The organism is Streptomyces palmae (assembly GCF_004684805.1).
Taxonomy (GTDB): Bacteria; Actinomycetota; Actinomycetes; order Streptomycetales; family Streptomycetaceae; genus Streptomyces; species Streptomyces palmae.
Genome location: NZ_SRID01000008.1, coordinates 1 through 49,131 on the forward strand (window position 1 = coordinate 1; position 49,131 = coordinate 49,131).

The following is a 49,131-nucleotide window of genomic DNA, read 5'->3' on the forward strand; positions in this document are numbered from 1 at the left end:
CCTTCCATCCTTGCCCTCCCCGCCGCACCCCGGCGGGTGCGGCGGGGAGGGCAAGGATGGAAGGTCGGCAGGAGATGGCACGGCGAGAGGGCGAGGCAGAGCATGGCTGAGGCACCGGGCACGGCGTCCGGACGCGAGGCGCAACTGGCACGCACCGGGCTGCGGCCCGGCTGGACCACCGGGGCCTGTGCGACGGCCGCCACCACGGCCGCGTACACCGCCCTGCTGGGTGCGGAGTTCCCCGACCCGGTGACCATCACGCTGCCCAAGGGCCAGCGGCCCGCCTTCGCGCTCGCCGAGGAGCGCCTGGTCGCCGGCCGTGAGGCCATGGCCGCGGTGGTCAAGGACGCGGGTGACGACCCGGATGTGACGCACGGCGCGCTGGTCCGCTCCACCGTGCGACCGCTGCCGCCGGGCAGCGGTGTGGTCTTCCGGGCCGGGCCGGGGGTCGGCACGGTCACCCGGCCCGGGCTCCCGCTGCCGGTCGGTGAACCGGCCATCAACCCGGTGCCGCGGCAGCTGATGCGCGCACATGTCGCGGAGGTCGCCGCCCGGTTCGGGGGCAGTGGCGATGTGGAGGTCGAGATCTCCGTGGACCACGGCGCGGAACTCGCCCGCAGCACCTGGAACCCGCGGCTCGGCATCCTCGGCGGGCTGTCCATCCTGGGCACCACGGGCATCGTGGTGCCCTACTCCTGCTCCGCGTGGATCGAGTCCATCCGCAGCGGGGTGGACGTGGCCCGGGCGGCCGGGCGCACCCATGTGGCCGGCTGCACCGGGTCCACCTCGGAGAAGGTGGCCGTCGCCGTGTACGGCCTGCCGGAGGACGCGCTGCTGGACATGGGCGACTTCGCGGGCGCGGTGCTGAAGTACCTGCGCCGGCATCCGGTGGACCGGCTCACCATCGCGGGTGGCTTCGCCAAGCTGTCCAAGCTGGCGGCCGGCCACCTGGACCTGCACTCGGCCCGTTCCCAGGTGGACAAGGGCCATCTGGCCGAGCTGGCCCGGCAGGGCGGCGCCGACGAGGCGCTGGCCACCGCCGTGGCGCAGGCCAACACCGGCCTGGAGACCGTGCAGCTGTGCGCGGCGCGCGGGGTGCCGCTGGGCGACCTGGTCGCGGCCGCGGCACGCGATGAGGCCCTGGCCGTGCTGCGCGGGGCACCGGTGGCGGTCGACGTGATCTGCATCGACCGGGCGGGCACCATCGTGGGCCGGGCCGAGCCGCGCGGCCCGCGGCGCGGCTGACGCCCGCCCGCCGGCCGTCGGGCCGGAGAGCGGGCGTGCCGGTCAGCCGCCGGTGCCCGTTCCGTGGACGGCGGCGTCGCGGATGACGGCGTCGCCGGGGCCGGTGTCGCACGGGGCGTGCGAGCGGTCCCGGTCGGCCGAGTACAGATGGCTGTCGCGGAACTGCTCGGCGCCCAGCGTGCGGCCGACCAGGATGACCGCGGTACGCACCACGCCCGCCGCCTTCACCTGTTCGGCGATGTCCGCCAGAGTGCCGCGCAGGACGAGTTCGTCCGGCCGGCTGGCCATGGCCACCACCGCCGCCGGGCAGTCGGCGCCGTAGTGCGGCAGGAGTTCGGCCACCACCCGGTCCGCGTAACGGGCCGCCAGGTGCAGCACCAGCAGCGCCCCGCTGCGCCCCAGAGTGGCCAGGTCCTCCCCCTTCGGCATGGGGGTGGCCTGCTGGGCGACGCGGGTCAGGATGACGGTCTGGCCGACGGTGGGCACGGTGAGCTCGCGCCGCAGGGCGGCGGCCGCCGCGGCGAAGGCGGGCACCCCGGGCACCACCTCGTAGGGCACCCCGGCCGCGTCCAGCCGCCGCATCTGCTCGGCCACCGCGCTGAACACCGAGGGGTCGCCGGAGTGCAGCCGGGCCACGTCCTGCCCGGCCTCATGGGCACGGACCAGCTCGGCGGTGATCTCGTCCAGGTTCAGCCGGGCGGTGTCGACCAGCCGGGCCTGGGGCGGGCATTCGGCCAGCAGTTCGCGCGGCACCAGGCTGCCCGCGTACAGGCACACCGGGCAGCGGGCGAGAATCCGCGCACCGCGCAGGGTGATCAGGTCGGCGGCGCCGGGGCCCGCGCCGATGAAGTACACCGTCATCCATCTCTCCTTCGGATCGGCCGGGCCGGCCGCGGGGGCGCGACCGGCGGGGTCAACCTGCGCCTCACCCGGCGGCCTCGGGCTTGACCACGCTCCACTGGGTGACCGGCATGGCCTGCCGCCAGCCGGTGAAGCCGCCGACCGGGACGGCCTGCGCCACCGCCAGGCGCACCAGCTCGCCGCCGTGCCGCCGGTACCAGTCGGCCAGCAGCGCCTCGGATTCCAGGGTGACGGTGTTGGCGACCAGCCGTCCGCCCGCGGGCAGTGCGGTCCAGCACGCCTCGAGCAGCCCGGGAGCGGTGAGTCCGCCGCCGATGAACACCGCGTCGGGAGCGGGCAGGCCGGCCAGCGCCGCCGGGGCGCGGCCGGTGACCACCTCCAGCCTGGGCACGCCGAGGGCGGCGGCGTTCTTGCCGATGCGCTCGGCGCGTACCGGGTCCCGCTCCACGCTGACGGCACGACAGGTGCGGTGGGCGCGCAGCCACTCCACGGCGATGGAGCCGGAGCCGCCGCCCACGTCCCACAGCAGCTCCCCCGGGGCGGGGCCGAGCGCGGCCAGGGTCGCCGCCCGGACATGCCGCTTGGTCAGCTGGCCGTCGTGCTCGTACACCTGGTCCGGCAGCCCCGGCACGGTGGACAGCCGCGGGGAGCCCGGTGCGGCGGCGCACTCCACGGCGATCACGTTGAGCGGATCGCCGGGCGGGTGCGGCCAGTCCTCGGCGGTGCCGTGCACCCGGCGCTCCCGCTCGCCGCCCAGCTGCTCCAGGACCGTCATCCGGCTCGGGCCGAAGCCTCGTTCGCGCAGCAGCCCCGCGACCTCGGCCGGGGTGGCCGGGCCCGCGCTCAGCACCAGCAGCCGGCGTCCGGCGTACAGCGCCCCGGCCAGCGAGGCCAGCGGCCGGCCGACCAGGCTGACCACCTCGGTCTCCTCGAGCGGCCAGCCCAGCCGGGCGCAGGCGTAGGAGGCCGAGGAGGGGTGCGGCAGCACCTCCAGCGCCTCGGCGCCCAGTATCTCGGCCAGGGTGCGGCCGATCCCGAAGAACATCGGGTCGCCGCTGGCCAGTACGGCGATCCGGCGTCCGGCGTGTGCGGCCAGCAGTCCGGGTACGGCCGGGCGCAGCGGCGAGGGCCAGGGCACCCGCTCGGCGGCGCAGTCGGCGGGCAGCAGCGCGAGTTGGCGCGGGCCGCCGATGACCACCTCGGCGGCGGCCAGCGCCGCGCGGCCGGCCGGGCCGAGGCCCTGCCGGCCGTCGGCCCCGATGCCCACAACGGTGACGGCGGGTCGTGCGCGGCTCACGGTGCACCTCTCGACGGCGATGGCGCCGCGCTGGCGCGGCGGTCGGCGGGGAACGGGTTCGGCGGAAGGGCGCGGTTGCGGCGGGGTTCCGGCCGGCGGCCTGGGCCGCGGTCGAACTCTACTGTGACCAGCGACGACGCGTCAGAGCCGGGTCCGGGTGGGCGATCGGCGCGGTCAGCCGGGGCGGCGGCGCAGGGCGCAGTCCCCGCACAGTCCGCCGCCCGGCACCCGGTAGTACAGGCAGCAGCTGAGCCGCCGGAAGTCCCGTTCGGGGCCGAGCCGCCAGCCGCCGGACCGGTGCAGGGGCGGGCGGGCCAGCAGGGCGCGGGTCAGGTCCTTGGCCCGCTCCGCCGCCGCCTGGCGGCCGGTGTCCCGGCACCACTGGACCAGTACCCGGGCCGTTCCGGCGAGGGCGGAGGCCGCGTTGCCCCACAGCAGCGCTTCGGACATCCGACCGACCGCGCGGGTGGCGTGCAGCAGCGGCACCAGATGGGCCGTCAGCACGGCGTCGTACAGCCGGCCGACGAGCGCGTCCGGCGTGCCGCCGGTCAGCGGGTTCGGGGCGCCGCCGGGCAGCACACGCGGTTCACCGCCAGGCAGAGAGCCCGGCGCACCGCCACACAGCGCACCCGGACCACCGCCCAGTAGCGGATCCGGACCGGCGCCGGACGACACATCCCGCACACCGTCAGACGGCACACCCGGCACACTGCCGGACACCGCGTTCGGTGTCGGCAGCCAGAGGTCCTCGGGGGCGAGGCGGTCCGGGTTCCACCACAGGCCGTCCGGGCGCAGATCGGGAACCTGGCCGCGCAGCGCCGCCGGGCCGAGCCCGAGGGACCACAGCCGGGCGGCCAGCCCCTGGAAGGCGAGGGAGGCGGCGACCCTGGGCTCACCGGTGCCCAGTCCGGCCGCGACCGCCTCGATCCGGGCCCGCAGGGCGGGGGTGGCGGCGTCGGACGGCAACCGCCCCGCCCGGTCCGCGGGGCCGCTGGCCGCGATCGGGCCGTAGACCTCCAGCAGCGGGCGGTACCCCTCGGTGCGCGGGCCGCCGGAGGGAGCCGGTCCCAGCCGCAGGGCGAAGAACGGCCCGGCTCCGGCGGCCTCGCGCAGTGCCCCGGTCAGGGGCGGGTCGGTGCTCAGGAGGCCTCGCCCGCCGAGGCGAAGGCCGCCAGCAGCCGGTCGGCGGCCAGCGTCGCGGTCAGGGTGCCCTCGCGGACCTGCCGCTCCAGATCGGGTTGGACGCGCCGTACCTCGGGGTGCTCGCGCAGCCGGGACAGGAGCTGGTCCCGCACCATCGACCAGGTCCACTCCACCTGCTGGTCACGCCGCTTGGCCTGGAGCGCGCCGGTGGCGTCCAGCACCCTTCGGTGCTGCTCCAGGCGCTCCCACAGCGCCTCCAGGCCGGTGCCCTCGCGGGCGCTGCAGGTCAGCACCGGCGGGTTCCACGCGGCGTCGGCGGGCTGCAGCAGCCGCAGCGCGCCGGCCAGTTCGCGGGCCGCGGCCTTGGCGTCCCGCTCGTGCGGCCCGTCGGCCTTGTTGATGGCCACCACGTCGGCCAGCTCCAGCACGCCCTTCTTGATGCCCTGCAACTGGTCGCCGGTGCGCGCCAGGGAGAGCAGCAGGAAGGAGTCGACCATGCCGGCCACGGCGGTCTCGGACTGGCCCACCCCGACCGTCTCGACCAGGATCACGTCGAACCCGGCCGCCTCCATCACCACCATGGACTCGCGGGTGGCCCGGGCCACCCCGCCGAGCGTGCCGGCGCTCGGCGAGGGCCGCACGAACGCGGCGGGGTCCACCGCCAGACGCTCCATCCGGGTCTTGTCGCCCAGGATGGAGCCGCCGGTGCGGGTGGAGGACGGGTCGACGGCGAGCACCGCGACCCGGTGGCCGAGGCCGGTGAGCAGGGTGCCCAGCGCGTCGATGAAGGTCGACTTGCCCACGCCCGGCACCCCGCTGACGCCCACCCGGCGGGCCCGCCCGGTGTGCGGCAGCAGCTCGACCAGCAGTTGCTGGGCGAGTTCGCGGTGGTCGGGCCGGGTGGACTCGACGAGCGTGATCGCGCGCGCGATGTACGCGCGCGACCCCTCGAGCACCCCCTTGGCGTAGGTGCCGACGTCGATGCGCTGCCGCCGCACCGGAGGTGGAGCGCTCACAGCTCGTGGCCGAGGTCCGCGGCGAGGGACCGGACCAGGTCGTGGGCGGCGTCCGGTACCACGGTGCCGGGCAGGAACACCGCGGCGGCGCCCGCCTGGTGCAGCGGCTCCACGTCCTGCGGCGGGATGACACCGCCCACCACCACGGTGATGTCCTCGCGGCCCGCCTCGGCCAGCTGCTCGCGCAGCGCGGGCACCAGCGTCAGGTGCCCGGCCGCCAGGGTGGACACCCCGACGATGTGCACATCGGCCTCCACCGCCTGCCGGGCGACCTCCTCCGGCGTCTGGAACAGCGGGCCGACGTCCACGTCGAAGCCCAGGTCGGCGAAGGCCGTGGCGATCACCTTCTGGCCGCGGTCGTGGCCGTCCTGGCCCATCTTGGCCACCAGGATGCGCGGGCGGCGGCCCTCTGCCCGCTCGAACGCGTCCACCAGCTTCCGGGTCCGCTCCACGGAGGTGGAGTCGCCGGCTTCTTCTCGATACACACCGGAGATCGTACGGACCTGGCCCGCGTGCCGTCCGTACACCTTCTCCAGGGCGTCGGAGATCTCACCGACGGTGGCCTTGGCGCGGGCCGCGTTCACCGCCAGGGCGAGCAGGTTGCCCTCCAGACCGGCGCCGGGGCCGGACTCGGCCGCGGCGGTCAGCGCGCGCAGCGCGTCCTGGCAGGCGGCCTCGTCGCGCTCGGCGCGCAGCCGGCGCAGCTTGTCGATCTGCTGGGCGCGCACCGCGGAGTTGTCGACCTTGAGCACCTCGATGGCCTCGTCGCTGTCGACCCGGTACTTGTTGACGCCGATCACCGGCTGCCGTCCGGAGTCGATACGGGCCTGGGTGCGGGCCGCGGCCTCCTCCACGCGCAGCTTGGGGATGCCGGCGTCGATGGCCTTGGCCATGCCGCCGGCCGCCTCGACCTCCTCGATGTGCTGCCAGGCGCGGCGGGCCAGGTCGTGGGTGAGCTTCTCCACGTAGGCGCTGCCGCCCCAGGGGTCGATCACCCGGCAGGTGCCCGACTCCTGCTGGAGCAGGATCTGGGTGTTGCGGGCGATCCGGGCGGAGAAGTCGGTGGGCAGTGCCAGGGCCTCGTCGAGCGCGTTGGTGTGCAGCGACTGGGTGTGGCCCTGGGTGGCGGCCATCGCCTCCACGCAGGTGCGGGTGACGTTGTTGAAGACGTCCTGGGCGGTGAGCGACCAGCCGGAGGTCTGCGAATGGGTGCGCAGCGAGAGCGACTTGGGGTTCTTGGGGTCGAACTGCTTGACCAGCTTGGCCCACAGCAGCCGGGCCGCGCGCAGCTTGGCGATCTCCATGAAGAAGTTCATGCCGATCGCCCAGAAGAACGACAGCCGGGGCGCGAAGGCGTCCACGTCCATGCCGGCGGCCAGGCCGGCGCGCAGGTACTCCATGCCGTCGGCCAGGGTGTAGGCCAGCTCCAGGTCGGCGGTGGCCCCGGCCTCCTGGATGTGGTAGCCCGAGATGGAGATGGAGTTGTACCGCGGCATCTTCTGCGAGGTGTACGTGAAGATGTCGGAGATGATCCGCATCGAGGGCTGCGGCGGATAGATGTAGGTGTTGCGGACCATGAACTCCTTGAGGATGTCGTTCTGGATGGTCCCGGCCAGCTTCTCGGGCGGTACGCCCTGCTCCTCGGCGGCGACGATGTACAGCGCCAGGACCGGCAGCACGGCCCCGTTCATCGTCATCGACACGCTCATCCGGTCCAGCGGGATGCCGTCGAAGAGCTGCCGCATGTCGTAGATGGAGTCGATGGCCACGCCGGCCATGCCGACGTCGCCGGTCACCCGGGGGTGGTCGCTGTCGTAGCCGCGGTGGGTGGGCAGGTCGAAGGCGACCGACAGGCCCTTCTGGCCCGCGGCCAGGTTGCGGCGGTAGAAGGCGTTGGACTCCTCGGCGGTGGAGAAGCCCGCGTACTGCCGGATGGTCCAGGGCTGGTTGACGTACATCGTCGGGTACGGGCCGCGCAGATAGGGCGCGATGCCCGGGTAGGTGCCCAGGAAGTCCAGCCCGGCCAGGTCCTCCGCGGTGTAGAGCGGCTTGACGCCGATCCCCTCCGGGGTGTCCCACACCAGCTCGTCGACGTCCTTGCCGATGCTCTTGCGGACCGCGGCGTGCCATTCCTCGGCGCCGGGCGCGGGCTCGGGCCCGCCCAGGCCGATGGATGTGAAGTCCGGGATCATCACGCCACCCCCAGGGTGTCCAGGGCCGAGGTGAGGACGGCGACCGCGTCGCAGCCCGCGAAGACGAAGGCGTCCACCCCGGCTCGTTCGTACTCTTCCTGCCGGTCGCCCGGCCGGCCCGCCAGATAGACGCGCCGTGCGCCGGCCGCCTTGAGCCGCTCGGCGACCCGCGCCGCCTGCTCGGCGTAGACGGCGTCGCTGGAGCACAGGCAGGCCACCTCGGCGCCGCTGGCGGCGAAGGCCTCGGCCACCGACTCGGCATCGGCGGACGCGGGCTGGATCGCCTCGATGCCGCCGGACCGGAAGAGGTTGGCGGCGAAGGAGGCGCGGGCCGTGTGCGCGGCGGCGGGGCCCAGCGCGGCGAGGAAGATACGCGGCCGGTTGCCGTGCGCGGCCAGCGCCGCGTCGCTGCGGGCGCGCAGCGCCTCGAACGCCTCGTCCCGGCGCACCCGGGGCAGTCCCCCTGCGGGCGGGGCGGGCGCGGGTTCGCGCTCGACCGGCTGCTCGGCCAGGTGGGGGAACTCGCTGACCCCGGTGATGGGTTCCTTGCGGCGGGCCAGGTCGCGGGAGCGGCGCTGCCAGGTGGCGGCCAACCGGTCGGCCACGAAGCCGGAGGCGAGTGCCTGCGCCATGCCGCCGGCGCCCTCGATCTCCTGGAACCAGGCCCAGGCGGCGTGCGCCAGCTCGTCGGTGAGCCGCTCCACGTACCAGGAGCCGCCGGCCGGGTCGATGACCCGGGCCAGGTGCGACTCCTCCAGCAGGATGGTGGAGGTGTTGCGGGCGATGCGGCGGGCGAAGTCGTCGGGCAGGCCCAGGGCGCTGTCGAAGGGCAGCACGGTGACCGCGTCGGCGCCGCCCACTCCGGCGCCCAGCGCGGCGACCGTGGTGCGCAGCATGTTCACCCACGGGTCGCGGCGGGTCATCATCACCGGGGAGGTCACCGCGTGCTGGCGCTGGGCTCCGGCGGTGGCTCCGGACACCTCGGCGACCCGGGCCCACAGCCGGCGGGCGGCGCGCAGCTTGGCGATGGTCAGGAACTGGTCGGCGGTGGCCGCGTAGCGGAACTCCAGCTGGTCGCAGGCCGCGTCCACTGTCAGGCCGGCACCGGTCAGCGCGCGGAGGTAGGCGACCGCGGTGGCGAGCGAGCAGCCGAGCTCCTCGGCGGTGGAACCGCCGGCCTCGTGGTACGGCAGGGCGTCCACGGTCAGGGCGCGTACGCCGGGGTGGTCGGGGCCGGTCAGCCGGGCCAGCTCGGTGGCGGCGGCGAGGTGCCGGGCGAGGTCGGCGTGGCGGCCGGTGCGGGCGGTCAGGCCCAGCGGGTCGGCGCCGAGGTTGCCGAGTGCGGCCTGCGAGGGCACCTGGCGGTCGGCGTACAGCCGCAGCAGGGCGCGCGCGGCGGGCTCGAAGTCCTCGCCGGCGTCCAGGACGACGGGGGCCAGGTCGAGGTAGACGCCGTCCAGGGCCTGGGGGAGCGCGTCGACGGGGATGCCGGAGGCACCGACCGTCAGCCATACCGAGGTGGCGCCGTTCTCCAGGTCGGCGAGTACCGCCTCCCGGGTGCGCGCCGGATCCGGATGCGTGTGGCGCGGGCGTACGTCCCAGCCGGAGAGGGCGGCACCGTGTGGCTGCGCGCCGCGGACGTACGGGGCGAACCCCGGGTATCCGGCGTCGGCGGGGGCGTCCTCCGCGGTGTACAGGGGGCGTATCGACACGCCGTCCGGTAGCGCGGTGGCCAGCGCTTCTTCGGCGCCGGCACCGCCGGCATCCGTGGTGCCTGACTTGCGCAGTACGCCTTCGACAAGGTGTTGCCACTGCTCCCGGGTCGCATCCGGGAACTCGGCGGCCAGGGGAAGCCCCTCGGGTAGGACCGTCATGAGGGGAAGGCTAGTGGTCTCCACTAAAGCCGCAGCAGAGCCTGCACCTGTGACCTTTGACTCTTTGCGCAGGTGAGCAGCGTCACGGGGCCCTCTCAGAGAGGAGTCCCGCCCGGTGCGACGGGGGATGCACACCGGGCGGGCACGGCAACCTTTTTACCGCATCACGGCCCGACTACGCAGCAAAAAAGCGTTCGCTTCTGCATTCACCGGGAAATCGGCAGCGAGATCAAGCCATGCACATGGAGGGTGGGACGCCGACGCGGTTCCTCGCGCGGCGGGGCCGGCGGGGCCCGGGAAATCCGCTCCAGCTGCGTGACACGGGAGATTTCGACCGCCGTCCGGGCCGGCGGCGCGCCAGGCGGTAGTGGATGCCGCGGCCGAGCGCAAGGTGCCCGCGATGGCCATGTTGCGGATCGAAGTGATCCGCTTCTGCGAACTGCCGTGGATCGCGGTCGGCGGAGGCGATCCGGCAATCGGCCGCGGGGGCGGCGCCGGGTCTCCCCGGCGCCGCCCCGAGCCACAGGCGGCCCCGACCCCCGTCCGGGGCCACCTCGTTCCGCGGACCGTCCTGGTCACCGCGCGCGTGCGGTCGCCGCCCCGCGGCCCGCCGAGCACCCGGTCGACGAGCGGCAGGTGGCGTCGGCGACCGGGGCCAGGTGCTCGTGCTCCTCTGCCGGTCCGCCGCCGGTGGCCACCACCACGCTGTCGGAGCCGGGTACCAGTAGCTGACCACGCGCCCGGTGGTCCAAACCCCGGCGCGACGCCACTACTTCCCTCCTGGCAGCAAGTTGCCAATCGCCGAGCGGCGTCTCCTGGACCTTGACTCGGGCGAGCCCGGACATCGGGGCCGGCGGCGCGGGTGAGGGAACATCGGCGGCCCAAGGGCGCCCACTCGACCCGCCGTCATGTGCGGGGACCTACTCGCCGCTTCTCCCGCGGCACCCGGATACGGCACCGGTGGCGGCCGAAGCCGTATCCCGGCATCGCGGCGGGGGCGCGCGCCTCAGTCGACTCCGGGGAGGATGTGTGGCTCCGCGAGGTCCTCTTCGTACCCGGCGAGTCGGATGGGGGCCGAGCGGGCCCATACCTCGAGATTGCCCAGTTCGCCTTCGCGGGCGGGACGCTCGTCCCGTTCGGCGGGGGGCTCGTTGCGCTTGCTCTTCTCGGCTGTCACCGCACACTCCGTTCGTGTGGGACCGGGATGCCTACGCGTTCTCCACCTGGCGCGGCACGCCCGGTGGGGCTGTTGGTCGAAGCACTTCGGACGCTGTGGCGATCCGCTCCGCTCAGCCTAACGGGCTCCCCCGGTCGGCGCGCGCCGGTTTCGGTCACAGTGGTGGGCCGGCGCACATCCGGGTATCCCTTCGAACGGCGGCTCACCGAGTACACCGGGGTGGTGGGCATGGCCATCCGAAACCGGAAGGGATGACGGCCATGCGGGTCACACGGGGTACCGCCGGCGGAACCAAGGGACTCACCCTGCTGGCGGCCACGCTGCTGGTGGCACTGCTGCCCGGCTGCGGCAGCGGCGGCGACAGCCGCGGCGGCGGGAGGACCGAGAAGAGCCACTCGACCTTCACCGGCGCCCCGGCCGAGCCGCGCCCGGTCCTCGCGGTGAAGATCGACAATGTGGCCGCCGCCCGCCCGCAGACCGGGGTGGACAGCGCCGACATCGTCTATGTGGAGCAGGTGGAGGGCGGGCTGAGCCGCATGCTGGGCATCTTCTCCACCCATGTGCCCGACACCGTCGGCCCGGTGCGCAGCGCCCGGGAGACGGATCTGGACCTGCTGCGGCAGTTCGACCGGCCGGCCCTCGCCTACTCCGGGGCGCAGTCCAAGCTCCAGCCCTCGATCGCCCAGGCGCCGTTGTATCCGCTGCCGCCCGAGCGTGCCCCCCAGGCGTACCGGCGCAGCCGGGATCGGGCGGCGCCGCACAACCTCTACGTCCGCCCGGCCACCGCACTGCGTGCCGCACCGGACGCGGGCGACGCCAAGGACATCGGCTTCCGCTTCGGCGCCGCTCCGGCCGAGGGCGGTCGCCCGACCTCCCGGCAGACCGTCCACTATCCGGCCGCGGACTTCGCGTTCACCTGGTCGGGCGAGCGCGAGCGCTGGCTGGTCTCCATGGACGGCACGCCGGCGACCACCACCGACGGCAAGCGGCTGGCCGCCGGCACCGTGGTGGTGCAGTACGTGAACGTCAGCCCGTCGCGCTTCCACGACCGGTTCGGCAGTGTGTCCCCCTTCACCGAGACCACCGGCTCGGGTGCCGCGCTGGTACTGCGCGACGGAAAGGCGTACCAGGCCCACTGGGAGCGCCCGACCGCCTCGGACGGCACGGAGTTCCGCACGCCCGGCGGTCAGCGGGTGGCCTTCGCCACCGGGCAGGTGTGGGTGGTGTACGCACCGCGGTGAGGACGCCGGGCGCGATGGCGTCCGGTCGCCTCAGGCCGCCGCGGCGGCCAGGATCACCTCGGCCACCGCCCCCGGCCGGGAGACCATCACCGCGTGGTCCGCGCCGTCCAGGACGGTGGTGACGGCCCCCATCCGGTCGGCCAGCAGGCGCTGCAGATCGGGGTGGACGATCTGGTCGGCGCCGGCCACCACGTAGTAGGTGGGGTGCTCCCGCCAGCCGGGCGGCCCCACGGCGAAGGTGAACCGCTCGGTGTCACTGGGCCCCTGGACCGCGGCCATCACCCGGCCCCGCACCGGGTCGGCGTCCGGGCAGAAGTAGCGGGCGTACAGGTCCTGCGGCAGTGTGAACCGGCCCTGCCGGTCCACCTCGAACCGTTCGGCCGAGGGCAGGCGCGGCGCCCGCGCGGTGAGCGCTCCCGCGGTCTCCCCCTCGTCGGGCGCGTAGGCGGCGATGTACACCAGCGCGCTGATGCCGGGCATATGGTGCGCCGCTTGGGTGATGACCACACCGCCGAAGGAGTGACCCACCAGGACGACCGACTCTCCGTCGAGCTCGTCCAGGCAGGCGCGGACCCGTGCCAGGTCCTCGTCGATGGAGGACAGCGGCAGTTGGGCGGCGATGACGGTGTGTCCGGCGTCCTGCAGGGGCGGGATCACCTCGCTCCATGACGAGCCGTCGGCGATGGCCCCGTGCACCAGCAGGATGGTTGCCACGCTGCACGCTCCCGTTCTTCCCGGAGGACGGCCCCGAGGCGCGTATGGGGCGACCATAGAGGGCGCGCCGCACGGCAGCATGTCGATCAAGAGCCGGCCGACGGTACGGGGCTCCCCGCCCGGCCACCCCGCGCAGGATTTCCGCACACGTGATCGCACGATATCGGAGAGACGGCCGCAAACCCGCGGAAAAGAGTCCGCCAGGAAAGACGACAACCGAATAGAGTCGCGATTACCGACGCATTACCGAGAAGTATCCCCAGCACCCACAGGACACAACCGACACACCATTGCGGTCGGCACCGCGCCCGGTTCCGCACGGCCGACCACCGATCTTCCCCGCGAAATGAGAGCCTTGCCGTACCCCACCAGCGTCGGTATATCATGCTGACAGCCGACCACATTAGATCTTCACCGATGTGCGGCCGCGTCGCGATCGAGCGCGAAAACACTGCGCCGAAAAACCGGGGAAAGCACCGCAGAGCGACGGCGCGCACCACACGTGTTTCATTTGAGGCGACATCGACCTGGCCTCGAGTGCGGCAGAAGGAAAACAATGGGGGATGCCGGTGAGGTACGAAATCCTGGGCCCGCTCCGCGTGGTGGACGGCGCCGAAATCTCATCGATCAGGGCACACAAAATACGGCTGCTACTCGCCACCTTACTGATGCGTGTGGACCGCGAGGTGTCCGTCAACCAGCTCATCACCGAGATATGGGGAGGGAATCCGCCACGGCGGGTGATATCCAGCCTCCATGTCTACGTGTCGCAGTTGCGGAAGTTCCTGAACCGTTCCGGCGTGGCCGAGAGCCCGATCGTCACCCAACCACCCGGCTATTCGCTGCGGCTCGGTGACGACGAGTTCGATCTCCACGAGTTCGAGGGCCTGTCCCGCAGCGGCCGTGCTCTCGCGCAGGACGGACGGCACACCGAGGCCGCCACGGCCCTGGAATCCGCGCTGCGCCTGTGGCGCGGCCCCGCGCTGAGCGGTATGCGCGACGGGCCGATCGCCGGCGGATTCGTGGTCTGGCTGGAGGAATCCCGGCTGGAGTCCACCGAGATCCTCGTCGCCTCCCGGCTCGCCCTGGGACAGCACCGCCGGCTGGTGCCGTACCTCTACGCACTGGTCGCGGAACATCCGCTGCGCGAGGCGTTCTACCGCCAGCTGATGGTGGCGCTCTACCGCTCCGAGTGCCAGGCGGAGGCCCTGAAGGTCTTCCAGTCCGCACGCCGGGCGATCAAGGAGCAGTTGGGGCTGGAGCCGTGCCGGGCTCTCCAGCACACCCACCTCGCGGTGCTCGCCGCGGACGACGAACAGCTGGACCGGGCAGCGGCGCCGACGAGCCGAGACCGGTCGGCGAACGCGGTGGCCGCCGGCCGCCCGAGCCCCTGCTGACGGGAACGCACCCGCGCCACCCCTAAGGGACGGTCCATCGCCCCCTCAAAGGATCAGGGTCCACCCCAGGGTGGATTCCAGGGGCCGAACCGGGGGGCGTACTCCCTCAGGAGTACATGGAAGTCGGTGCTTTGGGACGATGACGCCGCGTAGTTGACCCGGCAAGGTGATGGTCATGGACGATGATCTATCAGCACAGCGGGCACCGCGGTGACCGCTCTCGGGCTGTCCGTGCTCCTGCAGCTGATATCCGCGGTCTGCTACGCGGGCGGGGCGATACTTCAGGAGCGCGTGGCGGCCACCGCGGAGGACGCACCCTACGCACCACTGCGCCGCGGCAGTTGGTGGGCGGCCATCTCGCTCAACGGTGCCGGCGCGGCGCTGCATGTCCTGGCGTTGGCCTATGGACCGCTCAGTGTGGTCCAGCCGCTGGGCGCCCTGACGATCGTCTTCGCGCTGCCGATGGCCGCGCTGTTCGTGGGACGACGGGTGGGTGCGGCCGGCTGGCGGGGCGCGACGCTGGCCACCGTGGGCCTGGCCGGGCTGCTGTCCATGACCGGACCTGCCCCGGCCGAGGCGCTCGCCAGGGCGGAGCGGGTGGGACTGACCCTGGTCACCGCCGGCCTGCTCGGGGTGCTGGTGCTGGCCGCGCGCTGGGGGCGCCGCGCCACGCTGCGCAGTGTGCTGCTGGCCGTGGCGGCGGGCACCGCCTTCGGGGTGTCCTCGGTGTTCACCAAGAACGTCACCGTGGCCTGGACCTGGGACTCCTGGGCGGACGGCGTGCCGAGCCTGGTCATGATCGTGCTGCTCGCCGCCGGCGGGGTGTTCCTCTCCCAGGCCTCCTACCGGGGCGCGGGGCTCGCCGCCCCGCTGGCCACCGCCACGGTGGTCAATCCGGTGGTCGCCTCGGCGGTGGGCATGGTCACCCTCGGCGAGCACTTCCGGCATGGTCTGCCAGGCGGCCTGCTGGCGCTGCTCGCGGGAGCGGTGGCTGCCTCCGGTCTGGCGCTGCTGGCCTCGCACAGCGCGGGTGAGAAGGCCGCCGGCGGGGATGCGGATTCCTCGGAGGACCTCGGCGCGCCTCGGTCCGATGCCGGGCACTCCGGCCTGAACCCCGCGTCCGAGGCGGCCCCGGCGGTACCGCCGAGCCGTCACCCGGACACCGAGGGCCGACCGCCCGGCGATTCCCCCGGCACGCCGCCGCTGTGGCAGATCCGCCAGATCGAGCGGACCACCGCGGGCCCCGCCGACACCGCGATCACCATCGTCGCCTTCGGCGCCGGCCCCACGGGGCGCCGCCCCGCCGGACCTCTCCTGGGGGAGCTGCCCTCCGCGGTACCGCGCACCGCGTTCGGACTCGTCGGCCGCCCGCGCGGTGGACGCCGTGCCGGCGATGGCGCCGGGCCGTCCGGCCGCGGCGCCACGGGCCGCGCGGGCGACCTCCTTCAGCCCCACGGCTGATCCGGAGCGCACCGGCTGCACGGCCCCGCGCCGCGTGGATCCGCCCGCGGGCCCGCGCCCCGCGGCCTTCGGTGGCGGCGGCGCCTCAGCCGCTCAGATGGGTGTGCAGGTGGGTGACCTCCTCGATGTCCCCGCCGGCCTTCTCCAGCAGTTGCTGGGACAGGTCGTTCAGCGCCCGGGCCGCGGCGATCTCCTCGCCGACACGCTGCTGGGCGGGGTCGTCGGGGTGGCGGTTGGCGGCGCCGTGGGCCTTGACCTGGGTGCCGTCATGGAGCCGCAGCCGCACATCCGCCTCGGTCTTCGCGTTGACCTCGTGGAACTCCATCTCGATGTCGCATCCGACGATCTGCTCCATCGGGACCACCTCCTGTCTTCCTCCTGGCTCAAGAATGCGCGCGGAACCACTCCAGCGCGAGGTCGGCCACCGCGCGCAGCCCGCCCGGCTCCTCGAAGAGATGCCCGGCACCCGGCACCACCTCCAGGCGGGTCTCGCACCGCAGCCGCTCCCGCGCCTGTCGGTTGAGGTCGAGAACGGTCTCGTCGCGCCCGCCGACGATCAGCAGGGTCGGAGCGGTGACCAGCGGAAGCCGGTCCCCGGCCAGGTCGGGCCGACCGCCCCGGGAGACCACGGCCGCGATCCGCGCGTCCGGCTCGGCGGCGGCGCTCAGAGCCGCCGCCGCTCCGGTGCTCGCCCCGAAGTAGCAGACCGGCACGCCCACTCGGCGTGCCCAGCGGGTGACCTCCGAGAGCCGGCGGGCCAACGTGTCGATGTCGAAGACATTGGCCCGGTCGATCTCCTCCTCGACGGTGAGCAGGTCGAAGAGCAGGGTGCCCAGTCCGGCCCGGTTGAGCGCCTCGGCCACGGAGCGGTTGCGAGGGCTGTGCCGGCTGCTGCCGCTGCCGTGCGCGAAGACCACGATCGCGGGAGCGTTCTCAGGGACCAGGAGATCGCCACTCAGCCGGATGGTGCCGCCCTCCACCGGGATCTCCACCGGGCCGTCGGGAGGCCGGGAGCCGGCGGCCGCGGGGTTCCCGGCGTGCCCGGGGTCCTGCCCCGTGCCGCCTTCCTGGGGAACGCACCCACCGCCGGGGCAGTCCCCCGCACTCGGGTCCGTACCCGCCTCGGTTCGGTCGGCGGCCTGGGCCAGCAGGTCGATCACCTGCTCGTCCGGGGTCTGGGAGAAGTCCCGGTACCACTCGCCGACGGCGAAGAAGTCGCTGGGCGTGGTCAGGCATACCACCTCGTCCGCCTCGGCCCGCAGGATGCCCACCGCACTGGGGGGCGACACCGGTACCGCCATCACCACCCGGCCGGCCCCCTGGGCGCGGGCGACCCGGCAGGCCGCCTGCGCGGTGGCACCGGTGGCGATGCCGTCGTCGACCACGATCACCGTCCGGTCGCGCAGGGCGATACGGGGCCGACCGCCCCGGAACCGCTCTGCCTGGCGGGCGAGTTCGTCCTCCTCGGCCCGCTCCACCTCGGCCAGGTCGGCCTCGTTCACCCGGCTCATCCGGATGATGTCGTCGTGGATGACCCGTGCTCCGCCCTCGCCGATGGCACCGAAGCCCACCTCCCGGTGGAAGGGGATGCCGAGTTTGCGGACCAGGATGACGTCGAGGGGCGCCCCGAGGGCGCGGGCCACTTCGTAGGCCACCGGTACCCCGCCGCGGGGTAGTCCGACGACGACCGGGTCCTCGCTGCGCAGATGATCCAGCTGTGCGGCCAGACGCTGTCCGGCCTCCGCGCGATCGGTGAACCACATGGTGCGCCCCCTGCTCGGGGAGAGAAACGGGCTCTGCCGCCTACCACTTTCGAATCAAACCGAAATGCCACGTTTTGGCAAATGGGCAGGTCGGCCGCCGCACCGCTCGGCGGGCGCGCTCCACCCACCGGACGCGATCGCGGACCTGGGGCCGGTCAGCGAGGGGCAAGGCGCCGGAGCGCGGCCACGTTCGGTGACCGGGCGACTCCAGGTCGGGCTCTGGACGGGGTGGACGTCGCTCTTCGCCCCCGGGGCTGCCCGGTCGGTGTCCGGCGCCGGAGCACGCGTGATGGCGGCGGGGCCTTCGCCCCGCCGCCCTTCCCTGCCAACCGACTCACCGTGCGCCGCCCCTCAGCGGACCGGCGTGTCCGCAGGAGTCGGCGGCCCCTCCGAGCCGGGTGCTCCCGAGCATTGCGCCCGCCAGGCCCCGCGCCGGGCACGGACCGCGGTCCGCCGCGATGGACGGCCGTCCCTGAGCACGGCGCCCCTCGGGCAGCTCGGCGAACCCGGGCCCTGACCGCGATCGGCGAGTGCGGCGCGGCCCCGAGCACGGGTGGGCCCTCGGGCGGCTCGGTGAACCGCCAGGGACCTGGTGGTACCGCCGGCGGGCCCGGCCCGGGTGGCGAATTCCTCGCCGCCCCCGCCCGGGCCGGGCCCGCGGGCGCCCCCTTCCCCGCGGTGGTGGTATGTGTGGCGGCTGTGGCCCGTGGTCGACCACGATCTCGAGGATCCAGCCACGGCCGCCCGCGGCGGACCGGTCCCCCCACGCGATGACGGGTTTGCGGACGACCCTCAGCCCTCGTCCGTCCTCCCGTCCGCACCGGCCCCGCGCGCCGAGGCCTCCGACCGGTCCCCCGCCCTGGTCGGCGACTTCGACGTCCATGTGGCGTTCATCAGCCCTGCGGCACGTATGACGCCCAGGTCAGTTCAGTGCGAATGCGCGAGCGCGTCGGCTCACGGCTTCGCTATGTCGGGGTCGATCGAGTCGCACTCCGCCCCGTCGAAACCCCGAGCCGGCGGCCGGGCGCACGTCCGGCAGTGGACCTGCGCCATGGCGGCGCCCCGGGCGGGCAGTTGAAACCGCCCGAGGTGGAGACCACCGTGAGCGCCGCCGAACGGCAGGCGCCGGACCCTTGTCATGCGATGGGGCAGTGCCACGTCGATGCGCCTTCCCTCTACCTGTGCAGGGATCGAGGCAGTGCAAGTCCTCGGCCACGCGGTCCGGTTGGTCCGCGTCGCCCTGTCACTATCGTCCCTGCACACCGCATTTGGCAAGAGGCGAAATGCAAAATGCAGATTGAGCGGCGCACTCTGTCCCGCTCAAGCCAGGGCATGGCACACTGATCCCCGTCATCAGGCATACCGGGAGGAACAACGTGGCTGAAGCGCGGTCTGCCCCTACCGTCGGGCAGATGGTCCTGGGCATGCGGCTGCGCGCGCTCCGCGAGGCGGCCGGGGTCTCCTTCGACCAGGCCGCCAGGGCGCTGCACGTCAACCAGACGACGGTCCGCCGCATGGAGAAGGCCGAAGTCGGGCTGAAGCTCCCGTATGTCGAGAAGCTGCTGCAGACCTACGGCACCCCGCCCGAGGAGATCGAGGCCTTCCTCGCCCTGGCCGAGGAGGCCAACAAGCCGGGCTGGTGGCACCGGTTCCGCGATGTGCTGCCGGACTGGTTCAGCCTCTATGTGAGCCTGGAGGAGTCCGCCTCCCGCATCCGCGGGTACGAGCCGCAGTGCGTACCCGGGCTGCTGCAGACCCCGGAGTATGCCCGCGCCCTGTTCAAGGTGGGTTTCCCCAGCGGTTCCGAGGAAGAGCTGGACCGCCGGGTGGAGCTGCGGATGGCACGGCAGAACCTGCTCTCCCGCCCCGACGCCCCCCACCTGTGGGTGGTGTGCGACGAGACGGTGCTCCGCAGACCGGTCGGCGGCCGTGCGGTGATGCGGGCTCAGATCGACCGGCTCATCGAGTCGCTGGCGATGCCCAACGTCACGCTCCAGGTGGTGCCCTTCGCCGCCGGCCCCCACCCGTGCATGTTCGGCCCGTTCCAACTGTTCCGCTTCTCGATACCGGAACTGCCGGACATCGTCTACGGAGAGAGCCTGACCAGCGCGGGCTACCTCGATCAGCGCGCTGATGTGGCCGCCTACCTGGAGGCCCTCGACCGGATGTGCGCTCAAGCCACTCCGGTGCACCAGACCGAGGCGTTCCTCGGTGCGATTCGCAAGGAGCTCTGACGTGGATCCCATATACAACGGCATGCCTGCCAAGGATCTCGGCACGGAGGGCTGGCAGAAGCCCTGGAGCGGCCCCAACGGGGGCAGCTGCGTCGAGGCGATGAAGCTCAGCGACGGCCGGGTGGCGTTGCGGCAGTCCACTGATCCGGACGGACCGGCCCTCATCTACGCGTACCACGAGATCGAAACGTTCATCCAAGGCGCGAAGGCCGGGGCAGCGGACTTCCTGCTGACCTGAGGCGCCGTCCGCGGTCCCCGGTGGATCGTGGATCGATGGACGGCGTCAGGCTCCCGCATCGCACGAGAGAGCGTCATCCTCACTCGGACGTGTGCAGATGATGCGACAAGGTGCAGGTATGCCTCGTCGGGCGTCCCAAGCCCGGCGGGGCGCGCGGGTGATCCCCTAGGCTGCCCCAGCAGCACCCCTCGGTCGGCGCCGACCACGGCGGCCGACCGACCAGCGGCGACAAGACCCGAACGGAGGGCCGTATGACCGACAGCAGTCATACATTCGGCCATATCGACAACAGCCGACCGCATCCCGCCCGCATGTACGACTACTACCTCGGGGGCAAGGACCACTACGAGGTCGACCAGGCCGCGGCAGCCGATGTGCTGGCCATCTACCCGAGCGCCAAGACCGGCGCCGCGGCCAACCGGTCGTTCATGCGCCGCGCGACCCGTTGGCTGGCCACCGAGGCCGGTGTGCGGCAGTTTCTGGACATCGGCACGGGGATACCGACCGAGCCCAACCTCCACCAGGTCGCGCAGCGGATCGCGCCCGAGGCCCGGATCGTCTACACCGACTACGACCCCATCGTGCTCACCCACGCCCAGGCCCTGCTGCGCAGCACCCCCGAGGGCCGCACCGCCTACATCCAGGCCGACGTGCGGGAACCGGCGCGCATCGTGAACGCGCCGGAGCTGCGCGCGACGCTGGACCTGACCCGTCCGGTGGCGCTCTCCCTCAACGCGCTGCTGCACTTCGTCCCCGACGAGGCCAGGCCGTACGAGATCGTCGGGCAGCTGATGGACGCCCTGCCGTCGGGGAGTTACCTGGTGCTCTCGCACTGCACCGGCGAGTTCGACCCGGAGACCTTCGACAGGCTCATCGACATCTACCACGAGGGCGGCATCCCCGCCCAGGTCCGAGGGCGCAAGGAGGTCGAGCAGTTCTTCGACGGCCTGGAGCTGGTGGAACCGGGTGTCGAGGTGGGACACCGCTGGCGGCCGGACGAGGAGACCCTCGCCGAGGGGCTCTCCGACGCGGACGTCAGTTTCTACGCCGGGGTGGCCCGCAAGCCCTGACGTGCTCCAGGTCCTGCCCCGCCGGGAGCGGGGCAGGACCATTCCGTATCAGGCCGGAGCATCGAGCGGACAGCGGGCCACTCGGTACCGGAGGAGACCCCGCGGAGCGGACGCCCGACCCCGCAGCGCGCGGATGGCAGACCCGAACGAGCTCGCCCGGGCTCGAACGGGAGACCTTACGCCGTCCGGCCGATCGCCGGGTCGCGAGGCGACCGGGGTGCTGCGAACCTGACCTGGTGACCGGCCCCGCAGCTGTCCTCACCACCCGCTCGAGCATTCCCCAGCGCCTCCTCTCGCGTCCACCGGCCGGCCGCCGGCTGGCGCTGGTGGCGCTGACCTACGCCGTGGTCCAGCTCGCCCTGGTCATCCCGCACACCTCGGTCGGCCTGCTGTGGGACGAGAGCGTGTACGCCTCCCAGGTGGACCCGCGCCGTCCGGCCGCCTTCTTCAGCGCCCCCCGGTCCCGCGGCATCAGTGTGCTGGTGGCCCCGGTGATGGCGGTCACCGGCTCGGTGCCGGTGCTGCGCGTGGCGCTGGTCCTGCTCAGCGCCGCCGGGCTGTACGCCGCCTTCCGGGTGTGGGGGCGGGTCCTCGGTGACGGTGTGGCGGCCTTCGCGGCACTGCTGTTCGGCGGGTTGTGGATCACCCAGATCAGTGGTTCGCAGGTGATGCCGAACCTGTGGGTGGCGCTGGGTGCGGTGGCCGCCACCGGGTGGTTCCTGCGCTGCCCCGGCGAGGTGCGGGCGCGCTGGTGGCTGGCCGCCGTGCTGGCCGCGGTCACCCTGGTGCGCACCCCGGACGGCGCGCTGCTGGCGCTTCCGCTGCTGGTGGCCGCGGCGGCGGTGCGCTCCTGGCGGCCGGCGCTGCCCGCGGTGCTGGCCGGTCCGCTGCTGGGCGCCGCGCAGTGGGTGGCCGAGGCATACCTGCGCTTCGGCGGCGTCCGGGAGCGGCTGCGCGTCTCCAGCGCCACCGAGGGCGACATGGGCCTGCACATGAACATCGGTACGGTGCTGCGCAGTCTGGACGGGCCGCTGCTGTGCCGCCCCTGCACGGCGCCGGGTCCGCCCGTGCTGATGACCCTGTGGTGGTGGTCGCTTCCGGTGCTGACCGCCGCCGCGCTGCTCGCGGCCCACCGGGAGCGGAGGCTGCGGACGGCGCTGCTGCCGGTGGTGTGCGCCGGGTGCCTGTCGTTCTCGTACCTGTTTCTGATCGGGTACTCGGCGCCGCGCTTCCTGCTCCCCGCCTACGCCCTGCTGACGCTGCCGATCGCCTGGCTGACGGCCCGGGCCCTGGCGGCCGGTCGGGGGCGGCGGCTGCCCCTGGTGGCGGCCGTGGGTCTGCTGGTGGCGCTCCAGCTGGGCAGCCAGCAGGCCGTACTGCACCACATGGCCCGGCGCACGGCGGCCACCGCCGGCGTGTACCAGCGCGCCGCACACGATCTGCACGAACTGGGAGTACGACCGCCCTGCCTGCTGACCGGCCCGCGGGCGCTGCCCATCGGCTACGCGGCGGGCTGCGCCTCGGCGCAGCTGCGGGGCAACAACCGGTCCACCACCGAGGCCGAGCTGCGGCGCAGGTCCGGGATCCAGCCGACCGCGGCACTGGTGTCCGCCGGGAGCACCGCCCGCCCGTACTACGCCCACGGCTGGACGCGGTACGTGATGCGGCGCACCGGCTGGACGGTGTACGTCGCCCCGCTGCGCTGAGCGGTGGGCCGGGGGTTCAGTCCGCGAGGGTGTTCCAGAACATCAGCTCGTAGGACTGGAGCAACCGACCGTGACGGTCCGCCGTGCCGGGCAGTCGGCCCTCCGCCAGGCCCGCCCGCACCGCCTGGTGGGTCAGCCGCTCGGTGTCCGGGTCCGGATCGGCGAAGAAGTCGAAGAAGCCGCAGGCCGCGTCGGAGAAGCCGTAGTGCAGCCGCAGGGCGCGCCCCACGGTGGCGCAGTAGCCGCCCCAGGCGGCGAAGTTGGCGGCGAGCGCCAGCACCACCTCGGCCGGTTCGGCCGTCAGCGCGAGCCGGGCCACGTAGGACGGGTACGCCTGGCAGCCGGCCAGGGGCTCGTACGCCCGCACCGCGACCTGGTCCAGCCCGCAGGCCGCGGCGGGCGGGGCGAGCCGCTCCAGGGCGATGTCCTCGCCCTGGACCAGGTGGGCGAAGAAGGCGGCGGCCTCCGTACCGGTACCGGCCCGCTGGGCCAGGTGGCGGAAGCTGAACCGGTCCGCGCGCACGATGTGGTGCTGCTCCAGCACGAAGGCGGCGAGGGTGTCCCGAGAGGCGGTGCCCTCGGCGATCCGGGGCACCAGCCGGTTCGCCGCGGTCTGCGGGGCCAGCCGCGCCACTGCCTCGGCCACCATCCGGGCCGCGTCGTCGGTCATCGCCGGCACTCTCCCTGGGGGTGGAGCGGTCACGGTCGGTTCCACCGTCTCACGGACCGCGGTCGGCGGGCGGCTCGGGACCTCACCAGTCGGTGGGCGCGTAGTCCTTGAGGAAGACGCCGAACAGGTCCTCGCCCCGCTCGCCGCGCACGATCGGGTCATAGACCCGGGCCGCGCCGTCGACCAGGTCCAGTGGGGCGTGGAAGCCCGCCTCGGCCAGCCGGATCTTGTCCGGGTGCGGGCGCTCGTCGGTGATCCATCCGGTGTCGACGCTGGTCATCAGGATGCCGTCGGTCTCGAACATCTCCCGGGCGCTGGTGCGGGTGAGCATGTTGAGCGCGGCCTTGGCCATATTGGTGTGCGGGTGTCCGGCGCCCTTGTAGCCGCGGCTGAACTTGCCCTCCATGGCGGAGACGTTCACCACGTAGGTGCGGCGGGCGGGTGAGCCGGCCATGGCCGGGCGCAGCCGGCTGACCAGGATGAACGGCGCGGTCTCATTGCACAGCTGCACCTCGAGCAGCTCCACCGGATCGACCTCGTGCACCCGCTGGATCCAGGTGTTGCTGGGGTCGAGGTCGGGTATGAGCCCGCCCGCGTCGATCGCGGTGCCGGCCTCGATCCGGGCGAGGGAGGCGGAGCCCGGGGTGAGCGCCAGGGCGGCCACCTCGTCCGGGGTCAGGCCGCCGGAGGAGGCGGCCGGCAGGGCGGCCTGGGCGCCGCTGCCGAAGGCGCCGAACACCTCGGACTGGGGCAGCTCGCCGGCGGGCAGCGGCGCCGATTCGCCCGCGATCAGCTCCTGGTAGGCCTGGCGGGAGCGGCGCACCGTCTGCGCGGCGTTGTTGATCAGAATGTCCAGCGGGCCGGCCGCGCTCACCGAGTCGGCCAGCGCGATCACCTGGGCGGGGTCGCGCAGGTCGATGCCGACGACCTTGAGGCGGTGCAGCCAGTCGGCGCTGTCCGGCATCGCCGTGAAGCGCCGGATCGCGTCGTTCGGGAAGCGGGTGGTGATGGTGGTGTGGGCGCCGTCGCGCAGCAGTCGCAGCGCGATGTACATGCCGATCTTGGCGCGACCGCCGGTGAGCAGCGCCCGCCGCCCGGTCAGATCGGTGCGGGCGTCCCGCCGGGCCCGGTTCTCCTGGGCGCAGGACGGGCACAGCTGGTGGTAGAAGGCGTCGACCTCCACGTACCGGCCCTTGCAGACGTAGCAGGAGCGGGGGCGCTGGAGGATGCCGGCGATCTCGGTGGTGACGGAGCTGGTGAGCGCGCGGCCCACGGTCTCGTCGTCGATCCGGTCGGCCGCGCCGGTGGCGGTGGCCTCGGTGACCGACCGGTCGTGGGCCGTCTTGGCGGCGCGGCGCTCCTGCCGGCGGCGCTGCTTCACCGTCCGGTAGATGCCCGAGGTGGCGCGGCGCACCGTGATCGCGTCGGGGTGGTCTATGGGCAGCTCGTCGAGCTCGGCGAGGACGCTGAGGCAGACCGCCAGCCGTTCCGGGTCGATGCCCTGCTGGGCGTCCTCGCCGAGGCCCTCGGCCAGGCCGCTGTCCGTCACCGTCATCGCCGCCGCTTTCTTGTTCGTCTGTTCTACTGAGGCTTCTGCGGAAGGGTACGTAAGCGGGGGCGGGGACGCCAAACCCGTACCCGACCAGGGCCTTCGCGGCCCGCGAGGCAGCCCCTGGGGGCGCCGCCTGACGGCGCGCGCCGGAGGTGGCGGACAGGGCGCGGGCGCCGGGGCGCACGGCGGTGGGGCGTCGCGGTCCGTCTCACGTCCAGCGCCCCGGAAACCGGCTCCCGGCAGCTGACGTCCGGTGCCCGGCACGGTGTTCGCCGCCGCACCGGCCGAGGGCGAGTGGCCCCGGCCGATCCTGGACGAGCGGCCACCGCCCCGCTCCGGCAGGCGGCCGGGCGTCGACGGCCTTCCAGTGTCCGGGATGTCCGGCGGCCGGACCGCCAACTCCCCCCGATCCTCCGGAAAGCCCGGCGCGGCCACCCACACTCATGCGACACTGAGTGACGAATCGACTGCGGAGGGGAGTCGCCGTGAGCGAGCATCAGGAGCAGGTCCATGCCCGGGCCCGCCAGGAGATGGACCGGCTGACCGCGGCCGGTATCCATGGCACCGCCCTGACCTGGGTGGACAACGCGGGGCTGACCCGGGTCAAGGGGGTACCCACCGCGCGCCTGGCGCAGGCCGCCTGCCAGGGGGTGGGCATGTCCCCGGTCTTCGACGTGTTCCTGCTGGACGACTCCCTCACCCGCAGCCGCCATGTGCACGGCCCGGACGGCGATCTGCGGTTGATCCCGGACCTGGAGCGGCTGACCGTGCTCGCCGCCCAACCCGGCTGGGCCTGGGCCCCGGTGGACCGCTACGACCAGCAGGGCGAGCCGCACCCGGTCTGCCAGCGGCGGTTCACCCGCCGGATGGCCGACCTCGCCCGGCGGCGCGGTCTGGAGGTCAGGATGGGCTTCGAGACCGAGTGGGTGGTCACCGCTGCCGAGGCGCCCGAGTCCGAACTGCGCTACGCGGCCGCCGGCCCGGCGTACGGAATGGCCCGCCTGGTGGAGCTCTCCGACTATCTGGCCGCCCTGCTGGAGGCCCTGCACGCCCAGCGGGTGGAGGTGCTCCAGCTCCACCCCGAGTACGCGCCGGGGCAGTTCGAGATCTCGGTGGCCCCCGCCGCCCCGGTCGGCGCGGCGGACCTGTGCGTGCTGGTGCGGGAGACGATCCGGGCGGTCTCGACCCGGCATGGTCTGGCCCCGGCCTTCGGGCCGGTGGTGCGGCCCGGCTCCGTGGGCAACGGCGGCCATCTGCACTTCAGTCTGTGGCGCCAGGGCCGCAATCTGCACCAGGGCGGCGAGGGGCCGTACGGGATGACCGCGACCGGTGAGGCGTTCCTCGCCGGTGTGCTGCGCGAGCTGCCCGCGCTCCTGGCGATCGGCGCCCCCTCCCCCGCCAGCTACCTCCGGCTGGAACCCTCGCGCTGGGCCGGTGTCTTCCAGTGCTGGGGACTGGAGAACCGCGAGGCCGCCCTGCGCTTCATCGCCGCCGCTCGGGACGCCCCCGAGACGGCCAACGCCGAGGTCAAGTGCTTCGATCCGGCGGCCAATCCCTATCTGGCCTCGGGTGCGGTGATCGCCGCCGGGCTGGCCGGGGTGGACGAGGACCTCCGGCTGCCCAAGCCGGTCGCCGGTGATCCGGCCGAGGTCGGCACCGCCCCCCGGCTGCCCACCTCGCTGCCCGAGGCGCTGGCCCACTTCGAGCAGTCCGCGGTGCTGCGTGCGGCGCTGGGCGATCCGCTCTTCGAGTCGGTCGCGGCGGTGCGGCGGGCCGAGGCCGCGCTGTTCGACGGGGCCGATCCGGAGTCCATCGCCGCCGCGACCCGCCGCCGGTACTGAGATGGCCGAGCCGCTGCCGCTGCCGGCGCTGGTGGACCAGCACTGCCACGGGGTGTTGCGCGACGATCTGTCCGATGAGCGGTTCGAGTCGCTGCTCACCGAGTCGGACGCGCCCGCCGCCCCCGGGACCGGTTTCTTCGACACCCAGTTGGGCTTCGCGGTGCGCCGCTGGTGTCCGCCGCTGCTCGGTCTTTATCCGCACTGCTCGCCGGGGCGCTATCTGGCGCGCAGGCGTGAGCTGGGTGCCGGCGAGGTCAATCGGCGGCTGCTGCGCGCCGCCGGCATCGGTGTCTTCCTGGTCGACACCGGGCTGCCGGGCGAGTTGACCACCCCGTGGGAGCTGGCGACCGCGGCCGGCGGCACCGGGCATGAGATCGTCCGGCTGGAGCGGCTGGCGGAGGACGTCGCCGGGCGCCTGTCCGATCCGGGGTCCTTCGGCACCGCGGTGCGGCGCGCGGTGGACGAGGCGGCCCGTACCGCGGTGGGTTTCAAGTCGATCGCCGCCTACCGCTGCGGCCTGGACCTCGACCCGACGCCGCCCACCGAGGCCGAGGTCCGTGCCGCCGCCGTCCGCTGGTCGGACAGCCAGAACAGCCAGAACAGTCGAGACGGCCAGGACAGTCGGGACACAGTACGCCGGCTGACCGACCCGGTGCTGGTCCGCCATCTGCTGTGGTGCGCGGCGCGCACCGGGCTCCCCCTGCAACTGCACACCGGCTTCGGCGACCCGGACCTGACGCTGCACCGCAGCGATCCGCTGCTGCTCACCGACTTCGTCCGCGCGGTGCGCCCCACCGGCTGCACCCTGGTCCTGCTGCACTGCTACCCGTACCACCGGGGGGCCGCCTATCTGGCGCACGCCTTCCCCCATGTCTACGCCGACGTCGGGCTCTCGCTGGGGTACACCGGGGTGCGGGCACAGGCGGTGCTGGCGGAGTTCCTGGAGCTGGCGCCCTTCGGCAAGTTGCTGTTCTCCACCGACGCCCACGGGCTGGCGGAGCTGTACCTGGTCGGCGTCCGGCTGTTCCGGCGGGCACTGGGCGCTCTGCTGTCGCGCTGGGTGGCGCAGGGCGACTGGTCGCGCCGGGACGCCGAGCGGGTGGCCGTACTGATCGCCGCCGACAACGCCCGCCGGGTGTACGGGCTCGGGCCGGGCAGCGCCGCCATCGGCTGAGCCGGTGCCGCCGGCGGCCGGTCCACCAGCGCTCCGGTAGCGTGCGAGGGGACCAGCAGCGGGCAGTACAGCACCGGGAGCGGAACCCATGAGAATCTCCGGCTCGACCGTCCTGATCACCGGGGCCACCGGCGGCATCGGCCAGACCCTGGCCCGGACCTTCGCGGCGCGGGGTGCCTCCTTGGTGCTCACCGGGCGCCGCGGTGAGGTGCTCCGTCCGCTGGCCGAGTCGCTGGGGGCACGGGCGATCACGGCCGACCTGTCCGATCGGGCCGAGGTGGCGCGGCTGGCCGAGAAGGCCGCCGACACCGACATCCTGATCGCCAACGCCGCACTGCCCTCCAGCGGCGAGGTACTCGACTACTCCACCGAGGAGTTGGACCGCGCCCTGGAGGTGAACCTCCGGGCGCCGATAGCGCTGGCACGGCTGCTGGCCCCGCGCATGGTGCGCGACCGGCGCGGTCACATCGTGATGATCGGTTCGATATCGGGGCGCGCGGCCTCACCGGGTGCCTCGCTCTACAACGCCTCGAAGTTCGGTCTGCGTGGTTTCACCCTCGGCTTGCGGCAGGATCTGCACGGCACCGGAGTCGGTGTGTCGATCGTGCAGCCCGGATTCGTCCGGGACGCCGGAATGTTCGCCGACGCCGGAGTGGAGGTGCCGGCCGGGGTCCGTACCGTGTCCCCCCGGCAGGTGGCGATGGCCACCGTGCGGGCCGTCGAGGCCAACCGCGCCGAGGTCAACATCGCCCCGCTGGAGTTGCGCCTGGGCAGCGCCGTGGGCAGCCTGTTCCCCTCCCTGGCGGAGAGTCTCCAGCGCCGGCTGGTGGCGGACCTCACCCTGCGCCGGCTGGTCGAGGGGCAGCGGTCCAAGCGCTGAGCGTGCGGCCCGGACGGTATGACCGGAAGTGGCGGCCTGGGAACGCTATCGGCCTGAGATGTCTTCTCCTCACCCGTTCCGTACCCGACGATGAACGGGAGCGGTTTCTTCCTGCCCTCAGGTCCGCGGCCCGGGCCGTCCGCCGCCACCATGGGAGGGTGCGGCAGCCAACCGGGCGGGACGCCGACCGTCTTCACGCTCGGCACGACACCGTCGTCACGGGGCACCCGGCCGGGCACCGGACCGCCGTCGGTCCACCGGCCTTGACGAACGAGGGAGCGGGCCTATGCGTGCGGTGGTCTTCGATGCGTTCGGGCGGCAGCCCGAGGTCCGCGAGGTGGCGGATCCGGTGCCCTCGCGCGGCGGGGCGGTCATCCAGGTGGCCGCCACGGGGCTGTGCCGCAGCGACTGGCACGGCTGGATGGGGCACGACCCCGGCATACGGCTGCCCCATGTGCCGGGCCACGAACTGGCGGGCGTGGTCGCCGAGGTGGGCCCGGACGTGGCCAACTGGAGACCCGGGCAGCGGGTCACCGTGCCCTTCGTCTGCGCCTGCGGGCGCTGCGGGGCGTGCGCGGAAGGCGCGCAGCAGGTCTGCGAGCGGCAGACGCAACCGGGCTTCACCCACTGGGGTTCGTTCGCCGAGTACGTCCCGGTGGAGAACGCCGACGTCAACCTGGTCGGCATCCGCGACGAACTCCCCTTCGCCACCGCCGCGAGTCTGGGCTGCCACTTCGCCACCGCGTTCCGGGCGGTGGTGACCCAGGGCCGGGTCGCCCCCGGTGAGTGGGTGGCGGTGCACGGCTGCGGAGGGGTCGGGCTGTCCGCCGTGATGATCGCCGCGGCGGCCGGGGCCCGGGTGGTGGCGGTCGACATCCGCTCGCGCGCCCTGGACCTGGCCCGGCGGTTCGGTGCGGCGGTGTGCATCGACGCCTCCTCGCTGCTGGGTCCGGTGGCGGAGGCGGTACTGGACGCGACCGGCGGCGGCGCGCACCTGTCCCTGGACGCGCTGGGCAGCCCGCGCACCTGCGCCGCCTCCGTCAACAGCCTGCGGCGGCACGGCCGGCACGTCCAGGTGGGCCTGCTGCCGCCGGCGGCCGGGAACCCGATGGTGCCGATGGCCCGGGTGATCGCCCTGGAGCTCCGGCTGCTCGGCAGCCACGGCATGGCCGCGCACGCCTACGGGCCGATGATGGAGTTGGTCAAGGCGGGCAGCCTGCGGCCGGATCTCCTGGTCACCAAGGTCATAGGGCTCCAGGAGGCACCGCAGGCCCTGGTCGCGATGGGTTCCCGGTCCCACAACCGGACCGGGCTCACGGTCGTCGAACCCGGCCGCCGGGCGCCCTGATTCCCCTGAAGCACCGCGCCCCGGCGGAGGGTCGGCCTCCGCCGGGTAGGATCACCGACCATGCTTCGGGTGCCGGTGGGGGTGGACGCGGAACGCTGGGCTACCCGGTTCGGCGGGAGCCGGGTACTGCTGGTGGTGCACAACGTCACCTCGGCGACCAGGCTGCTGGACGTCCTTCCGCTGCTCCATGACGACCTGCGGCTGCAACTGCTGGCGACCTGCACCGGTTCCTCCCCCTTCCTGGCCGGCGTGCCCGAGCTGCTGGCCTCGGTCGGCCTGCCGGTGCTGCCCTGGGAACAGGCCGTACGGACCCCGGTCGACCTGGTTCTCACGGCCAGTTACGGAGGCCGGCTGGAGCTCCTCCAGGGCGACATAGCGGTCCTCTCACACGGTGTCGGATACAATAAAAGGCTGGCCACACCGGACACCGGACACCGGACACCGGACACCGGACACCGGACACCCTTCGCCCGAGCCGGACCGCGCCGTGCCCGCCGCCCCCGTCTTCGGACTCTCCCGGGAGTGGCTGCTGCACCGCGGCCGCCCCATCGCCGCCGCGACCGTGCTCTCCCACCCCGAGCAGCTGGCCCGGCTCACCGATGCCTGTCCCGAGGCCGCCGCGACCGCGGTCCTCGGCGGTGACCCCTGCTACGACCGGATGCTCGCCGCCCTCCCGGACCGGGAGCGCTTCCGCCGGGCCCTGGGCGTCGGCCCCGACCAGCGGCTGATCCTGGTCAACTCGACCTGGGGGCCGCGCTCCCTGCTCGGCGACGGCGCGGCCGACCCGCTGCCCGCGCTGCTGCCCCGGCTCGCCGCCGAACTGCCGCTGGACGAGTACCGCACGGCCGCCGTGCTGCACCCCAACATCTGGTACGGCCACGGCCCCGGCCAGGTGCGGGCCTGGCTGGACCGGGCCGGGCGGGCGGGGCTCACCCTGGTGCCGCCGCTGGCCGGCTGGCGCCAGGCGCTGATAGCCGCCGACTGCGTCATCGGCGACCACGGCTCGGTCACCTTCTACGCCGCGGCCCTCGGCACCCCGGTGCTGCTCGGCGCCTTCCCGGAGGGCGACCTGGATCCGGACTCCCCGGTGGCGGCGCTGGGGCGCACCGCGCCCCGGCTGGACCCCCGGCGGGGTCTGCGGCACCAGCTCGACCAGGTGATGGCCGGTCACGATCCGCGGCGCTACGCGGACATCACCGCCGCCACCAGCTCGGACCCCGGCCGTTCGGCGACGCTGCTGCGCCGGCTGTGCTACCGGCTGATCGGCATCCCCGAGCCGGTGGACCCCGCCCTGCTCGACCGGCTCCCGCTGCCGGAGTTCGAGCCGGCCCGGCCCAGCGTGCCGATCCGGGTGCTCACCCGGCTGATCGGCGCGGGCCGGGGGGAGCCGCCCGGGATCGCGGTCACCCGCTACGCCGACGCGGACCAGGATCCCGAGCCGGACGAGGAGCTGAGCGCTGCCCACACGGTCGTTCCCGAGGACACCCGCGACCCGGGCCGGCTGAGCCTGGCCGACGTGATCGTGGGCCGGGGCGCGGCCGACGACCCGCGGTGGGGGCCGCCGGGTGCCTGGGCCGCCGAGGTGCTGGACCGCCATCGGCACTGCGCGCTCGCCGTCCACACGGCAGGGCCGGACAGCTGCACGGTACGCACCCGGGCGGGCCTGACCGTACGGCTGACCGCCGCCCCCGACGCGGACGGCCGGCCGGCGCTGTGCGACCCGGCCGCCTATGCCTCGGCCCTGTACGCCTGGCTCAGCCAGGGCAAGGACCCCGCCGAGCTGATGGCGACCGGGATGACGGTGCACACCGGCCGGGCCCGGTACCGGGTGGCGGTCCGGTCGGCCGGCTGAGGGCTGCGCCGTCCCGCACCCGCCGCCGGCTCGGTGAGCCCACCGGGGATCGCCGGGCGGCTCTTGGCGTCCGCGGCCGCTCCGGTCAGTCCGCGGCCAACTCCTCCCGGAGCGAGTCGACACGGGCCACGGCTCCGGCGTCGCCGAGGTCCAGGTGCAGGGAGCGTGCGAGGTCCAGCAGCCGGCGGGCGCCGGCCAGGTCGCCGGTCTCCCGTGCGCAGCGGGCGCCCAGCTCGGCGGCGTCGGCGCGTTGCAGCGCGGCGCCCTCGGCGGCCAGCATGGTCAGCGCCTCCTCCAGGGTGCCGCCCGCATCTGCCGGCCGCTGGTCGGCCAGCTGGGTCTCGGCCAGACTCATCAGCACCCTGGCCTCGTTGTAGCGGTCCCGCTCGGGAAGGCCGGCGAAGGCCACGCGGGCGCGGCGGAGTCGCTCGTAGGCCTCCTCGTACCGGCTTCCGCCGCGAAGGGCCCGGCCGATGTGGTGCTCCAGCAGGGCGGTGGCCCGGGGCACGTCCCGGGCGCCCTCCTGGCCGGGGCCGATCCGCTCGAGCAGGTCGCGCGCCGTGCCGAACAGCTCCGCGGCCTCGTCCCAGCGCCACAGCCGCAGCCGCAGCAGGCCGAGCGACTCCACGGCGGTGGCCTCGCCTCGAAGGTGTCCGGCCGCCCGGTCGGCTGCGGCGGCCGCGCGCAGTTCCCGCTCGGCGTCCTGGTGGCGGCCCAGGCTCATCAGGGCGAAGGCGAGTTGGGTGCGCATCCGGCCCTCGGCCCGTCGGTCGCCGCAGCGCTGGGCGGCGGCGACGCCGCGCCGGTGGGTGGCCGCCCACAGCTCCGGGAAGCCGAGGCGCAGGTGGAAGCCCCACATCGCCTCGCACAGCTGCCAGACCAGGTCGTCGAAGCCGCGGTCCTCGGCTGCCCGGACGGCCTCGGCGAGGTTCTGCCGCTCTTGGCGGAGCACCTCCAGGGCCTGTGCCGGGTCGGTGGGAGCGGAGCCGGTGATCTGCTCGTAGACGGGGCCGAGGTGCCAGCGGCCGGGGATCACCCGGGCGTCGTGCTCGGCGGCCAGGCGCAGGTACCAGAGCACGGCGCGGCGTACCGCGGCGGCGCCGCCCGGTTCCTGGGCGGCCTGGCGGGCGGCATGGCCGCGGATCAGGTCATGGCGGTGGTAGCGCTCCTCGCCGGTGTCCTCCAGCAGGCGAACGGCGGTGAGTTCGCGCAGCAGCGGGCGTACCGCGGACGGTTCCTCACCGGCGAGCGCGGCGACCGCGCCCAGCGGTACGGAGGGCCAGGGGCACAGGCCGAGCAGCCGGTGGACCCGGGCCGCCCGCGGTGACAGGCCGCGGTAGGCCAGGTCGGCCGCGGCCTCCGCCCGGCCGGCGGGGTCGGGGCCCGCGCCCTCGCCTGCGGTACCGGCCGCCGGTTCGGCGGGCGCGCTCCCCGAGCGGTCCGGGGCGGCGGGCCGCGGGGACGTGCGGTCGGCGGGGTCGTTCCCCATGCGGTCCTCCTGGTGTCGGGCGCGCTCCCAGTCGGCGAACTCGCGGTCCAGCCGGTCCCAGTCCGGATCCTCGGCGACGCCGGCCCGGGCCCCCGTGGTGCACAGCGCCAGCGGCACCCCAGCGCACCGCCGCACCACCGACTCGGCGTGCCGGCGCTGCCGGGCGAAGCTCTCCTCGCCGACGATCCGCACCATCAGGCGTTCGGAGTCCTCGGGGGTCAGCGGGCCCAGGCGGATCGTACCGGCGCCGTAGCGGCCGACCAGCTCCGGCAGCGGGCGTCGGCTGGTGACCAGGGTGAACCCGGCCGGGGAGGCGGTCAGCAGCGGCGTGAGCTGGGCGGTGGAGTGGGCGTTGTCCAGCAGTACCAGCACCCGCAGCTCGGCGGTGCGGTCCCGGAAGAGCTCCGCCTGCGCCTCCAGGTCGGCGGGTACGTCCCGGGGGCGCACGCCGAGGCGGTGGAGGAAGCGCACGAGCACATCGGAGGGGGCGAGTGCGGAGGCGGCCGAGTCGCCTCGCAGGTCCACGTAGAGCTGGCCGTCGGGGAACCGCGGGCGCACGGTGTGCGCCCAGTGCAGGGCGGCGGCGGTCTTGCCGATCCCGCCGGTGCCGCTGATCACCGCGATCCGGGGTCCGGCGGCGTCCAACTGCGCGGTGATCCGGCCCAGTTGGTCATGCCGGTCGGTGAAGTGCGCGGGAGCGGCGGGCAGCAGTCGCGGGCCGCCGGCGCGCGGGGCCGGGGCGTGCGCGGCCCGGCGCAGGCCCTCCACCTCCCGCAGCCAGCGGGCCAGTTCGCCGGCGAAGTCCGGGTCGGCCGCGGCCCGTGACAGCAGCGCCGCGGCCAGCTCCCTGTGCTCCTGGGCGCCGTGCGGGGCGGAGGGCTGGGCGTCCTCGCCGGGGTGTGCGTCCGGCTCCGCGGTGCCGCGGGGCTCCGCGGAGTCGTCCGGGTCGGGCCGCGGGTCCCGGCGTGCGGCGCGGCGGCTCAGTCCGGCCAGCGACTCCCAGGCCCGTCGGCCCGCCTCACTGGCAGCACCGGTGAGTGCTCCCGATCCCGCCGTCTGGATCGCGGCGACCACCGCTGCCATCGACATGGGATCCATCCCTGCCCTCCCCCGGCTCGACGTCGGTGCCACGGTATCGGGCTCCTCGGCTCGAGCGCTCCCCGGCCGACGCGAACAGGGGGCCGGCCTCCGCCGGCCGGCCGTGGTCGGCGAGGTGGCAGGCCTCGGCGGGGTGCGGCGGGGATCCGCGGCCGGTGTCCGGTACGGGTTCCGCCTCCGCCACGGCGGCGGTGGGCGGTTCGGGGGCGGCGTCCGGGCTGCGGTCGGCGCCGGCCTTTCCGGTCCCCCGGCCCGGCGCGGCGAGCCGGGTGCCCTCCACGTCGACCCGCGGCAGCAGGAGGTCCAGCCAGGCCGGCAGCCACCAGGCGGACTTGCCGAGCAGGGCCAGCACCGCCGGGACGATGGCCATCCGGACGAAGAAGGCGTCGAAGAAGACCGCGACGGCCAGGCCGAAGCCGACCATTTTGATCATCTGCTCCGAGGAGCCGATGAACCCGGAGAAGACACTGATCATGATGATGGCGGCCGCCGCGACCACCCGGGCGCCGTGTCGGAACCCCGCGACCAGCGCGGGAGCCGCCCGGTCACCGTGCACATAGGCCTCGCGCATCCGGGTCACCAGGAAGACCTCGTAGTCCATGGCGAGGCCGAACACCACGCCCACGACGAAGATCGGCATCATGCTGACCACCGGACCGGTCTCCTCGACGCCGAACGGGCCGGCCAGCCAGCCCCACTGGAAGACCGCGACCACCGCGCCCAGCGCCGCCAGGACCGACAGCAGGAAGCCCAGGGCCGCCTTGAGCGGCACCAGGACGGACCGGAAGACCAGCATCAGCAGGACGAAGGCCAGCCCCACCACCAGGGCCAGATAGGGCACCAGCGCCGCGTCCAGCTTCCGCGACACATCGATGTTCATCGCGGTCAGCCCCGTCACCAGCAGTGCGTCGCCGCCGTTCCGGCGCAGGTCGGCGACCAGCTGCTCGGTCCGGGCGCTGCTCGGCCGCGCGGCGGGGACCACGGTGATGGTCGCGGTGTCCTTGGCCGCGTTGAAGACGGGGGTGCTCACCTCGGCCACGCCGCGGGTGTGGCGCAGGTCGAAGTGGATCAGTTCCACCGCCTCTTTGGGCTGGAAGGTCTCGCGGACGTCCACCACCACGGTCAGCGGTCCGTTGAAGCCGGGGCCGAACGCCTTCGAGAGCGTGTCGTAGGCCCGGCGCTGGGTGTTGCTGGTGGGCAGTGCGCTGTCGTCCGGCAGCCCGAGCCGCAGGTCGGCCGCCGGCAGCGCCAGCACGCCCAGCGCCAGGGCCGCGGTGATCAGCACCCCCACCGGGCGGCAGAGGACGAACCGTGCCCAGCGGGTGCCGATGTTGGGCCGGGCACCCGGTCGCCGGTCGGACCCGTCCCGCCGGCAACCGGCCGGCCACCGGCGGAGCAGCCGGCCCGCGGCGGCCACCGGCGCGGGGCACTTGGGGGCCCGGTGCCGGGCGACCGGACGCTGTCCTCGGGGCAGTACCCGGTGTCCGACGAACCCCAGCAGCGCCGGGACCAGGGTGATCGCGATGAGCACCGCCATCAGCACCGCTCCGGCGGCGGCCAGGCCCATCGTGGTGAGTGCCGGGATGCCGACCAGGCCCAGCCCCACCAGGGCGATGACCACGGTGAGCCCGGCGAAGAACACCGCCGATCCGGCGGTGCCCGCGGCCTGGCCGATGGCCTGCTCGGGCTCGCTGCCGGCGACCCGTTCGGCCCGGTAGCGGGAGACGATGAACATCGCGTAGTCGATGCCCACCGCGAGGCCGAGCATCATCGCCAGGGTCGGTGTGGAGCCGCCCAGTTCGAGCGGACCGCTGAGCACGGTGATCGCGGACACGCTGATGCCCACCCCGACGATCGCGGTGATCAGCGGCAGTCCGGCCGCGGCGAGGCTGCCGAAGGTGACCACCAGCACCACCGCTGCCACGCCCACGCCGATGGCCTCGGTCATTCCGCTGTGCGGGAGTTCCTGCAGTGCGTCGCCGCCGACCTCCACGGTCAGTCCGGCGGCCCGCCCCTGGTGTCTGGCCTGGCGCAGTGCGTCCCGGTCGGCGTCGTCGAGTTCGAAGGACTTGTCGCGGTAGAAGACCTGGGCGTAGGCGACACGGCCGTCATCGCTGACGCCGTTCATGCGGTAGGGGTCGGTGATCCGGGCGATCCGCCCGCTGCCGGGACCGCCGCGCAGTTCGTCCAGGACCCGGCATATCGCGTCCCGGTGCGCCGCGTCGGTGAGCTTCTCGCCGGAGGGTGCCCGGAACACCACGCGGGCGGTGGCCCCATCGGCGTGGCTCCCGGGGAAGCGCTCGTCCAGCAGGTCGAAGGCCCGCTGGGCCTCGGTGCCGGGGATGGTGATGGAGTCCCCGGACACGGCCGAGACGCTGGCCGCTCCCGCTCCCACCGCCATCAGGAGGGCGAGCCAGCACAGGGCCACCAGCCTCCTTCTGCGGAACGCGAACCGGCCGAGGATGCTGAGGAACATGGCCACTGAAGCGGTGCTCCTGTCTCGTCGGGGGTGCCGAAGAGTGCGTACTGCCACCCGGACGAGCGACGCGTACCGGATGGAGCCTGAACGAGGTCGACGAACCGCCGCATACAAAGCTAATTCGTACATCGCAGCGCTGGAGCACCGCTATGACCCCGGTGGAACCCCTCGTCACCGCCCAGGGGCGGCCGCCCTCACTCCTTGACCGCGCCGCTGAGCATCCCGGCGATGAAGCGGCGCTGCAGCGCCAGGTAGACGGCCACCACCGGCAGGGCGATCAGTATCGAGGCGGCGGCCAGCAGCGCGGTGTCGGAGCCGTGCTGCCCCTGGAAGAAGGCGAGGCCCAGCGGCACCGTGCGGTGCTCCTCGTCGCTCACCATGACCAGTGCCATCAGGAACTCGTTCCAGGTCCACATGAAGGTGATGACGGTCATGGTGGAGATGGCGGGGCGGCCCATCGGCACCAGGATGCGCCACAGCGTGGTCCAGCTGCCCGCCCCGTCCAGCCGGGCCGCCTCGATCACCGCGCGGGCGCTGCCGCGGAAGTAGGTGCGCATCCAGAAGACGCCGAAGGCCAGCGACTGGGCGGCCTGCGGCAGGATCAGCGCCGCGTAGCTGTCGGTCAGCCCGGCGTACCGCAGATCGAAGTAGAGCGGCACCACCAGGGCTTCCTGCGGCAGCGCGAGGCCGATCACGAAGAGGTAGAACAGCACGGTGGAGCCCGGGAAACGCAGCACGCCGAAGGCGTAGCCGGCGAGGATGGACAAGAGCCCGCCGACGGTGACCACGACCACCGCCACCAGCAGCGAGTTCCCCAGGTAGCTGCCGAAGTGGCCGCGGGTCCAGGCGTCGGCGAAGTTGCTCCAGTGGGGGTTGCCGCCGGGCAGGCTGAAGCCGGTGTCCAGGGAGTCCTGCGGGCCCAGGGCGGTGCCGAGCAGGCCGATGACCGGGGTGAGGGCGACGGCGGCGAACAGGGTCAGGATGCCGTAGGTCAGGGCGCGTTCGCGTGGGCTGGTCATGGGCGGCGGCCCTCCACGAGCCGGGAGACCGCGGTGGTCAGGGCGAAGATCAGTACGGTGAGCGCCACCCCGATGGCGGCGGCGGAGCCGACCTGGTTGGTGTCGAAGGCCCGGTGGTAGACCTCGTAGGCGGGCACCGAGGTGGTGTTGCCCGGCCCACCGGAGGTGGTGATGTAGATCAGGTCGAAGTTGCGCAGCCCGGCCACGATGGTGAGGGTCAGCGCCACGGCGATCTGCGGGCGCAGTCCGGGCAGGGTGACCGTGAGGAACTCGCGTACCGGGCCGGCGCCGTCCAGCCGGGCCGCCTCGTACAGCTCGCGGGGGATGCGTTGGGCGCCGGCCAGGAAGAGCACCATGCACAGTCCGGTGCCCACCCAGGTGCCGACGAGGCCGACGGCGGGCAGGGCCCAGTCGTAGTCGCCGAGCCAGGGGCGGGCCAGCGAGCCCAGCCCGAGGGTGCGCAGGGTGTCGTTGAGCAGTCCGTCGGGGGCGAGGATGGAGCGCCAGGCGACCCCGACCACCACCATGGCCAGTACCTGCGGCAGGAACAGGACGGTGCGGAAGAAGGTCATGCCGCGCACCCGGTCGCGGGAGAGCAGGGCGGCCAGCAGCAGTCCGATGGCGACCGGCAGCGCCGAGTAGAACACCAGGAGCAGCAGGGCGTGGGCGAAGGGGGCGCGCAGGGCCGGGTCGGTGAGCAGGTCGCGGTAGTTGTCGAAGCCTGCCCAGGTCGCCCGGGTCAGGCCGTCCCAGTGCAGCAGCGAGAGCCAGACCGACTGGCCGAACGGGTAGAGCAGGAAGGCGGAGTACAGGGCGAGCGCGGGCAGGATGTAGAGGTAGCCGATGGCGCGCGGCTCGCCCGGCGCCCGCCGCCGGCCGCGCGAGCGGGCCTTCGACTCCGTGCCGCCGGTCGCCGCCGCGGGGCCCGCCGGGGCCGAGGTCTTCATCGGGGCTCCGTCGGCTGGGGCTGCTGGGAGCGCTGGGCGCGTCGGAAGGCGTCGTAGTCCTCTTGCACGGTGGTGGTGAAGCGCTCAGGGGAGAGCCGGCCGGCGATCACTCCCTGGAGGCTCTCGGAGAGGGTGTCGTAGCTGGTCGGAGTGGTGTAGTCCAGGTAGGGGACGAGTCCGTCGGCGGCGGACAGCCGCCGCCAGCCGGCGATCATCTGGCCGTCGGCGCTCTGAGGCGGCACCCGGTCGGCGGCCCGGCCGGGCACCGCGGGGAGCACGCCGTTGCGGGTCATCACGTCGGCGGCGTGCCGGCTGGTGATGAAGTCCAGGTAGGCGGCGGCCACTTCGGGGTTCCGGGCGCGGGAGGTGATGGACCAGGCCAGGCCCTGGCCACCGGTGGTGACCGGCGGTCCGCCGGGGTCGGCCGGGGGTGGCGGCATGAAGCCGAGCCGGTCGCCCATCGTCTTCTTCAGTCCGGCCAGCTGCCAGGTGCCGGTCAGCAGATAGGCCCCCTCGCCGGCGGCGAACTTCTTGGCGGCGTCCTCGTAGCCCAGCCCGTTGGCGCTCTTGGGCAGGTAGCCGCGCCGCACCCAGTCGGCCAGGGTGGCGGCGGCCCGGGTGGTGTCCTGGGCGTCGAAGCCCGTGCTCCGGCCCAGTACGGCGTCGCGGGCCCGTTCGGCGCCGAGCTGGTCCTGGAGGACGCCGAAGGTGTGGATGGCCGGGTACTTGTCGAGGTTCCCGAACTGGATGGGCAGTTCTCCGGAGCGCCGCAGCCGGCCCAGGCCGCCTGTGAACTCCTTCCAGGTGGTGGGGGGTTCCAGTCCGGCCTTGGCGAGCAGTTCCTTGTTGTAGTAGAGCCCGATGTACTCGCCGGTCTGGGATATGCCGTACAGCCGCCCGGTGCCGAAGCGGCGGCCGTCGGCGGAGACCCGGTTGAGGTTGAGCAGGGTGGCCGGGTAGCGGGTGTTCCACTCGTAGATGCCGGCGTAGTTGTCGAGTGGGGCGAGCAGTCCGGCGCGGACGAAGGCCACCATGTCCGGGTAGCCCTGGTTGGCCTGGATGACATCGGGCGGGTTGGCGCCGGTGACGGCCAGCTTCAGGGTGGTCTTGAGGTCGGTGAAGCTGCGGGCCGTCCGTTTGATGGTGACATTGGGGTACCGGTTCTCGAACTCCTCGTTGAGCTGCTCCAGCTCGTCGTTCTGCCCGCCGCGGATCTCCTGGTCCCAGATGGTCAGCGTGGTCCGGCCGGCCCTGGCCGGGTCGGGTACGGCGCTGCCGGCGCCGGTCCCCGGCACGGGTGCGCCCGATCCGTCGGTGCCGGGTACGCAGGCCGCGGCGGACAGGGCCAGGCCGGTGATCCACACGGCGAGCGGTAGGCGGCGGCGCGGGCCCAATGGGGTCTCCTTCTGCGGTGGTTGCGGCGCGGCGGCCAGGATCACTCGCCGCGGAATCCGATGGTGGGCACCGCCCTGGCGCACGGGGTGCCGGACAGCGCCGCCGGCAGCAGCTCGGCCAGGAACCGGTAGCGCCGCGCCTGCTCGGCGCCCCGGCGCTCCGCCCACCAGCAGGCGATGTCCGACCAGCTGGGCGCGGCCAGGGAGCCGCCGAAGTGCTGCACCGACAGTGCGGCGGTGAGGTTGGCGAAGGCCAGCCGGTCGGCGAGCGGCCAGCCGGCCAGGGTGCCGGTCATGAAGCCGGCGATGAACACGTCCCCGGCGCCGGTGGGGTCGAGCGCGTCCACCGGGAGCCCGGGCACGTCGGCGCTCTCCCCGGTGATCGAGTCGATGGCGACGGCTCCCTCGGCGCCCTTGGTCACCACCGCGATGGGCACCCGTTCGGCCAGCGCGCGCACCGCCTGCTCCGGGCTGTCGGTGCGGGTGTAGCGCTGGGCCTCGGTGGCGTTGGGCAGGAAGGCGTGGCAGTACGGCAGGTCGGCCAGGGCGGCGGTGTCCCAGCGGCCGGTGTCGTCCCAGCCGACGTCCGCGAAGACCTTGCTGCCGGCGGCGTGGGCCCGGCGCACCCAGTCCTCCTGGCGGCCGGGTTCGAAGGCCACCACGCAGGCCCGGGAGGCGGGCGGCGCGGTGCCGGCGGCGGGCGGCGCGTGGTGTTCGTGGGTGACCATGGTGCGTTCGCCCTCGTACGCCATGGAGACGGTGACCGGGGAGTGCCAGCCGGGGACCCGGCGGGACGGGCCGAGGTCGATGCCCTCGCCGGTGGCCAGCGCGTCCCAGCAGTAGTCGCCGTACAGATCGGTGCCGAACGGGGCGGCGAGCGCGGTGCGCAGCCCGAGCCGGGCGAGCGCGGTGGCCATGTTGGCGATCCCGCCGGGGGCCGAGCCCATGCCGCGGGCCCAGGACTCGGTGCCGCGCACCGGGGCGTGGTCCAGGCCGGTGAAGATGATGTCCAGGAAGACGGTGCCGGTGAGGTAGACGTCGTAGGGCGGATCGTCCGGGGTGCGCAGCGCGGCCAGTGGATCGATCGACTCCGAGACTGTGACCCCGTTCACCGTCGCGCCCTTCCTTGTCAGACTCGCTTCATGTGACCGACACCTTGCACCCCCGGTCATCTCATTGCAAGAGGTCAGTCATAGTCGCGCAGACTTGCTCAGGTGGAGTACGTTGCGGGCATGTTGCGTGCGACCCGCCACGAGAAGCTGCTGAGCCTGCTCGGCACGGAGGGGGTGCTGCCGGTCCGGGAGATCGCCCGGCGGCTGGGGGTCAGCGAGGCGACGGCCCGGCGCGATCTGACCGCGCTGGGCCGCGCGGGCCGGCTCACCCGGGTCTACGGCGGGGCGGTGGCCGCCCAACGGGTCGGCCACGAGCACCCGTTCGGCGAGAGCGCGGCGGACGACGGCGAGGACAAGTCCGCGGTCGCCGCCCGCGCGGCCGAGCTGGTCGAGGACGGCGATGTGCTGCTGCTGGACATCGGCACCACCACGCTGCGCCTGGCCCGGCTGCTGCGCGGCCGCCCGGTCACCGTGGTGACCAGCAACCTCGCGATCTACGAGGAGCTGCGCGACGATCCCGAGGTGGCGCTGCTGCTGCTCGGCGGCCAGGTGCGGCGCAACTACCAGTCGCTGGTGGGCTTCCTCACCGAGTCCAGCCTGCGCCAGCTGTACGTGGGCCGGCTGTTCCTGGGGACCAGCGGGGTGCTGCCCGATGGCAGCGTGCTGGACAGCACCGATGTGGAGGTGCCCGTCAAACGGGCCATGCTGGCCGCGTCCCGGCAGGTGGTACTGCTGGCCACGGCCGCCAAGTTCCCCGGTGAGACCGGGCTCGCCCGGGTCTGCGGGCCGGACGAGATCGACACCCTGATCACCAATCAGGCCGCCGACCCGGCGACGCTCGCCGTGTTCCGCGAGGCCGATGTGGAGGTAGTAACGGTATGAGGCTGACCGTGCTGGGCGGCGGCGGGTTCCGGATGCCGCTGGTGTACCGCGCGCTGCTGGAGGACCCCGGGGACGCCGCCGGCCGCTGTACCGAGCTGGTGCTGTACGACACCGACCGGCGCCGGTTGGACGCGATCGGGGCGGTGCTGGCCCAGTTGGGGGCCGGGCGGACCGGCGGCCCCGAGGTCACCACCACCACCGACCTCGACCGGGCCCTGCGCGGAGCCGACTTCGTCTTCTCCGCCCTGCGGGTCGGCGGCCTGGAGGGGCGCGCCGCCGACGAGCGGATCCCGCTCGCCGAGGGGGTGCTGGGGCAGGAGACGGTGGGCGCGGGCGGGGTGCTGTACGCGCTGCGCACCCTGCCGGTGGCGGTGCGGATCGCCGAGCGGGCCGCCGAACTGGCCCCCGATGCCTGGCTCATCAACTTCACCAACCCGGCGGGCATGGTCACCGAGGCGATGCAGCGGGTGTTGGGCGACCGGGTCATCGGGATCTGCGACTCGCCGGTCGGGCTGTGCCGCCGGGCGGCCCGGGCACTGGGCGCCGACCCGGACCGGGCGCACTACGACTACGTCGGGATCAACCATCTTGGCTGGCTCCGCTCGATGGTGGTGGACGGCCGCGACCGGCTGCCGGAGCTGCTGGCGGACCCCGCCGCGCTGGCCTCCTTCGAGGAGGGGCGGCTGTTCGGCGCGGAGTGGCTGCGGACCCTGGGCGCGCTGCCCAACGAGTACCTGCACTACTACTACTTCAACCGGGAGGCGGTGGCCGCGATCCAGGCCGCGCCCGCCACCCGGGGCGAGTTCCTCCGCGACCAGCAGGCCGCCTTCTACGAGCGGGCCGCGGCCCGGCCGGCCGAGGCGCTGGACGCCTGGGAGCGCACCCGGCTGGAGCGGGAGGCGACCTATCTGGCGGACGGCCGGGCCGCGACCGGCGGCTGGCAGCGCGACACCTGCGACCTGGAGGGCGGAGGGTACGACCGGGTCGCGCTGGCGCTGATGCGGGCCATCGCGCGCAATGAGCGCACCACCTTGATCCTCAACGTGCGCAACCGCTCGGCCGTACCGGGGCTGGACGACCGGGCGGTGGTGGAGGTGCCGTGCCTGGTGGACGCGGGCGGCCCCCAGCCGCTGGCGACCGGGCCGGTGGCCGCGGACCAGCTCGGGATGATGCTCAGCCTCAAGGCGGTGGAGCGGGCCGCCATCGAGGCGGCGAGCGGCGGCGGGCGGCCGGCCGCCCTGCGGGCACTGGCCCTGCACCCGCTGGTGGACTCGGTGCGGGTCGCGGAGCGCATCCTCGACGCGGCCCCGGGACTCGCGGCCTCCGGCCTGGGCTGAACCGAGCCGTACGCCCCGGCCCGGACGGACATGCTCCCGGGCCGGGCCGCAGCCTGGCTCACGCCTGGTCGGGCGCCCGGTCCGAGTAGCGGGCCAGGGTCGCGGCGGCCAGCCGGGCGGCCTCCCGCCGCGCCTCGGGCGGCTCCAGGATCTCCAGGTCATCGGTGAACTGGAGGAGTTGCCGGACCCCGCCGAGGGCCGGGTAGTGGAGTTCGGCGGTGGCCCACTCCCCCTGGGGCTCCGGCGGGCCGGCCAGTTGCGCCCGAACGATCCGGACGAACATGTCCAGTCGGGCGGTGCGGACCCGGACGGTGATCCGCACCCCCTGGGACCGCTGCTCCACCCGACGGCGCAGCCCCGCCCAGGCGTCCGCCAGTTCCACCCCGTCCCGGCGCCGTACCGGAGCGTCGGTGACGGCCGCGGTGGCCACCCGGTCGGCCCGGAACAGCCTGGGCCGGGCCCGGTGGTCGGCGACCAGGTACCAGACGCCCGCCTTGGACACCAGGCCGTAGGGGTCCACGGTGTAGCCGCGCGGCCGGGTCTCGCCGCCGTGCCGGTAGCTGATGCGCAGCCGGCGGTCGGTGAGGACGGCGGCGTGCAGGGTGTCCAGGTCCGCCTCCGGCCGGGGTCCGGCGAGCCAGCCCACCGGGTCCACCAGGATGCGCCGGCTGGTGAGTTCGGCGGTGGGGCGGTGCGGGGCGGGCAGTGCGGCCATCACCTTGCGCAGCGCCGAGCCCAGTGCCCCGTGCAGACCCAGTGCCTGGTGCACGCCCTGGGCCGCCAGGACGAACAGGGCGCGCGCCTCGTCCTGGGTCAGTCCGGTGACATCGGTGCGGAAGCCGGGCAGCAGGGCGATCCCGCCGTGCCGGCCGCGCTCCGCGTAGACCGGGACGCCCGCCGCGGAGAGCGCCGCGACATCGCGGTAGATGGTGCGGACCGAGACCTCCAGACGCTCGGCCAGCTCTCCGGCCGGCACCCGGCCGCGGGTCTGCAGCAGCAGCATGATCGAAAGCAGGCGATCGGATTTCACCCGTCCAGCCTGCCGCAAAACCTGACGCCCGTTGTCAGGTTATCCAGGGATGGTGAGCGCGCGACGTACGGCGCACCGGGCGCCACCGCTGGACGAGAAGGACGAGTTCCGTGACGAACGCAGTACAGATCCCTGCCTCCGCCCCCGACCCGACCGAGGCGGCCCTGGAGCTGGCGCGCCGGGTCCGGGGGCCGGTGCTGCTGCCCGGCGACGAGGGCTTCGCGGCGGAGTGCGCCGGCTTCCAGACCGGGGTGCGGCAGGAGCCGGCGGTCGTCGTGGGCGCGGCGCAGGCCGCGGACGTCCAGGCCGCGGTGGCCTTCGCCGCGGCCCGGGGGCTGCCGGTGGGGGTGCGGGCCACCGGGCACGGACTGCCCGAGGCGGCCCGGGGCGGCCTGCTGATCGGCACGCGCCGGATGGACACCGTACGGGTGGATCCCGCGGCGCGCACGGCGTGGTTCGCGGCGGGCGCCCGCTGGGAGCGGGTCGTCCCGGAGGCGGCCCGCCACGGCCTGGCCCCGCTGAACGGCTCGGCGCCCCAGGTGGGCGCGGTCTCCTACACCCTGGGCGGCGGCCTTGGCCTGCTGTCCCGCCAGTACGGCTACGCCGCCGACCATGTCCGCTCCATCGACCTGGTCACCGCGGACGGCCGGCTGCGCACGGTCACCGCGGCGGGCGACCCCGAGCTGTTCTGGGGGCTGCGCGGCGGGGCCGCCGCGTTGGGCGTGGTGACGGGCATGGAGGTGGAGCTGTTCCCGGTGGAGCGGATCTACGGCGGGGGCCTGATGTTCGACACCGACCTGGTGGACGATCTGCTGGAGACCTATCTGCGCTGGACCGAGACGGTGCCCGAGCAGCTCACCTCCTCACTGGGGCTGGTCCCGATGCCGGACGTCCCCGCCGTCCCGAAGGCGCTGCGCGGCAGGTTCGTGGCCCATGTGCGGATCGCCTACACCGGCGATCCGGCCGACGGCGAGCGGCTGGTGGCCCCGCTGCGCGCGGTCGGGCCCCGGCTGACGGACCGGCTGGGCGACATGCCGTACCGCGAGTCGGGCCGTATCTACAGCGATCCCACCACGCCGCACTCCTACCGGGGCGACAACGCCCTGCTCGGCGAGTTGGACGCGCAGCGGCTGCGCACCGTGGTCGAGCTGGCCGGGCCCGGCTCGGCGCTGCCGAACGTCATCCAGGTGCGCCATCTGGGGGGTGCGCTCGGCCGCCCGCCGGCCGAGCCGAACGCGGTGGGCCACCGGGGTGCCCGCTATCTGCTGAGCGTGCTGGGGATGCCGCGGGAGGGCGGCGTCGAGGAGCTGCGCGCGGTCCAGCGGCGAGCCTTCGAGGCGGTGGCGCCGGTGACCCTGGGGCGTTCGCTGAACTTCCTCTACGCGCAGGGCAACGCCGACCGGGACACCACCGCCCGCGGCTCGGCGGTGCGCGGCGTCTACGAGCCGGCGGACCTGGAGCGGCTGGCGCGACTCAAGGCCGCGCTCGACCCGACCGACCTGTTCCGTCACAACTACCGCGTCATCGCCACGAGTTGAACGGCAACCGCACGGAATTTCTGGTCGAACGCCCTTGCGTTCTCGGGCGCCGCGCGCATCAATGGCATCGCCTGCCTGACACACCGTCATACAGGCGATGAGCAGCACTCTCTTCACCCTTCTCCCCCCACGGAGGCAGTTCGATGAGATGCAGCAAGCTCGGTATCGGCACGGCCGCCGGCGCGGCGGTGCTGGCCGCCGGGGCCCTGGCCCTGGCCCCCACCGCCGCGGCGGTCACCCCGACCACGGCCACGATCAGCGCCAGCTGTGGCAGCTACGGCTCCGGGACGGCGACCCTGACCGCCACCCAGAGCGGTACCTCGGCGACCATCACCCTCACCTCCTCGGCGGTCAAGGCACCCACCGCCGTGCCGGCGGGGGCGGTCAAGTCAACCCTCACCCTGTCCAAGAACGGCACCGGCACCACCACCTTCACCGGCAGCTCCAACCCGGCGATGGCCACCGGTGACGATGTCAGCACCGGCCCGCTCAAGGGCACCGTCGCGGCGGGCGACCTCCTGCAGGCCACGTCGCTCAAGCTGGTGGTGTTCGGCCTGATCACCATCAACTGCTCCGCCACCACACCGCAGTCACCGGGTCCGTTCCAGTTCTGAACCCGTGGCAGGTCCCTGTCGCCGGGCCGGCGCCCCCTCGGGTGCGCCGGCCCGGCTTCGGCGGCTCAGCCGGCGGCGGGCCCGCCGCCGCGCAGCACCGGCCGCAGCGCCTCCAGCACCTCGGGATCCTCGATGGTGGACGGGGCCACGGCGTCCCGGCCGTCGGCGATCTGCCGCATGGTGTTCCGCAGGATCTTGCCCGAACGGGTCTTGGGCAGCGCGTCCACCACGGTGACCTGCTGGAAGGCGGCGACCGGGCCGATGTCCCGGCGCACCGCCGCGACCAGCTCGGCCCGCAGTACCTCCGGATCGACCTCGACCCCGGCCTTGAGCACCACCAGCCCGCGCGGCAGCTGCCCCTTGAGGGTGTCCTGGACGCCGATGACCGCGCACTCGGCGACCGCGGGATGGGCGGCCAGCACGGCCTCCATGGCGCCGGTGGACAGCCGGTGCCCGGCGACGTTGATCACGTCGTCGGTGCGGCCCATCACGAACAGGTAGCCGTCCTCGTCGAGGTACCCGGAGTCGCCGGTGAGGTAGTGCCCCTCGAACCGCGAGAGGTACGCCTCGATGTACCGGTCGTCGTCGCCCCACAGGGTGGGCAGGGTGCCCGGCGGCAGCGGGAGCCGGATGGCGATGGCCCCCTCGGCGCCGGCCGGCAGGGGCTGTCCGTCCTGGTCCAGGACCCGCACGTCGTAGCCGGGCACCGGTACGGTCGCCGAGCCCGGCTTGGCCGGCAGCGGTTCGAGCCCGCGCGGGTTGGTGGCGATCGGCCAGCCGGTCTCCGTCTGCCACCAGTGGTCGACGACCGGGGTGCCGAGCCGCTCGCGCGCCCAGTGGTAGGTCTCCGGGTCCAGCCGCTCACCGGCCAGGAACAGGGTCTCCAGGGTGGACAGGTCGTACTTCTCCGCCTCCCGGGCCTCCGGGTCCAGCCGCTTGATGGCGCGCAGCGCGGTCGGTGCGGTGAACAGGGCCTTCACCCGGTGTTCGGCGATCATCCGCCAGAAGGCGCCGGCGTCCGGGGTGCCGACCGGCTTGCCCTCGTAGAGCACGGTGGTGGCGCCGACCAGCAGCGGCGCGTAGACGATGTACGAGTGGCCGACGACCCAGCCGACGTCGGAGGCGGTCCACCACACGTCCCCCGGGCCGATGCCGTACAGCGCGCTCATCGACCAGGCCAGGGCGACGGCGTGGCCTCCGGTGTCGCGCACCACGCCCTTGGGCCGGCCGGTGGTGCCGGAGGTGTAGAGGATGTAGAGCGGGTCGGTGGCGGCCATGGGCACCGGCTCGGCCGGCTCGGCCTCGGCCAGCAGCCGCGCCCAGTCGTGGTCGCGCGGGCCCAGGGTGACCGGCGCCGCCTCCCGCTCCAGCATGACCACCGCGTCCGGCTGGTGGTCGGTGGTCCGCAGCGCCTCCTCCAGGATCGGCTGGTAGGCCACCACCCGGCTGGGTTCGATGCCGCAGGAGGCGGCCAGGATCACCTTGGGGCGGGCGTCCTCGATCCGGGCGGCCAGCTCCTTGGCGGCGAAGCCGCCGAAGACCACCGAGTGCACCGCGCCGATCCGGGCGCAGGCCAGCATGGCGATGGCGGCCTCGGGGACCATGGGCATGTAGATGACGACCCGGTCCCCGCGGTCCACCCCGAGTCCGCGCAGCGCCCCGGCGCAGCGGGCCACCTCCTCGCGCAGCTCGGCATAGCTGTAGCGGCGCTGCCCGCCGGTGACCGGGGAATCCCAGATCAGCGCGGTGCGCTCACCGTGCCCGGCCGCCACGTGCCGGTCCAGGGCGTTATGGGAGGTGTTGAGTTCGCCATCGGGAAACCAGCGGTACAGCGGCGCGTCCGCCGCGTCCAGGGCGCGGGTGGGCGGTCGCGTCCAGTCGACGGCCTTGGCCGCACCGAGCCAGAATCCCTCCGGATCCGTCACGCTGCGCCGGTAGGTGTCGGCATACAGGCCCATCTACGGTGACCTCCCGTTCGATCGGGTCCATGGAGCTGCGCGCTCCTGATCGTGACTCAATTACCACGACGCGTGCACTCCTGCCTACCGGCTCGGCTCAGCTGCCCGCGCGCCGGGGCCTCGGCGGGTGGTTCAGCCTGGCGGTCAGGGTGGGCCCGAGCTGGGTCAGGGCCCGCGGGCGCATCATGCGCCCATGGGTGGTGGCGACGGGGTGGTCGATGATCCGTCCGGCGATGTGCGGCTGCCACATCCGGGGCGTGGGGCGGATGTCCGAGGGGACCCCGGGGG

At 73.9% G+C, this 49,131-nt stretch carries 38 protein-coding genes; 17 read left to right on the plus strand and 21 right to left on the minus strand.

Features of this window, described 5'->3' with window-relative positions; genetic code table 11:
- Window positions 1-102 precede the first annotated feature (102 nt).
- A complete protein-coding gene (locus tag E4099_RS01905; protein WP_135337121.1) occupies window positions 103-1,245 on the plus strand; it encodes a cobalt-precorrin-5B (C(1))-methyltransferase in 1,143 nt (380 codons plus the stop codon).
- 42 nt (window positions 1,246-1,287) lie between these two features.
- Here E4099_RS01905 and cobM read toward each other — a convergent pair whose 3' ends face one another.
- From cobM to E4099_RS32785, 7 genes are all read right to left on the minus strand, one after another.
- Entirely contained in the window at window positions 1,288-2,106 is an 819-nt protein-coding gene (gene cobM / locus E4099_RS01910) for a precorrin-4 C(11)-methyltransferase (protein WP_245244498.1), read from the minus strand.
- Between the two features lie 64 nt (window positions 2,107-2,170).
- Window positions 2,171-3,403, minus strand: coding sequence for a precorrin-6y C5,15-methyltransferase (decarboxylating) subunit CbiE (gene cbiE / locus E4099_RS01915; RefSeq protein ID WP_135337122.1), 1,233 nt, complete (start codon window positions 3,401-3,403; stop codon window positions 2,171-2,173).
- Window positions 3,404-3,577: 174 nt separating this feature from the next.
- Window positions 3,578-4,369 carry a (2Fe-2S)-binding protein gene (locus E4099_RS33905; protein ID WP_245244500.1) on the minus strand — a complete coding sequence of 264 codons (792 nt, stop codon included), beginning with the start codon at window positions 4,367-4,369 and terminating at the stop codon, window positions 3,578-3,580.
- 173 nt (window positions 4,370-4,542) lie between these two features.
- Window positions 4,543-5,562 carry a methylmalonyl Co-A mutase-associated GTPase MeaB gene (gene meaB / locus E4099_RS01930; RefSeq protein WP_167828265.1) on the minus strand — a complete coding sequence of 340 codons (1,020 nt, stop codon included), beginning with the start codon at window positions 5,560-5,562 and terminating at the stop codon, window positions 4,543-4,545.
- Complete coding sequence (gene scpA, locus E4099_RS01935) at window positions 5,559-7,754, minus strand: methylmalonyl-CoA mutase (RefSeq protein WP_209446502.1); 2,196 nt, start codon at window positions 7,752-7,754, stop codon at window positions 5,559-5,561. Before scpA ends, meaB begins: the two co-directional genes overlap by 4 nt.
- A complete protein-coding gene (mutA, locus tag E4099_RS01940; RefSeq protein WP_135337124.1) occupies window positions 7,754-9,628 on the minus strand; it encodes a methylmalonyl-CoA mutase small subunit in 1,875 nt (624 codons plus the stop codon). The genes scpA and mutA overlap by 1 nt, the downstream gene beginning before the upstream one ends.
- 1,006 nt (window positions 9,629-10,634) lie before the next feature.
- Window positions 10,635-10,805, minus strand: coding sequence for a hypothetical protein (locus E4099_RS32785; RefSeq protein WP_167828266.1), 171 nt, complete (start codon window positions 10,803-10,805; stop codon window positions 10,635-10,637).
- A 260-nt stretch (window positions 10,806-11,065) separates the two neighbouring features.
- On the opposite strand from E4099_RS32785, the gene E4099_RS01945 reads away from it, so the two are divergent.
- The gene (locus tag E4099_RS01945; protein WP_135337125.1) at window positions 11,066-12,046 is read left to right on the plus strand and encodes a DUF3048 domain-containing protein; all 981 of its coding nucleotides are present in this window, start codon (window positions 11,066-11,068) and stop codon (window positions 12,044-12,046) included.
- Window positions 12,047-12,076: 30 nt separating this feature from the next.
- Here the strand turns inward: E4099_RS01945 and E4099_RS01950 are convergent, their stop codons facing one another.
- On the minus strand, window positions 12,077-12,760 hold the full coding sequence (locus E4099_RS01950; protein WP_167828267.1) for an alpha/beta fold hydrolase: 684 nt from the start codon (window positions 12,758-12,760) through the stop codon (window positions 12,077-12,079).
- 569 nt (window positions 12,761-13,329) lie between these two features.
- Here E4099_RS01950 and E4099_RS01955 point away from each other — a divergent pair.
- Window positions 13,330-14,157: an AfsR/SARP family transcriptional regulator gene (locus tag E4099_RS01955; RefSeq protein ID WP_135337127.1), complete on the plus strand. Its 828-nt coding sequence runs from the start codon at window positions 13,330-13,332 to the stop codon at window positions 14,155-14,157.
- A gap of 210 nt (window positions 14,158-14,367) precedes the next feature.
- The gene (locus tag E4099_RS01960; protein WP_135337128.1) at window positions 14,368-15,618 is read left to right on the plus strand and encodes a DMT family transporter; all 1,251 of its coding nucleotides are present in this window, start codon (window positions 14,368-14,370) and stop codon (window positions 15,616-15,618) included.
- An 85-nt stretch (window positions 15,619-15,703) separates the two neighbouring features.
- Here E4099_RS01960 and E4099_RS01965 read toward each other — a convergent pair whose 3' ends face one another.
- Both E4099_RS01965 and E4099_RS01970 read right to left on the minus strand, forming a co-directional pair.
- Window positions 15,704-15,973, minus strand: a complete 270-nt coding sequence (locus tag E4099_RS01965) for a DUF1876 domain-containing protein (RefSeq protein ID WP_135337129.1) — start codon at window positions 15,971-15,973, stop codon at window positions 15,704-15,706.
- Between the two features lie 28 nt (window positions 15,974-16,001).
- Complete coding sequence (locus E4099_RS01970; RefSeq protein WP_135337130.1) at window positions 16,002-17,381, minus strand: alpha/beta family hydrolase; 1,380 nt, start codon at window positions 17,379-17,381, stop codon at window positions 16,002-16,004.
- A 1,376-nt stretch (window positions 17,382-18,757) separates the two neighbouring features.
- Here E4099_RS01970 and E4099_RS01975 point away from each other — a divergent pair.
- From E4099_RS01975 to E4099_RS01990, 4 genes are all read left to right on the plus strand, one after another.
- On the plus strand, window positions 18,758-19,615 hold the full coding sequence (locus E4099_RS01975) for a helix-turn-helix domain-containing protein (protein WP_135337131.1): 858 nt from the start codon (window positions 18,758-18,760) through the stop codon (window positions 19,613-19,615).
- 1 nt (window position 19,616) lies between these two features.
- Window positions 19,617-19,853 carry a DUF397 domain-containing protein gene (locus tag E4099_RS01980; RefSeq protein WP_245244502.1) on the plus strand — a complete coding sequence of 79 codons (237 nt, stop codon included), beginning with the start codon at window positions 19,617-19,619 and terminating at the stop codon, window positions 19,851-19,853.
- Window positions 19,854-20,104: 251 nt separating this feature from the next.
- Window positions 20,105-20,923, plus strand: a complete 819-nt coding sequence (locus E4099_RS01985) for an SAM-dependent methyltransferase (protein ID WP_135337133.1) — start codon at window positions 20,105-20,107, stop codon at window positions 20,921-20,923.
- Between the two features lie 236 nt (window positions 20,924-21,159).
- On the plus strand, window positions 21,160-22,629 hold the full coding sequence (locus tag E4099_RS01990; protein WP_245244504.1) for a hypothetical protein: 1,470 nt from the start codon (window positions 21,160-21,162) through the stop codon (window positions 22,627-22,629).
- Between the two features lie 16 nt (window positions 22,630-22,645).
- On the opposite strand, the gene E4099_RS01995 is transcribed toward E4099_RS01990, so the two are convergent.
- Window positions 22,646-23,299: a thiaminase II/PqqC family protein gene (locus E4099_RS01995; RefSeq protein ID WP_135337134.1), complete on the minus strand. Its 654-nt coding sequence runs from the start codon at window positions 23,297-23,299 to the stop codon at window positions 22,646-22,648.
- Between the two features lie 82 nt (window positions 23,300-23,381).
- Window positions 23,382-24,854: an SDR family NAD(P)-dependent oxidoreductase gene (locus E4099_RS02000; RefSeq protein WP_135337135.1), complete on the minus strand. Its 1,473-nt coding sequence runs from the start codon at window positions 24,852-24,854 to the stop codon at window positions 23,382-23,384.
- Window positions 24,855-25,381: 527 nt separating this feature from the next.
- Here E4099_RS02000 and E4099_RS02005 point away from each other — a divergent pair.
- The 5 genes from E4099_RS02005 to E4099_RS02025 all read left to right on the plus strand — a co-directional run bounded on the left by E4099_RS02005 (window position 25,382) and on the right by E4099_RS02025 (window position 31,946).
- Window positions 25,382-26,692 (plus strand): type I glutamate--ammonia ligase, encoded by a 1,311-nt coding sequence (locus tag E4099_RS02005; protein WP_135337150.1) that lies wholly within the window; start codon window positions 25,382-25,384, stop codon window positions 26,690-26,692.
- A 1-nt stretch (window position 26,693) separates the two neighbouring features.
- Window positions 26,694-27,866, plus strand: a complete 1,173-nt coding sequence (locus E4099_RS02010; RefSeq protein ID WP_135337136.1) for an amidohydrolase family protein — start codon at window positions 26,694-26,696, stop codon at window positions 27,864-27,866.
- 88 nt (window positions 27,867-27,954) lie between these two features.
- A complete protein-coding gene (locus tag E4099_RS02015; RefSeq protein WP_135337137.1) occupies window positions 27,955-28,746 on the plus strand; it encodes an SDR family NAD(P)-dependent oxidoreductase in 792 nt (263 codons plus the stop codon).
- Window positions 28,747-29,032: 286 nt separating this feature from the next.
- Window positions 29,033-30,094: a zinc-dependent alcohol dehydrogenase family protein gene (locus tag E4099_RS02020; RefSeq protein WP_135337138.1), complete on the plus strand. Its 1,062-nt coding sequence runs from the start codon at window positions 29,033-29,035 to the stop codon at window positions 30,092-30,094.
- Between the two features lie 487 nt (window positions 30,095-30,581).
- Window positions 30,582-31,946, plus strand: a complete 1,365-nt coding sequence (locus E4099_RS02025) for a hypothetical protein (protein ID WP_135337139.1) — start codon at window positions 30,582-30,584, stop codon at window positions 31,944-31,946.
- An 85-nt stretch (window positions 31,947-32,031) separates the two neighbouring features.
- On the opposite strand, the gene E4099_RS02030 is transcribed toward E4099_RS02025, so the two are convergent.
- The 6 genes from E4099_RS02030 to E4099_RS02055 form a co-directional block, all read right to left on the minus strand.
- A complete protein-coding gene (locus E4099_RS02030; protein WP_245244506.1) occupies window positions 32,032-34,524 on the minus strand; it encodes a tetratricopeptide repeat protein in 2,493 nt (830 codons plus the stop codon).
- Window positions 34,454-37,015 carry an MMPL family transporter gene (locus E4099_RS02035; RefSeq protein WP_167828268.1) on the minus strand — a complete coding sequence of 854 codons (2,562 nt, stop codon included), beginning with the start codon at window positions 37,013-37,015 and terminating at the stop codon, window positions 34,454-34,456. Before E4099_RS02035 ends, E4099_RS02030 begins: the two co-directional genes overlap by 71 nt.
- A 191-nt stretch (window positions 37,016-37,206) precedes the next feature.
- A complete protein-coding gene (locus tag E4099_RS02040) occupies window positions 37,207-38,031 on the minus strand; it encodes a carbohydrate ABC transporter permease (RefSeq protein ID WP_135337140.1) in 825 nt (274 codons plus the stop codon).
- Window positions 38,028-38,978, minus strand: coding sequence for a carbohydrate ABC transporter permease (locus E4099_RS02045; RefSeq protein WP_245244507.1), 951 nt, complete (start codon window positions 38,976-38,978; stop codon window positions 38,028-38,030). The genes E4099_RS02040 and E4099_RS02045 overlap by 4 nt, the downstream gene beginning before the upstream one ends.
- Complete coding sequence (locus E4099_RS02050) at window positions 38,975-40,372, minus strand: extracellular solute-binding protein (RefSeq protein WP_135337141.1); 1,398 nt, start codon at window positions 40,370-40,372, stop codon at window positions 38,975-38,977. Before E4099_RS02050 ends, E4099_RS02045 begins: the two co-directional genes overlap by 4 nt.
- Before the next feature lie 41 nt (window positions 40,373-40,413).
- Window positions 40,414-41,484 (minus strand): carbohydrate kinase family protein, encoded by a 1,071-nt coding sequence (locus tag E4099_RS02055; RefSeq protein ID WP_245244508.1) that lies wholly within the window; start codon window positions 41,482-41,484, stop codon window positions 40,414-40,416.
- 120 nt (window positions 41,485-41,604) lie between these two features.
- On the opposite strand from E4099_RS02055, the gene E4099_RS02060 reads away from it, so the two are divergent.
- Together E4099_RS02060 and E4099_RS02065 are read left to right on the plus strand one after the other, a co-directional pair.
- Entirely contained in the window at window positions 41,605-42,366 is a 762-nt protein-coding gene (locus tag E4099_RS02060; protein ID WP_135337143.1) for a DeoR/GlpR family DNA-binding transcription regulator, read from the plus strand.
- Window positions 42,363-43,703: a 6-phospho-beta-glucosidase gene (locus E4099_RS02065; protein WP_135337144.1), complete on the plus strand. Its 1,341-nt coding sequence runs from the start codon at window positions 42,363-42,365 to the stop codon at window positions 43,701-43,703. Before E4099_RS02060 ends, E4099_RS02065 begins: the two co-directional genes overlap by 4 nt.
- A 58-nt stretch (window positions 43,704-43,761) precedes the next feature.
- Here E4099_RS02065 and E4099_RS02070 read toward each other — a convergent pair whose 3' ends face one another.
- A complete protein-coding gene (locus E4099_RS02070) occupies window positions 43,762-44,733 on the minus strand; it encodes a helix-turn-helix transcriptional regulator (RefSeq protein ID WP_135337145.1) in 972 nt (323 codons plus the stop codon).
- A 110-nt stretch (window positions 44,734-44,843) separates the two neighbouring features.
- On the opposite strand from E4099_RS02070, the gene E4099_RS02075 reads away from it, so the two are divergent.
- Both E4099_RS02075 and E4099_RS02080 read left to right on the plus strand, forming a co-directional pair.
- A complete protein-coding gene (locus E4099_RS02075) occupies window positions 44,844-46,271 on the plus strand; it encodes an FAD-binding oxidoreductase (RefSeq protein ID WP_245244510.1) in 1,428 nt (475 codons plus the stop codon).
- Window positions 46,272-46,414: 143 nt separating this feature from the next.
- Window positions 46,415-46,885, plus strand: a complete 471-nt coding sequence (locus tag E4099_RS02080) for a hypothetical protein (RefSeq protein ID WP_135337146.1) — start codon at window positions 46,415-46,417, stop codon at window positions 46,883-46,885.
- 65 nt (window positions 46,886-46,950) lie between these two features.
- On the opposite strand, the gene E4099_RS02085 is transcribed toward E4099_RS02080, so the two are convergent.
- Window positions 46,951-48,843 carry a propionyl-CoA synthetase gene (locus E4099_RS02085; protein ID WP_135337147.1) on the minus strand — a complete coding sequence of 631 codons (1,893 nt, stop codon included), beginning with the start codon at window positions 48,841-48,843 and terminating at the stop codon, window positions 46,951-46,953.
- Between the two features lie 97 nt (window positions 48,844-48,940).
- Window positions 48,941-49,131 (minus strand): hypothetical protein (locus tag E4099_RS32790; RefSeq protein WP_167828269.1); only part of this gene is annotated, 191 nt, incomplete at its 5' end.

What these genes read in the sequence shown, in the direction of transcription:
- E4099_RS01905 (WP_135337121.1), top strand. Translation starts at nt 103, where the DNA reads ATGGCTGAGGCACCGGGCACGGCGTCCGGACGCGAGGCGCAACTGGCA.
- cobM (WP_245244498.1), bottom strand. Translation starts at nt 2,106, where the DNA reads ATGACGGTGTACTTCATCGGCGCGGGCCCCGGCGCCGCCGACCTGATC.
- scpA (WP_209446502.1), bottom strand. Translation starts at nt 7,754, where the DNA reads ATGATCCCGGACTTCACATCCATCGGCCTGGGCGGGCCCGAGCCCGCG.
- mutA (WP_135337124.1), bottom strand. Translation starts at nt 9,628, where the DNA reads ATGACGGTCCTACCCGAGGGGCTTCCCCTGGCCGCCGAGTTCCCGGAT.
- E4099_RS01945 (WP_135337125.1), top strand. Translation starts at nt 11,066, where the DNA reads ATGCGGGTCACACGGGGTACCGCCGGCGGAACCAAGGGACTCACCCTG.
- E4099_RS01965 (WP_135337129.1), bottom strand. Translation starts at nt 15,973, where the DNA reads ATGGAGCAGATCGTCGGATGCGACATCGAGATGGAGTTCCACGAGGTC.
- E4099_RS01970 (WP_135337130.1), bottom strand. Translation starts at nt 17,381, where the DNA reads ATGTGGTTCACCGATCGCGCGGAGGCCGGACAGCGTCTGGCCGCACAG.
- E4099_RS01985 (WP_135337133.1), top strand. Translation starts at nt 20,105, where the DNA reads ATGACCGACAGCAGTCATACATTCGGCCATATCGACAACAGCCGACCG.
- E4099_RS01995 (WP_135337134.1), bottom strand. Translation starts at nt 23,299, where the DNA reads ATGACCGACGACGCGGCCCGGATGGTGGCCGAGGCAGTGGCGCGGCTG.
- E4099_RS02000 (WP_135337135.1), bottom strand. Translation starts at nt 24,854, where the DNA reads ATGACGGTGACGGACAGCGGCCTGGCCGAGGGCCTCGGCGAGGACGCC.
- E4099_RS02005 (WP_135337150.1), top strand. Translation starts at nt 25,382, where the DNA reads ATGGACCGGCTGACCGCGGCCGGTATCCATGGCACCGCCCTGACCTGG.
- E4099_RS02010 (WP_135337136.1), top strand. Translation starts at nt 26,694, where the DNA reads ATGGCCGAGCCGCTGCCGCTGCCGGCGCTGGTGGACCAGCACTGCCAC.
- E4099_RS02015 (WP_135337137.1), top strand. Translation starts at nt 27,955, where the DNA reads ATGAGAATCTCCGGCTCGACCGTCCTGATCACCGGGGCCACCGGCGGC.
- E4099_RS02020 (WP_135337138.1), top strand. Translation starts at nt 29,033, where the DNA reads ATGCGTGCGGTGGTCTTCGATGCGTTCGGGCGGCAGCCCGAGGTCCGC.
- E4099_RS02030 (WP_245244506.1), bottom strand. Translation starts at nt 34,524, where the DNA reads ATGTCGATGGCAGCGGTGGTCGCCGCGATCCAGACGGCGGGATCGGGA.
- E4099_RS02040 (WP_135337140.1), bottom strand. Translation starts at nt 38,031, where the DNA reads ATGACCAGCCCACGCGAACGCGCCCTGACCTACGGCATCCTGACCCTG.
- E4099_RS02045 (WP_245244507.1), bottom strand. Translation starts at nt 38,978, where the DNA reads ATGAAGACCTCGGCCCCGGCGGGCCCCGCGGCGGCGACCGGCGGCACG.
- E4099_RS02060 (WP_135337143.1), top strand. Translation starts at nt 41,605, where the DNA reads ATGTTGCGTGCGACCCGCCACGAGAAGCTGCTGAGCCTGCTCGGCACG.
- E4099_RS02065 (WP_135337144.1), top strand. Translation starts at nt 42,363, where the DNA reads ATGAGGCTGACCGTGCTGGGCGGCGGCGGGTTCCGGATGCCGCTGGTG.
- E4099_RS02080 (WP_135337146.1), top strand. Translation starts at nt 46,415, where the DNA reads ATGAGATGCAGCAAGCTCGGTATCGGCACGGCCGCCGGCGCGGCGGTG.
- E4099_RS02085 (WP_135337147.1), bottom strand. Translation starts at nt 48,843, where the DNA reads ATGGGCCTGTATGCCGACACCTACCGGCGCAGCGTGACGGATCCGGAG.